Annotated in this window: 53 protein-coding genes, 1 pseudogene and 1 riboswitch (1 of these 55 running past the window's edge); of the genes and pseudogenes, 9 read left to right on the top strand and 45 right to left on the bottom strand. The window is 47.4% G+C overall.

Features of this window, described 5'->3' with window-relative positions; genetic code table 11:
• Positions 1-1,384, top strand: partial view of a phosphatidylglycerol lysyltransferase domain-containing protein gene (locus NtB2_RS06695; protein ID WP_109246178.1) — the 3' portion only. It extends 1,352 nt beyond the left edge of the window; the window shows 1,384 of its 2,736 coding nt (coding positions 1,353-2,736); its start codon lies beyond the left edge, outside the window; its stop codon occupies positions 1,382-1,384.
• A complete protein-coding gene (locus NtB2_RS06690; protein ID WP_165814975.1) occupies positions 1,381-1,962 on the top strand; it encodes a DUF998 domain-containing protein in 582 nt (193 codons plus the stop codon). Before NtB2_RS06695 ends, NtB2_RS06690 begins: the two co-directional genes overlap by 4 nt.
• Here NtB2_RS06690 and NtB2_RS06685 read toward each other — a convergent pair.
• A complete protein-coding gene (locus NtB2_RS06685) occupies positions 1,868-2,665 on the bottom strand; it encodes a rhomboid-like protein (RefSeq protein WP_125194988.1) in 798 nt (265 codons plus the stop codon). The two genes, NtB2_RS06690 and NtB2_RS06685, sit on opposite strands and share 95 nt — an antisense overlap.
• 153 nt (positions 2,666-2,818) lie before the next feature.
• Between NtB2_RS06685 and xerS the strand changes: the two genes are divergently transcribed.
• The gene (xerS, locus tag NtB2_RS06680) at positions 2,819-3,889 is read left to right on the top strand and encodes a tyrosine recombinase XerS (RefSeq protein WP_109246175.1); all 1,071 of its coding nucleotides are present in this window, start codon (positions 2,819-2,821) and stop codon (positions 3,887-3,889) included.
• A gap of 50 nt (positions 3,890-3,939) precedes the next feature.
• On the opposite strand, the gene NtB2_RS06675 is transcribed toward xerS, so the two are convergent.
• The 10 genes from NtB2_RS06675 to budA all read right to left on the bottom strand — a co-directional run bounded on the left by NtB2_RS06675 (position 3,940) and on the right by budA (position 16,469).
• The gene (locus NtB2_RS06675) at positions 3,940-5,715 is read right to left on the bottom strand and encodes a hypothetical protein (RefSeq protein WP_109246174.1); all 1,776 of its coding nucleotides are present in this window, start codon (positions 5,713-5,715) and stop codon (positions 3,940-3,942) included.
• Between the two features lie 9 nt (positions 5,716-5,724).
• A complete protein-coding gene (locus tag NtB2_RS06670; protein ID WP_109246173.1) occupies positions 5,725-6,483 on the bottom strand; it encodes a hypothetical protein in 759 nt (252 codons plus the stop codon).
• 41 nt (positions 6,484-6,524) lie between these two features.
• On the bottom strand, positions 6,525-7,379 hold the full coding sequence (locus NtB2_RS06665) for a M15 family metallopeptidase (protein WP_109246172.1): 855 nt from the start codon (positions 7,377-7,379) through the stop codon (positions 6,525-6,527).
• Positions 7,376-8,002 carry a hypothetical protein gene (locus NtB2_RS06660; RefSeq protein ID WP_109246171.1) on the bottom strand — a complete coding sequence of 209 codons (627 nt, stop codon included), beginning with the start codon at positions 8,000-8,002 and terminating at the stop codon, positions 7,376-7,378. Before NtB2_RS06660 ends, NtB2_RS06665 begins: the two co-directional genes overlap by 4 nt.
• A 28-nt stretch (positions 8,003-8,030) precedes the next feature.
• The gene (locus NtB2_RS06655) at positions 8,031-9,881 is read right to left on the bottom strand and encodes a zinc ribbon domain-containing protein (RefSeq protein ID WP_109246170.1); all 1,851 of its coding nucleotides are present in this window, start codon (positions 9,879-9,881) and stop codon (positions 8,031-8,033) included.
• A 215-nt stretch (positions 9,882-10,096) separates the two neighbouring features.
• The gene (gene trmFO / locus NtB2_RS06650; protein WP_109246169.1) at positions 10,097-11,437 is read right to left on the bottom strand and encodes a methylenetetrahydrofolate--tRNA-(uracil(54)-C(5))-methyltransferase (FADH(2)-oxidizing) TrmFO; all 1,341 of its coding nucleotides are present in this window, start codon (positions 11,435-11,437) and stop codon (positions 10,097-10,099) included.
• 86 nt (positions 11,438-11,523) lie between these two features.
• Positions 11,524-12,012 carry a DM13 domain-containing protein gene (locus NtB2_RS06645; RefSeq protein ID WP_201797351.1) on the bottom strand — a complete coding sequence of 163 codons (489 nt, stop codon included), beginning with the start codon at positions 12,010-12,012 and terminating at the stop codon, positions 11,524-11,526.
• 522 nt (positions 12,013-12,534) lie between these two features.
• The gene (gene topA, locus NtB2_RS06640; RefSeq protein ID WP_109246168.1) at positions 12,535-14,703 is read right to left on the bottom strand and encodes a type I DNA topoisomerase; all 2,169 of its coding nucleotides are present in this window, start codon (positions 14,701-14,703) and stop codon (positions 12,535-12,537) included.
• 145 nt (positions 14,704-14,848) lie between these two features.
• Entirely contained in the window at positions 14,849-15,694 is an 846-nt protein-coding gene (gene dprA / locus NtB2_RS06635; protein WP_109246205.1) for a DNA-processing protein DprA, read from the bottom strand.
• 67 nt (positions 15,695-15,761) lie between these two features.
• On the bottom strand, positions 15,762-16,469 hold the full coding sequence (gene budA / locus NtB2_RS06630) for an acetolactate decarboxylase (protein WP_109246167.1): 708 nt from the start codon (positions 16,467-16,469) through the stop codon (positions 15,762-15,764).
• 241 nt (positions 16,470-16,710) lie between these two features.
• Here budA and NtB2_RS06625 point away from each other — a divergent pair, with 241 nt between their 5' ends.
• Positions 16,711-17,217 carry a tRNA (cytidine(34)-2'-O)-methyltransferase gene (locus tag NtB2_RS06625; protein WP_109246166.1) on the top strand — a complete coding sequence of 169 codons (507 nt, stop codon included), beginning with the start codon at positions 16,711-16,713 and terminating at the stop codon, positions 17,215-17,217.
• Between the two features lie 13 nt (positions 17,218-17,230).
• Here NtB2_RS06625 and NtB2_RS06620 read toward each other — a convergent pair whose 3' ends face one another.
• From NtB2_RS06620 to parE, 30 genes are all read right to left on the bottom strand, one after another.
• Positions 17,231-17,635: a hypothetical protein gene (locus tag NtB2_RS06620; RefSeq protein WP_125194986.1), complete on the bottom strand. Its 405-nt coding sequence runs from the start codon at positions 17,633-17,635 to the stop codon at positions 17,231-17,233.
• A gap of 101 nt (positions 17,636-17,736) precedes the next feature.
• Entirely contained in the window at positions 17,737-18,726 is a 990-nt protein-coding gene (gene guaC, locus NtB2_RS06615; RefSeq protein WP_109246164.1) for a GMP reductase, read from the bottom strand.
• 193 nt (positions 18,727-18,919) lie between these two features.
• Entirely contained in the window at positions 18,920-20,581 is a 1,662-nt protein-coding gene (alsS, locus tag NtB2_RS06610; protein ID WP_109246163.1) for an acetolactate synthase AlsS, read from the bottom strand.
• A gap of 120 nt (positions 20,582-20,701) precedes the next feature.
• A complete protein-coding gene (locus NtB2_RS06605) occupies positions 20,702-21,931 on the bottom strand; it encodes a tetratricopeptide repeat protein (RefSeq protein WP_109246162.1) in 1,230 nt (409 codons plus the stop codon).
• Positions 21,932-23,146: an AI-2E family transporter gene (locus NtB2_RS06600; protein ID WP_109246161.1), complete on the bottom strand. Its 1,215-nt coding sequence runs from the start codon at positions 23,144-23,146 to the stop codon at positions 21,932-21,934. It lies immediately after the preceding gene.
• A 243-nt stretch (positions 23,147-23,389) separates the two neighbouring features.
• Positions 23,390-24,457, bottom strand: coding sequence for an ABC transporter substrate-binding protein (locus tag NtB2_RS06595; RefSeq protein WP_109246160.1), 1,068 nt, complete (start codon positions 24,455-24,457; stop codon positions 23,390-23,392).
• A gap of 12 nt (positions 24,458-24,469) precedes the next feature.
• On the bottom strand, positions 24,470-25,270 hold the full coding sequence (locus NtB2_RS06590) for an ABC transporter permease (protein WP_109246159.1): 801 nt from the start codon (positions 25,268-25,270) through the stop codon (positions 24,470-24,472).
• Positions 25,267-26,073: an ABC transporter permease gene (locus NtB2_RS06585; protein ID WP_109246158.1), complete on the bottom strand. Its 807-nt coding sequence runs from the start codon at positions 26,071-26,073 to the stop codon at positions 25,267-25,269. The genes NtB2_RS06590 and NtB2_RS06585 overlap by 4 nt, the downstream gene beginning before the upstream one ends.
• Positions 26,066-27,217 carry an ABC transporter ATP-binding protein gene (locus NtB2_RS06580; protein WP_109246157.1) on the bottom strand — a complete coding sequence of 384 codons (1,152 nt, stop codon included), beginning with the start codon at positions 27,215-27,217 and terminating at the stop codon, positions 26,066-26,068. The genes NtB2_RS06585 and NtB2_RS06580 overlap by 8 nt, the downstream gene beginning before the upstream one ends.
• Positions 27,218-27,429: 212 nt before the next feature.
• Positions 27,430-28,323, bottom strand: a complete 894-nt coding sequence (gene murB / locus NtB2_RS06575) for a UDP-N-acetylmuramate dehydrogenase (protein ID WP_165814974.1) — start codon at positions 28,321-28,323, stop codon at positions 27,430-27,432.
• A gap of 6 nt (positions 28,324-28,329) precedes the next feature.
• Positions 28,330-29,208, bottom strand: a complete 879-nt coding sequence (rarD, locus tag NtB2_RS06570) for an EamA family transporter RarD (RefSeq protein ID WP_109246156.1) — start codon at positions 29,206-29,208, stop codon at positions 28,330-28,332.
• 77 nt (positions 29,209-29,285) lie between these two features.
• The gene (locus NtB2_RS06565) at positions 29,286-29,858 is read right to left on the bottom strand and encodes an ECF transporter S component (RefSeq protein ID WP_109246155.1); all 573 of its coding nucleotides are present in this window, start codon (positions 29,856-29,858) and stop codon (positions 29,286-29,288) included.
• Positions 29,859-29,964: 106 nt separating this feature from the next.
• A riboswitch (FMN riboswitch) is annotated at positions 29,965-30,079 on the bottom strand.
• 75 nt (positions 30,080-30,154) lie between these two features.
• Positions 30,155-30,874, bottom strand: a complete 720-nt coding sequence (locus tag NtB2_RS06560) for a pseudouridine synthase (protein ID WP_109246154.1) — start codon at positions 30,872-30,874, stop codon at positions 30,155-30,157.
• Positions 30,861-31,439, bottom strand: coding sequence for an SMC-Scp complex subunit ScpB (gene scpB, locus NtB2_RS06555; protein ID WP_109246153.1), 579 nt, complete (start codon positions 31,437-31,439; stop codon positions 30,861-30,863). Before scpB ends, NtB2_RS06560 begins: the two co-directional genes overlap by 14 nt.
• Positions 31,423-32,178, bottom strand: a complete 756-nt coding sequence (locus NtB2_RS06550; protein WP_109246152.1) for a segregation/condensation protein A — start codon at positions 32,176-32,178, stop codon at positions 31,423-31,425. Before NtB2_RS06550 ends, scpB begins: the two co-directional genes overlap by 17 nt.
• Before the next feature lie 37 nt (positions 32,179-32,215).
• Positions 32,216-32,938: a site-specific tyrosine recombinase XerD gene (xerD, locus tag NtB2_RS06545; RefSeq protein ID WP_109246151.1), complete on the bottom strand. Its 723-nt coding sequence runs from the start codon at positions 32,936-32,938 to the stop codon at positions 32,216-32,218.
• Between the two features lie 3 nt (positions 32,939-32,941).
• Positions 32,942-33,454 carry a metallophosphoesterase gene (locus NtB2_RS06540; RefSeq protein WP_109246150.1) on the bottom strand — a complete coding sequence of 171 codons (513 nt, stop codon included), beginning with the start codon at positions 33,452-33,454 and terminating at the stop codon, positions 32,942-32,944.
• A gap of 37 nt (positions 33,455-33,491) precedes the next feature.
• On the bottom strand, positions 33,492-34,907 hold the full coding sequence (gene racE, locus NtB2_RS06535; protein WP_109246149.1) for a glutamate racemase: 1,416 nt from the start codon (positions 34,905-34,907) through the stop codon (positions 33,492-33,494).
• A 70-nt stretch (positions 34,908-34,977) separates the two neighbouring features.
• On the bottom strand, positions 34,978-35,217 hold the full coding sequence (locus NtB2_RS06530) for a YneF family protein (protein WP_109246148.1): 240 nt from the start codon (positions 35,215-35,217) through the stop codon (positions 34,978-34,980).
• A gap of 489 nt (positions 35,218-35,706) precedes the next feature.
• Entirely contained in the window at positions 35,707-36,522 is an 816-nt protein-coding gene (locus tag NtB2_RS06525) for a class A sortase (RefSeq protein WP_109246147.1), read from the bottom strand.
• 86 nt (positions 36,523-36,608) lie between these two features.
• Complete coding sequence (locus tag NtB2_RS06520; protein ID WP_109246146.1) at positions 36,609-37,685, bottom strand: FAD:protein FMN transferase; 1,077 nt, start codon at positions 37,683-37,685, stop codon at positions 36,609-36,611.
• Positions 37,686-37,731: 46 nt separating this feature from the next.
• On the bottom strand, positions 37,732-40,203 hold the full coding sequence (gene gyrA, locus NtB2_RS06515) for a DNA gyrase subunit A (protein ID WP_109246145.1): 2,472 nt from the start codon (positions 40,201-40,203) through the stop codon (positions 37,732-37,734).
• 255 nt (positions 40,204-40,458) lie between these two features.
• On the bottom strand, positions 40,459-41,094 hold the full coding sequence (locus tag NtB2_RS06510) for an SDR family oxidoreductase (RefSeq protein ID WP_109246144.1): 636 nt from the start codon (positions 41,092-41,094) through the stop codon (positions 40,459-40,461).
• 22 nt (positions 41,095-41,116) lie between these two features.
• Complete coding sequence (locus NtB2_RS06505; RefSeq protein WP_109246143.1) at positions 41,117-42,394, bottom strand: glycosyltransferase family 2 protein; 1,278 nt, start codon at positions 42,392-42,394, stop codon at positions 41,117-41,119.
• Positions 42,391-42,912 carry a hypothetical protein gene (locus NtB2_RS06500; RefSeq protein ID WP_109246142.1) on the bottom strand — a complete coding sequence of 174 codons (522 nt, stop codon included), beginning with the start codon at positions 42,910-42,912 and terminating at the stop codon, positions 42,391-42,393. Before NtB2_RS06500 ends, NtB2_RS06505 begins: the two co-directional genes overlap by 4 nt.
• A complete protein-coding gene (locus NtB2_RS06495; RefSeq protein WP_109246141.1) occupies positions 42,913-43,539 on the bottom strand; it encodes a hypothetical protein in 627 nt (208 codons plus the stop codon). It lies immediately after the preceding gene.
• 20 nt (positions 43,540-43,559) lie between these two features.
• A complete protein-coding gene (locus NtB2_RS06490) occupies positions 43,560-45,707 on the bottom strand; it encodes a lectin-like domain-containing protein (protein WP_109246140.1) in 2,148 nt (715 codons plus the stop codon).
• Positions 45,708-45,911: 204 nt separating this feature from the next.
• Positions 45,912-48,410: a DNA topoisomerase IV subunit A gene (parC, locus tag NtB2_RS06485; protein WP_109246139.1), complete on the bottom strand. Its 2,499-nt coding sequence runs from the start codon at positions 48,408-48,410 to the stop codon at positions 45,912-45,914.
• 137 nt (positions 48,411-48,547) lie between these two features.
• Positions 48,548-49,507: a 3'-5' exonuclease gene (locus NtB2_RS06480; protein WP_109246138.1), complete on the bottom strand. Its 960-nt coding sequence runs from the start codon at positions 49,505-49,507 to the stop codon at positions 48,548-48,550.
• Positions 49,507-51,444 (bottom strand): DNA topoisomerase IV subunit B, encoded by a 1,938-nt coding sequence (parE, locus tag NtB2_RS06475; RefSeq protein WP_109246137.1) that lies wholly within the window; start codon positions 51,442-51,444, stop codon positions 49,507-49,509. Before parE ends, NtB2_RS06480 begins: the two co-directional genes overlap by 1 nt.
• A gap of 279 nt (positions 51,445-51,723) precedes the next feature.
• Here parE and plsY point away from each other — a divergent pair, with 279 nt between their 5' ends.
• From plsY to nrdF, 5 genes are all read left to right on the top strand, one after another.
• Positions 51,724-52,365, top strand: coding sequence for a glycerol-3-phosphate 1-O-acyltransferase PlsY (gene plsY, locus NtB2_RS06470; protein ID WP_109246136.1), 642 nt, complete (start codon positions 51,724-51,726; stop codon positions 52,363-52,365).
• A gap of 117 nt (positions 52,366-52,482) precedes the next feature.
• Positions 52,483-52,701 (top strand): glutaredoxin-like protein NrdH, encoded by a 219-nt coding sequence (nrdH, locus tag NtB2_RS06465; protein ID WP_109246135.1) that lies wholly within the window; start codon positions 52,483-52,485, stop codon positions 52,699-52,701.
• Between the two features lie 3 nt (positions 52,702-52,704).
• Positions 52,705-53,130, top strand: a complete 426-nt coding sequence (nrdI, locus tag NtB2_RS06460; RefSeq protein ID WP_109246134.1) for a class Ib ribonucleoside-diphosphate reductase assembly flavoprotein NrdI — start codon at positions 52,705-52,707, stop codon at positions 53,128-53,130.
• A 54-nt stretch (positions 53,131-53,184) separates the two neighbouring features.
• Positions 53,185-55,353, top strand: coding sequence for a class 1b ribonucleoside-diphosphate reductase subunit alpha (nrdE, locus tag NtB2_RS06455; RefSeq protein ID WP_109246133.1), 2,169 nt, complete (start codon positions 53,185-53,187; stop codon positions 55,351-55,353).
• A 137-nt stretch (positions 55,354-55,490) separates the two neighbouring features.
• Positions 55,491-56,513 (top strand): class 1b ribonucleoside-diphosphate reductase subunit beta, encoded by a 1,023-nt coding sequence (gene nrdF, locus NtB2_RS06450; RefSeq protein ID WP_109246132.1) that lies wholly within the window; start codon positions 55,491-55,493, stop codon positions 56,511-56,513.
• 67 nt (positions 56,514-56,580) lie between these two features.
• On the opposite strand, the pseudogene NtB2_RS06445 reads toward nrdF, so the two are convergent.
• The 4 genes and pseudogenes from NtB2_RS06445 to NtB2_RS06435 all read right to left on the bottom strand — a co-directional run.
• Positions 56,581-56,754: pseudogene (locus NtB2_RS06445) on the bottom strand (IS30 family transposase); the annotation flags it as partial.
• Positions 56,715-56,849: a hypothetical protein gene (locus NtB2_RS08795; RefSeq protein ID WP_263970116.1), complete on the bottom strand. Its 135-nt coding sequence runs from the start codon at positions 56,847-56,849 to the stop codon at positions 56,715-56,717. The gene NtB2_RS08795 and the pseudogene NtB2_RS06445, both read right to left, overlap by 40 nt.
• Positions 56,850-56,997: 148 nt before the next feature.
• Positions 56,998-57,360, bottom strand: a complete 363-nt coding sequence (locus NtB2_RS06440; protein WP_109246131.1) for a Fic family protein — start codon at positions 57,358-57,360, stop codon at positions 56,998-57,000.
• Positions 57,353-57,541 (bottom strand): hypothetical protein, encoded by a 189-nt coding sequence (locus NtB2_RS06435; protein ID WP_109246130.1) that lies wholly within the window; start codon positions 57,539-57,541, stop codon positions 57,353-57,355. The genes NtB2_RS06440 and NtB2_RS06435 overlap by 8 nt, the downstream gene beginning before the upstream one ends.
• Positions 57,542-57,671 lie beyond the last annotated feature (130 nt).

Raw genomic sequence — 57,671 nt, 5'->3', positions numbered from 1 at the left:
CGTTGTCGCTTATGATAGCGAAGGCAAAGCCCAGGGGATTCTTTCCTTTGTGCCAGGCGACCGCCTCCTTTCGCTCGATACCATGCGCCGAAACCCTGACTCTGCCAACGGCGTAACGACCTACATGATTGCTGGGCTGATTGAGAAATGTCCTGCTTTAGACGTTGATGAGGTCAGCCTCAACTTTGCTGTCATGCGGCATGTCTTTGAGCGGGGTGAGCAGGTCCAGGCCAACAGCTTTGAACGCCGCGCCAGACGGGTCCTCCTCTTTTTCTCAAGATGGTACCAGCTGGAGAGCCTCTATCGCTCCAATGAAATCTATGCACCAGAATGGCGGACCCGCTACCTGGCCTACGAGCGAGGGGCTTCAGCTACTGAAGTCGGCCTTGCCATGGGTCGGGCTGAAGGCTTTGTGAGCTTTGGTTTCTTTGACAAAATTAAGAAATTCTTTATTCGTCATAAACAAAACAGTCAGCAAAATGACTACTGGGAGTCTGAAAGCTTCATTGCCCAGGTGCAGAAGCAGGAGGCTGACTTTATGGCCAAGCAGGCGAAGAAAGAGTTGGACCCTCATCAGGTGACGGCCCTCGAGAAGCTGGCCCTTGTCAAAGAGGCTGAGATTAACCCTTATCCAACTAACCTCTCAGTGGATACTATCCGCATCCAGACCGCCCGCCAGCTCGCTGAAGAAAGCCCTGCTTCTGTCTACGGTCGGGTCAAGAGCATCCGTGGCCGAGGCAAGCTCTTCTTTGTCGACCTAGAAGATGCGACCGGCAAGGTCCAAGTCATGCTGGGAGCCGACCGGGTCAATGAATATGCAGAAGCAACAGGCCTCAAAGAAGACTTTAACCTCTTCAAGAAGGCTGTCATCGCTGGCGACATGCTCCAGGTCAGCGGGGAAATGACAATGACTAAGACTGGCGAAATCAGCCTCCGTGCGACCAGCTGGAAGCTCTTGTCTAAGAGTCTGACTGAGTTTGAAGACCAGCTCAATGCTGAAGCTCTCGGCATCATCAGTCAACTGCGTGAGGCCTTCAAGGCTAAGGGCTATAGCGAGAGCCTGGCTGGTCTCAGCATCAGCGAGATGCTCTTTGAGACGGGCACAGCAAGCTTTGCTGTGACTGCAGGTCAACTGACCGCTGTCTCCGCCTTTACGAGCCCTGATGCCTTAGCAGAAGAAGCACAGACGATCTTGTCTGGCATCCTCCCTGAGGTTGACCTCTCAAGCCTAATTCAAACGCAAGCAGAAGAGAACAATCCTGAAAACTACCGCAAAGAAGAAGACTTTGACAGCAGGCATCTCAAGCTCCTTGAAAGAGGACTACCTAGCTACAGTAGCTTAACCATCAATCTCGAAAAGCTTTGGGAGCAACTTAAATCGTGAAAAAACACAATCTTATTTTAGGGCTAGTTTCAGCCCTTTTCTATAACGCTTGGTTGCTAGGCTATTGGCTGAATCCAGCCGTCATGAGCAATGCCCTCCTCAGTGCATTGGGGGCCAGCGACCAGCCTTATTTCTATCTCTTTATCCTGACGGACATCCTCTCAGCAGGCTTTTTGCTGGCCCTAGTCCTGGGTTTCCGGAGCCTCTTTGCGAGAAGCCTCATCGTCTTTGCCACGCTCAATATCTTAGCTGGAATCTTCCCCCAAACAAGGGCCCATCCTGACTTTAGCTCAGGTGTGAATATGATTCATGCTGTGTTCAGCAGTTTGGCTATCATTGCCCTGGTCCTTGCTGTCTTACTGGCCATATGGAAAATCAAAAAAGCCCGCTTTACAGGACTTTCATTGATTAATCTAGTTGGGATTGGCCTATCCAGCATCTCAGCAAGCTTTCCCAACCTGCTCGGCCACTGGACCCAGCAGGTCAGTGCGATTCTGATTGGTCTTTGGTTGATTGGCATGGCTGTTTACCTGCCTGAAGTTCCTCAAGTGGCGTCTTCACAGGCCGACCAGGGATAAATTTCAGACTGATAGATGCTGTCGCAAGCCCGAGGAGAAAGGCGTAAAGATGCCCGCCCTCCCAGATGGCTTGCCCAAAAAAGAAGGGACTAATCAGGAGAATGGCCATGCCCAAAAAGGCGATAGGACGGTGCCAGCCCCGCATGATCCAAATCGCCGCCGCAAGACCTGCCGCCATCACATAGGAAACACCGACGTCGGTCGTATGGGCCAAAGTAGACGCTGCAAGGCCTGTCCGAATTGCCCAGAGCTCAATGGCCACAGTGACCAGGCTCCCACCCACATGGCCCATGATCCAGATGACAATGGTCCTCGCCGTCCCGTAAGTCCGCTCAGCCCAGGCAATCAGGCTGATAAAGGCCAGAACATAGATGGTCAGGCCAACCCCACCATCAGCCACCCAGAAGGATGAGGTAATCAGGGCACTTAGAGGACGAATGGTTAATGTCGCAATATTGGTTGAATTGACCCGGGTAATGACATTAATCAAGCGATCAGGCGAGGTTCGTTGGACCAGTGTAAAGGCCACAAAAATCGCCACATAGGTAAAAGTCGCCGGAGCCGACACGACCCAGCGGTGTAAAAATGAAGTATATTTTTCTAAAAAGCTGAGGATCGGCCTCAGTTTTTTAATATGATGAGCAGCAAATCTGAAGAGATACCAGAACAATGCTAAAAATATCAGTATAATAACCAGTGTCATGCTTTTATTATAACGGAAAAAGAAAAAAACGACAATTTTTTATCTTGCCTATGGCAGGCTTTATTATGTAATGCTATAGTGGCCTAGTAACATCTTTCCGAAAAACTATAATTTTCTTGAAAAATGTCTATCCTTCTGCTATACTAAATCTATATGAAACGTGAACAACTCATCATCAACATCGATAAACTCAAGGCGGTCATGCCCGATTATGTCCTCGACTACTACCAATCCAAGCTGGCTGTTCCCTATAGTCTTAACACTCTCTACGAATACCTCAAGGAATACGAACGCTTTTTCAGTTGGTTGATTGATTCAGGCGTAGCTGATTGCGAAAAGATTGCTGACATTCCCCTTGAACTTCTCGAAAAAATGACGAAAAAGGACATGGAATCCTTTATCCTCTTCTTGCGTGAACGGCCTTTACTTAACGGTAATGCGACGGCTCGTGGCGTGAGTCAGACCACCATCAACCGTACCATCTCAGCACTCTCTAGCCTCTACAAATACTTGACTGAGGAAGTCGAGGGCCCTGACGGTGAGCCCTACTTCTACCGTAATGTCATGAAAAAGGTGCAAACTAAAAAGAAGGCTGAAACCCTCTCTTCTCGTGCTGAAAATATCAAAGGAAAGCTTTTCTTAGGTGATGAAAGCCAAGACTTCCTGGACCATATCGATCAGGACTATGAACTGACCCTTTCAAATCGCGCGAAATCAAGCTTTTTGAAGAATAAGGAACGTGATTTAGCGATTATTGCCTTGATTTTAGCCTCAGGAATCCGCCTGTCAGAGGCCGTCGGTATAGATGTCAAAGACCTAAACCTTAAAACTATGGTTGTTGAGGTCACTCGTAAGGGCGGGAAACGTGATGCTGTCAATATTGCAAGATTTGCAGAAGCTTATCTCATTAAGTATTTGGAGATTCGTGAGAAACGCTATAAGCCAGAGAAAGCTGAAAAAGCCCTCTTCTTGACGTCATATCGTGGCATGGCGAGTCGGATTGATGCATCGAGCGTTGAGAAGATGGTGGCCAAGTATTCTCAAGAATTCAAGGTCCGAGTAACTCCACACAAGCTCAGGCACACGCTGGCGACCCGCCTCTACGCCCAGACCAACTCTCAGGTCCTGGTCAGCCATCAGTTGGGGCATGCTTCGACCCAGGTTACTGACCTCTATACGCATATTGTGGATGAGGAGCAAAAGAATGCTTTGGATGAATTGTAAAAAGCCCTGAAATCAGGGCTTTTCTTATTAAGCATAATTAATGGCTAAGTCTAGGATTGCTTCTTTTCAAAAGTAATCGTGCTACTAGTTTGCCATTTAGACCAGGTGTTTTTTTCCTTTTCAAAAGCTTGATGTGCTTGATTAGAATTAAATGTGTTGCTACTATCTCCAGTAATAAGCTGCATAGGATATTTCTGAGTATGCTGTGTCAACTTCATCTCTTGACCATCTTTAGAAAAATCAAAAACGAGTTTCATGTGAGCATTACCTATGATATCACCTATAAAAGACCCACCCACACCAGATACAACCGGTGGATAGAGTATAGCGATATGGCTCTGATAAAATGAATAGGTCAGTGTCACCTGATTTGGTCCTGTTATTGCGTAGCGGATATCACTTGGCGAAGCTCCAGCCGGAGCAAGGTTGGTCAATAATGGCTTGCTCGTATCCCCCTCCATTCCAAAGCCGACAAATGCATTCCCATTCTTATCCCAGGAAAGGCTGACTGATGTATAGTTGCCTATATTTCCTTGATAGCTATTTCCTTTCAGCAAAGAAAGCGCCTTGTCATAAGCTTCTTGTTCTTTCTCTGGATAGAGGACCTGAGAAGAGTAGAATGCTGGTATAAGTGCTGAATCATTCTTAGCGCTACTGTCAAATTGAGGGATTAGAGCGATACCAGGTAAAGCGGAAGATGTCACTAGATTTCCTTTTTGGTCAATGAAATTTGACCACCAGTTTCTCAGTTCGGTCTTTTGAATATTCGGTATATCTCCGGCTTTTCTGCCTGTCAAATAGAGTATAGCTGTTTTAGCAACTTTATGACTCGAATAATCATAGAATCCCGCAGGGTAAGACGTCGTCTTTTTGATACTATAGCCGTTCTCTTCGACATATGTGGTCTTATCTACCGGTGCATAGTCAAGCGAAAGAATATCAAACTGATATGAGGAGTCGTCTAACTGACGGATGTTGCCTAAACGCCCTGTAAAATCAGAGTAAGTCACTTCTTTCCCACCCATATCAGAGTCTGCATATTTACCGCTAAAGGAACCATCTGGCTCGATAGAAATCGAACTTCCCCAGCCACCGGCACCACTCGAGTAAGTTAATTTACCATTGATGGAGCTGAGCAGCTTCTTCATGACGATCTCTTGTGGGTCGGGTGCGACTTCATTAAAAGATTTCGCTTCAGAAGCACTCAGCTGATGATAAGACTTGTTGCTGCTGGCTACTTTATATTCCTTACTGCTGTCTTGGACAAAGTCTTGATTGTTGATCGTGAGTTGTCCGTCCTGCTCTTTGACGGGAATAGATGGCGCCTTAGGCAAGTTTTTAGCATTGTCCTTGTCTGCTTCATATCGACTAAAGTTCAGCTCAGTTGCTGATGAATTCAGCTTGTAATAAGCGGTCTTGCCTCCAGCAAGCTTGGCTTTGACTTCCTGACCAGAAATTGTGAAGACGACTTCTTTCGAGTAAGCCTTCTTCTTCAGGTCAAAGGCATAGTACTTACCGTCAAGCCTGTGGATATGCTGATAAAAGTAATAACCTCCGCCAGCGATTGCCAATAAAAGAACAATAATCAGAGGAATCAGCCATTTCCAGACTGACTTCTTCTTTCTATTATCGCCTGGCATGTCAGCACTCATTGTCGGCTGAACTTCAGAAACTGCTGTAGACTGGCTCGATGGAGTTTTCCCTTCATCCACTGCTTGAGAAAGATCGATATCCCCCTTTCTCACTGCTTCTTCAAAGTCTTGGATAGTCGGCTTTCTACCTTGAAGAGCTTCAAAGTATTCCAGCCATTCTTCTTTTGTTGCCATGTAGCCTCCTTAGGCTTTTCTGAGCAGAGATTGTACGACAGCTAGACCTAAGAGGATCAAGCTAAAGATGAGCATGAAAATTGCGCCTGTGCTAGAAATATGTAAACTTACAAAATCGCCTGAGTTTTTAGCGAGATTTGTCACAAGCCCTCCAAGAGCAACAAAGATAACTGAGACAATCAAGGCGAATGTTGCCGTCATAGACATCATAACTGTTTGAAGCTTATCGAGAATAGAAAGCTTAGCGAACATGTTAATGACAGCAAAGACGAGGACCACCAGAATAAAAATCAAAAGCAAAATACCGATAAGTCTGAAATACCCAAAATACTTTTGAGCTGACTCAGCTTGAAAGGATGGATCATTCGATTTAAAACCGTTAAGAAGTCCAAGACTCAAGCTGTAATTATCTATGCCTGTTCCACCTGATGATGTTCTATATGGAATACCATCCGAAAAGTTTGCTACGAGTTGTGGAATGAAAAGCAGAATCAATAAAACAACTCCAGCCACTGCAATGCTTAGATTCAACCATTGCTCCTTAAACCAGTTAGAGCCACCATTAGTCGCTTGAGCTGTTGCCATCATTGGCACTGGTGCTTGAGCTCCTGCAGCTGCTAGAGGCTGATTGGCTGCCATTTGATTAGTAGCAGCAGCTGGTTCCGGATCAATCTCACCGGCGGCCACAGCTGCTTTAAAGTCCTCCAAGACTGGTGGACGACCGTTAATCATTTCAAAGTAATTTTTCCATTCTTCTTTTGTTGCCATTTTAATTATTCCTTTCGATTATCTGTATTATTTTCTCTTGTTTAAGTTAGTAAGTCTAGGTATTCTTCAAGTGTCATGCCGGGGTGAGCATAAATGTATTTTGCACTTTCTGGTCCGACATAACGCCAGTGCCAATCTTCGTATTCGATCCCCGTTGAGGGATTGATGCTGCCGGGATCATTTGAGCCTGGTGCATAGGGGAAACGAAGAATGAAGCCAAGCGGAGCAGCAATTTTCTGAAGCTCAGCGACTTGGCTAGGATCAGCTTGGCCTAAGCTATTGGCGCTAGACATATCAAAGGCTAAACCAGTCATGTGTTCACTAGATCCAGGCGGTTGGCTATAAGCCATCGCAGCTTTTTCTGCTTCAGCCTGGCTCAGCCCTTTAGCTTTCTCTGTTGAAACCCAGTAGTTAAAGGTCGTAACCTGAGTCGCATAGCTTCGATAGCCAGATACAAAGTGCTCTGCAGGATTGACCTGACGGGCAGCCGCTAAAAATTGCTCTGCAGCTGAAGCAATCCGACTGTCGACCTGCTGGCCATTATCAATAGTCGTCAAACCGTCTGGAAAGCTAAAGTCTGTATTTTGACTATGCTTGAGGTTGATTAAAACCAAGTCCCAATCATCCTTAGAAACATCGCTTGGCAGTGTATCAGAGCTAGTTTCTGCTGTATCCTGACTTGATGATGGACTAGTCACTTCACTTGAAGCATCATCTGAGCTAGATGGAGCAGACTTCAGGACCACCTCTGTCTTTGTATCATTGGCCTTTTTTGCCTGCTTCTGCGGATGAGGCCAGACCAGAAAAGCTATGATAGCAATAGCGACTAAAAATAAAAAAAGTACAAGAAGTAATAATGGTTTCTTCTTTACTTTTTTAGAGTGATGTTTACTCATGCTGCATCACCTTTGACGATGAATGATTTGACAACTGGCAGTGCAATCATCGCAAGCGTAGCAATCAAGAGGAAGATTTTTCCGACGCCGGCATTTGTCAGAGGCATAATGATACCCAAGGCAAAACCTGATGTAAGGAGAGCCAGCATCATTGAAACCTTAGATAAAATTGTGTTTTTAACAAACAAACTAACGATAGAAAGGGCCAAAACAGCAATGATAAGAATCATCGCGAAGATACCACTCCCTGTTGATACCAAACTGACTGTGCTTGCATAACCTGAATAGGCAGGAAGAAAGAGAGCGATAAAGCCAAGAAAGGCTGCGATTGCTGTGAAGAGGTCAGCCCAATTGTCCTTGAACCAGAGGCTTCCTGCTCCCGGAGCCATAGCTTGTTGAGGCTGAGCGTAAAATTGTTGTTGCATTGGTCCAGCTTGAGCTTGGACTTGTGCTTGGGGCTGTACTGGAGCTGCTGCTTGTGCAGCTTGAGGAGCTGCAGGAGCTTCGGGACTTGCAGGGGCATCAAATTCCCCATTTACTAGTGCGGCCTGAAGTTCTTCTGCTGTTGCAGGCCGGTTGTTCATCATTTCAAAAAATTCGGACCATTCTTTTTGTGTTGCCATTATTGATAAAATCTCCTTGAGTATTTAATTAGTTGTCGCTATCGTCATCGTCATAGGATGAGTCATGTTTTGTATCGTCTTTGACAGTCGTCTTAGTAGAATCTCCATCCTGAGCATTGCCAGCATCATTGACAATGACAAAATTCTTGTAGTTGCCACCTGATGTATCGCTACTATCGTTACTACTATTATAGTAGCTGTCACTATCACTATCATTATCGGATTGTGGGACATATTTCACATGGATACTAAAGGTCCGTTTTTGATAGAAGTCCCCGTAGTAAGGGTTTTGTTTTTCACTGTTATAGTAGACATCCAGAACGATTGAGACATTTACAGTATAGTCATTGATGTCGTTTTGTGTAATGCTGTCCACGTTAGAAGACTCAACAGAGATGCTCGAAGCCTGATGGTGAGTAGCATCAGAAGGGCTCTTCATGTGGGTAAAACGCCCAGTCAATGCCTTGTAGAAGCTGTTATCTGACCCGCCTTCAAATACAGATGAAGCACCGTTATCAGAGGAAATATCAGAAAACGCTGAACTAAAAAGCTCCTTGGCTGTATCGTTGCTCAATTCCTGATCCCAGTTCAAATAAACAGAGTCGCCGTCTGTAATGTCAGAAACCCACTTGACTGGGGTCTTTGCAACACCTGACTTAAAGGCCTTCTGAACAGAAATCTGATCATTTGATACGACAGGCAGGTCGACAAACTTATACTGGCCGTTGGTCAGGCTACCAATCTTATCCTTGCCAGAATAGACATCCGCATTTACTAGATTACTATACAAGTTAAAGGTAAGGAAGCTGAGTTGGAAGTTGCCGACCGTATTAGCATGGTCAACGGTCACTGTCTTAGTGAGATTGACAGACTTGTTATTGATTTTACCAACGGCATCAATCTTGTAGTCGCCTGGGAAGAGGCGGGCAACCGTCGTCTTGAAGTTTGCTGATGTCGAGCTGGCAATCTTATTACCATTGACAGAAAGATTAAGACCTTTAGAGTTAGCTTTCAAAGTCAAACTTTCAGGGTCTACGAAGACCTTGTATTTAGGAAAGACTAAGTATTGATAGCCATCCTGCTTGAACTGAGTTCCGGCTAAGAGGTGATCCTTAGAGATCTTATCCGCCATATTAGGACTGTACTTGAGATCCGTCTTTTTAATGGCTTTTTTAGTGTCAGACCAAATATAGGTCTTGCCGTCGATACTCGCAGCTTCTGGGTTCTTATTGTAGGCTGCCACATAGCGGTTGAGCTGTTCAGCCTTGCTAAAGTACCAAAATTCTCCAGTAGCCCAAAGACCCGCAGCAACCACGACGACTGCTGAAGCTGTCAAGATGAGCTTGGTTTTGGTTTTCATCTTTTGGCGGGGAGCTTTTGGCTTCACTTGAGGCTGAGGCTGAGCGTACGCTGCGGCTGCTGGAGCAACTTGTGTCTGGGCATTTGTTGCTTGCGTTGTCTCTTGAGCTTCTACTGGACTAGCTTCGGACGAGAAGCTGTTAGCCTTAGCAGCTAGAAACTCGTTCATAGCAGGCTTACGGCCTTCTCTTGCTTCAAAGTCTTGAATCCACTGCTCTTCCGTTGAGAGGGGAGCTGCTTCAGCTGCTGCTGGAGCTTCGGCCTCGGCTGTTTCGACTTCCTTTGTTTCCTCTGAAGCTTTTGCTTCAGACATTTGAAAGCCATTATTTTTAGCTGCTTCAAATTCAGCTAGGCTAGGGTCACGGCCTTCAGCTTTCTTGAACTCAGCGAGCCACAAGGCTTTTGGGTCAGCCTCTTCGATAGCAAAAGCATTTTTCTGAGCTTCAGAGAACTCCTCAAGACTTGGCTTACGACCATTTTTTGCTTCAAAATCCTGAAGCCAATCTTCTTGTTTTGACATTGACGTCTACCTTTCTAACAAGCTTTTCTCTTGCATAGCAAGAGAAAAAGGTTAACCTTTATTTAAGAATGAAATATAACTTAGATGACTTAATAAAGTCAGAAAAATTATAGATTTCTACAATCTTAATTATAGCATAATTTTTTATTTGATTTAAGTATATACCTGTTTCAAAAATAATTTATTAATATTTCTGTAAAAAAAGAGCATGACCATCATACTCTTTCTTTTATTTCACTGAGAATCTCAAGTGAGCGCTCAGCCACATTTGTATAACGCTCCTTCTTATCGCGAATTCGTTCGCCAGGCAATTCCGCCATAATTCCAAAGGTCACGTTCATCGGCTGGAAGTGCTTACTGTCGGTGTGGGTCACGTAGTATGGCAGGGCACCGATAGCCGTCGTGTTCGGGAAGACGACCTCTTCTTCGTCCTTAAAGAGCTTGGCGGCATTGATGCCGGCAACGAGGCCGGATGCTGCTGACTCGACATAGCCTTCAACGCCAGTCATCTGGCCAGCAAAGAAGAGATTTTCCTGCTGTTTAGAGCGGAAGGTCTGGGTCAGGAGATTTGGTGAGTCCATGTAGGAGTTGCGGTGCATGACACCATAGCGGACAAACTCAGCATTTTCAAGTCCTGGAATCATCTGGAAGACCCGTTTCTGCTCGCCCCATTTGAGATGGGTCTGGAAGCCAACCATATTATAGAGACTGCCAGCTGCATTGTCCTGCCGGAGCTGGACGACAGCATAAGGTGTCTTAAAGTCGCCATCATGTGGGCCTTCAAAGTCTTCAGGGTATTCAAGGCCGACTGGCTTCATTGGGCCAAAGAGCATGGTCTTGTAGCCCCGCTTGGCCATTTCTTCGATAGGCATACAACCTTCAAAGACCTTGAGCTTGTCCTCAAAGTTGTTGAGGGGTGCCTCTTCTGCCGTGATGAGCGCCTCTTGGAATGCCTGAAACTCAGCCTTGGTCATCGGGCAGTTGATATAAGCCGCCTCGCCCTTGTCATAGCGGGATTTCTTGTAGACCTTCGACATATCGACCGTCGAGATGTCAAGAATCGGTGCGGCCGCATCATAAAAGTAAAAGCCGTCGCCTCCATTAAATTCATGGATTTCTTTAGCAAGTGCATCACTTGTCAGAGGACCAGTCGCAATGATAGTAATCTCATCTTTGGGCAGGCTGGTAATTTCCTCCCGGATGACTTCAATCAAGGGATGGTTCATGACCTCATTAGTCACAAAGTCTGAAAAGCCCTCCCGGTCAACAGCCAAGGCACCACCTGCAGGGACTGAAGTCGCTTCTGCCGCCTGGATGATGACAGAATCGAGCTGTCGCATCTCTTCTTTGAGGAGGCCGACAGCATTGGTAATGGCCGCCGCCCGCAGTGAGTTTGAGCAGACCAGCTCAGCAAATTTATCCGTCTTATGTTGTGGGGTTGCCTTGACGCCCCGCATCTCATAGAGCTTGACAGGGATGCCCCGCTTGGCAATCTGATAGGCCGCCTCAGAGCCAGCGAGGCCAGCCCCGATAACATTGATATGTGTTTTTTTCATGCTTTTATTTTACCATATCAAGGGCAAGATTAGAATGTTTTGAAAATGAAAAATCAATCTCATTTAATCTGAGATTGATTGAAAATTTATGCAAGTTTTGCTTCTCCAAAGCCGACGTGGGCCTTGTCGCACCAGATGACGACAGAGTTGTACTGGCTGACATCAACACCTGACGGGACGTCAAAGCTCTGGCTTTCTGCCTTCAGGTCGATTTTTTTGAGGACCTTTCCGCTTTTGACATTGCCATCCTTGGTCAGATAAATCTTGAGGTCGGGCCCCTCATCAGTCTTGAAGTTTGAGAGGCTGACCTTGTTTTTAGAGACCGTCACCGTCCCAGAAACCTTGTTGCTGTTCAGGCCACTGAATGTTCCCTTTTTATCTGTGACAGTGGACGCTTTTGAGGCTGATGAGCCAGAGCTACTACTGCTACTTGAAGTTGATGAGGACGATTGGCTAGTCGACGACGATGATGACTTGCTCGAATCCTTGCTGTCAGCCTTAGAACAGGCCGCAAGGAAGAGGAAACTTGCACAGGCAAGCATGAGCAGGCCAAATAGTTTATGCTTTTTCTTCATAAGAATCCTTTCTATGAGTGTCAAAAACAAGACAAGGCTTCCCGTTTGGAGTCCCGGAAAGCCTTGTCATCCCCTTGAGAAGACGGTCAACAACTCAAGAAGATTCTTCCCTTATAATCTCTCCCTCCTTTTATTTTTTATTTGAGAGTTGGACTCCCAAGGCTAGTATAGCAGTAATAGGAGTGTGGAAACTTACAATTCTGTAAGCTTTGGATGAACTATTAGAAAGCTGAAGCTGGGCTTATAGCAAGGAGGCGTTAGCTTCCAGAAAACAGTTGAAAAAGCTGTGTGGCCAGAAGCGAAGTCTCTGGCATCCATTCCTAAATCCGGAGCCTTGCAGGTCTCCAGAGCTATTGGCACTAATGAAGTGGAAGAAATCCCGAGAAGCGCTGTAAAATAAGACAAAAGGCGAGTCCCTAGGGCTCACCTTTTAGCAATGAAAGCAACGCTTTGCTTTCGACCTCACAGTATTTTTCGGGATTTCTGTAACGAAACGGTGACTAGTAGGACCTAAGAAACAAATTATTTAATCTTCTCTTCCTGATAATCACACTCAGCATCAGAACAGACGACCTGTTTACCACCACCGCGGACCTTCTTCTCAACGAGGAAGTGGCCAGATTTAGGGCAGGTACGGCCGACGGGCTTGTCCCAGCTGGTGAAATCACATTCAGGATAGCGTGAGCAACCGTAGAAGAGCCGGTTCTTCTTGGTCTTGCGTTCTATGATTTGACCTTCGCCACAGGTTGGACAGGTCACGCCGATTTCCTTGACGATGGCCTTGGTGTTGTGGCATTCAGGGAAATTGCTACAAGCATAGAACTTGCCGAAGCGACCGAGCTTGATGACCATAGGGTGGCCACAGACATCACAGTCAAAGCCGGCTGGCTCGTCCTTGATTTGGATTTTTTCAATCTCATCTTCTGCCTTGACGAGTTCCTTTTCAAAAGGTTTGTAGAATTGGTCGACGACCTCTACCCATCGTCGTTTACCATCTTCGACAGCATCCAGGTCTTTCTCCATTTCTGCTGTAAATTCTGTATTGACAATATTAGGGAAGAACTCCACAATAAGTTTATTGACAATTTCACCCAGCTCAGTTGGCTCAAAACGCTTGGCAGCAAGCCTCACATAGTAACGCCGTTGAATGGTCTCAAGTGTCGGAGCATAGGTCGAAGGCCGGCCAACGCCATTTTCTTCCAGCGTCTTAATCAGGGTCGCTTCAGAATAGCGGGCAGGTGGCTGTGTGAAGTGCTGTTCTGGCTTCAGAGCTGCCTTCTTGACGGTATCGCCGACTTCCATGTCTGGTAGCATGGTGTTCTTGTCGGTGTCATTGTAGACGGCCAAGTATCCGTCAAACTTGATTTGCGAGCCGTTGGCCACAAAAATCACGCCGTTTTGTGAGAGGTTGACCTTCATGGTATCAAAGACAGCAGGCGTCATCTGGCTAGCCACAAAGCGATTCCAGATGAGTGTATAGAGCTTGAGCTGGTCCTTGTCCAGGTATTTTGCGATTGACTCAGGCGTGTTAAAGACGTTTGAAGGGCGGATGGCCTCGTGGGCATCCTGGGCGCCGGCGGCATTCTTGACCTTAGAGCCATGCTTGCTATATTTGGCCCCAAATTTTTCAGTGATGAGGCTGGCAGCAGCACCTTGAGCGACCGGCGAGATACGGGTTGAGTCGGTACGCATATAGGTGATTAGCCCTTGGTGGCCTTGCGCACCGAGGGTTAGCCCTTCATAGAGCTGTTGGGCGACCATCATGGTCTTCCGGGTCCGGAAGTTGATTTTATTGGCCGCATCCTGTTGCATGGTTGAGGTCGTGTAAGGCATAGGAGCATTCCTCTTGCGTTCCTTCTTCTCTACCTTGTCAACATTAAATTCGTCAGAACTCAGGCGTTCCATGACAGTAAGGACATCTTCATTGTTAGCCAGAGCCTTTTTCTTGCCATCGACACCCCAGAAATTGGCCTTGAACTTCTTAGTGCCCTTTTTGAAGTCACCGTCAATAGACCAGTATTCTTCAGGCACAAAGGCGTTGATTTCATTTTCACGGTCAATGATGAGCTTGAGAGCAATCGATTGGACACGGCCGGCAGAAAGACCCTTCTTGACCTTCTTCCAGAGGATGGGGCTAATGGAGTAGCCGACCAGACGGTCGAGGACACGGCGGGCCTGCTGGGCATCAACCAAGTCAACATCGATAGAGCGAGGACTCTTAAAGGCGTCTTTGACGGCATCCTTCGTGATTTCGTTGAAGACCACCCGGTTCTTTTCTTTGAGGTCCAAATCAAGAATGTGGGCCAAATGCCATGAGATGGCTTCTCCTTCTCGGTCCGGGTCACTTGCGAGATAGACGGCCTTGGCAGCTTTGGCTTCTTTTTTGAGGTTATTAATCAGTGGAGCCTTCCCACGGATATTGATGTATTGAGGCTCGTAATTGTTTTCAATGTCGACAGACATAGAAGACTTCTTCAGGTCACGGATGTGGCCGACGGAGGCCACGACCTTGTAGTTGCGACCCAGGTACTTCTCGATGGTCTTCGCCTTGGCTGGTGATTCGACGATAACCAGATTCTTGCCCTTGACAATCTTCGTCGCCTTTTTCTTAGTTTTTGTGGCAGTTTTAGATTTTGCCTTTGTTGTCGTTTTAGTCGTTGTTTTTGCTTTAGTTTTAGTAGCTGTTGGCATAGGACGCCTTCCTTTATTTGGATTTGCTTCCTTCATCATAATGCCTTTTGTTTTTAATGTCAAGTGAAATCATTTTTTCTATAGGAAAAGCGAGATGTTTTTGATATAGAAAAGTGACTGTTTATCCTTTTATCACATGGCTTTGTCAGGATTCATATTCTTCGATAATATCTTTTGGTTGATAAACCAATTTTGCCCCTTCTTGAATGAGATGATGGCAACCTTCTGACCTGGCTTCGTTGATGTCGCCAGGCACAGCAAAGACATCCCGACCCTCCTCCATCGCCCGCTCAGCAGTGATCAGGCTACCCGACCGCCTTTTCGCCTCAATCACGACGACAGCTTTTGAGAGGCCGGCAATGATTCGGTTTCGCTCTGGAAAATGATACTTCAAGGCCTTTGAGCCAGCCGGATATTCTGAAAGCAAGAGCTCATGTCTGCTGATATGGTCCTGGAGCTTCCGATTATCCTCAGGATAGTACTGATCGAGGCCTGTACCAATCACGGCAATGGTGCCCGATTTCGACTTGATTGCTGACAAATGGCTAGCTGTATCGATCCCTCTGGCGAGGCCTGACACAATGACAAAACGGCCGTTCAGGCCTGAGATTAAATTTTGAGTCGACTTCATAGCAGAAGAACTCGCTTCCCGACTTCCGACAAATGCTATTTTCTCCTGCTCCAGAAGCTTCAGATTGCCCAGATAAAACAGCAATGTCGGCGGGTCATAAATCTGTCGCAATCTTTCAGGATAGGCCTCATCTAAGATAGAAAATGAGGGGAAGCGAGAAAACTGCTTTCTCAAGTCCTTTACATCCTGGGACTTATAGCCTTCTATAAAATTGACTGTAGACTTAGGCTGACCAATCTCAGCAAGTCGCCTCAAAGGAAGCTTTTGTGGGCTTTCAGCTAAAAAATCTAAAATCCGATTCACAGAACGATTAGAAAGACCGGCCATCTTCCAACGGAAAATATCAAAGTTATTCGTCATGACAGTTATCCGAAAAAGCTTGGCAGATGTCAAAAAAAAGAAGCGGGATTTGCTTCATCTTTTTTCTTTATTCAGCTGTATCGATCGCTGCTTTGAGCTCATTGACATTAAACTTGGCCTTGAGGAAGTTTTCATTATTGACTGGGAAGCCCTGCTGGAGCTCGTCAACCCGTCCAATCTCGACCTCTCCTGACTCAAGTTCAAAATCAAGGACATGACCGCCAAAGACATGGTCGTCTGAGAGGAAATGCAGGTGATAACCGGCCACAGAGACACCATGGAAGAGCTCTGGCGTCCAGACACCAACGATAGTCCCTGTCACATTTTCCTCAATATATTCAGGCTGATTAGAGGCAACTTCAACAAAGGCCACCCCTTCTTCTGCCCTTGGAATCATACGAACATGCATCTTACTAAAAGAGCCTGTGATTTTAATCGACTGAAAAAGGTTCTCACCAAAATGCTCTTCCATCTTGGCCTTTAGGGCATCGGCAGAGAGCTTTTCTGTCTGGTTAAAGCGATGGTCAGCCCGGTGATTTACGACTGCTGCATAAGGGACGGTCACATCGTCTGAAAGCTCAGTAATGGTCTTGTCACCCTTGGCCTGGTAGGCTTTACCGTCGAGGATAATCAATTCTCCATCAATGGAATCAACCGTCCCAATACCCATGTCGCCGTGCTTCAAGAGCTCTCCGATGGTCATTGTCCCCTTGTAGAGGCCAGCCATCAGGGCTCCCAGCGTGTTGTATTGATAAAGTGTCGTCATTTCAGTCATCTTTTTAATCCTTTACATTTTATAATCTTCTCTTATTATATCAAAAATCAGGCTAGTCGCTGAATTTTTCTCACTTTATCCTTTACAAGAAGCTTAAAAAATGATAATATAGCTATAACCTTAATTTATTTCAATCACACCTGTTATGATTAAAGTGAATTAAGCCCGCAACTGAATTTCTTGCTGAGATGACTCCGAGGAATTCAGTTTTTTTTGTACAATTTTAGAAATCAGGCATACTATGACAAATCACATTGCACTTTTTGAACCTCGTATTCACTTTAACACCGGTAATATCGCAAGAACTTGTGCTGCGACAAACACCGTCCTCCACCTGATTGAGCCCTTTGGTTTTGAGATTACGGATAAAAATCTCAAGCGGGCTGGGCTGGATTACTGGGACAAGGTTGACATCGTCTATCATAAAAATTTAGACGATTTTATTTCCTCTGTTGACGGCCAGCTTTTCCTCGTCAGCAAGTTCGCTGAGCAGGTCTATTCTGACATCGACTACAGCCCGCTAGACCAGGACTACTACTTCCTCTTTGGTCGTGAAGATACTGGTTTGCCAGAAGAATTTATGCGTGAAAATGCTGAGAAAGCCATCCGGATTCCTATGAATGATGAACATGTCCGCAGTCTCAACCTCTCAAACACAGCCTGCATGATTGTTTATGAAGCACTCCGCCAGCAAAATTTTGCTGGGCTGGAACTTGTCCATACTTATGAAAAAGATAAATTAAAATAGCCTCATTTACAGGCTATTTTTTATGTCCATCGTGCTGATGAAGTAATTGATTCCAGCGTTTCCCCTTATATTTTCCAAGATAACGTCTGCTGTGATGAATAAAGGCATAGATGGAAATGGCCAGATAAGCTGACAAAAAGAGGCTGGCTACAACTGTGAAGCGATTCCATTCAGACAGGGCATAGAGCCAGCTTCCAATAGTCACAACTAACAGAAGGGTTATAATCAAAATATTTAAGAAACCAGCAAAGCGGATATAGTGTCTGGCTGACCTGTCCCGCCTTTCAATTACGGCCAGGAGCTTATTGCTGATGATCTGTACCATGAGAAACTGGATGATACCAATCAGAAGAGCTGACCCCAGGGGAGTTAAGCGATGGAGCAAGCTCCAAAGGAGGCCCATCAGAATCAAACTCATTATTGGTAGAAAGACAAAAGCCATCCGATTAGAAAAATGGTCGTCAATCCATTTTTCAATATATTGTAAGAAAGTGAGAAGCTTTTTTATCAGCTGCTTCATTAAATTGAATCACCATTCCAAATTGAATTTTTAACGACCACATAGTCGACCTTGCGGAGGGCCTCGAGGTCACGGCCACCTGCATAGCTGATCGAGCTTTGCAGGTCTTCTTGCATCTCTTGCAGTGTGTCCTTGAGCGAGCCCTTGTGAGGCAGGAGGATTTTCTTACCCTCGACGTTTTTGTGCTCACCCTTTTGATACTCAGAGGCTGAGCCAAAGTACTCCTTGTAGAGCTGTCCATCACGTTCGACGGTCTCTCCTGGAGATTCTTCATGGGCAGCAAAGAGGGAGCCGATCATGACCATGCTGGCTCCAAAGCGGACAGACTTGGCAATATCACCATGGGTACGGATCCCCCCGTCTGCGATGATGGGTTTGCTCGCTGCCTTAGCACACCATCGGAGAGCAGCCAGCTGCCAGCCACCGGTCCCAAAGCCAGTCTTAACCTTTGTAATACAAACCTTACCAGGACCGATACCGACCTTGGTCGCATCTGCACCAGCGTTTTCAAGTTCACGGACCGCTTCAGGCGTGCCGACATTTCCAGCGATGACAAAGACTTCTGGCATGACTTCTTTGATGAGCTTGATCATGTCAATCACTGAATTGGCGTGACCGTGCGCAATGTCAATAGTGATAAATTCAGGAATTAATTTTTGATCAGCAAGAGCTTTCACAAAATCCTTTTCTTCAGCCTTAACCCCAACAGAAATTGAGGCAATAAGGCCCTTGCCATGCATCTTCTCAATAAAAGCAGCCCGCTTCTCTTCTTCAAAACGGTGCATGATGTAGAAATAGCCTTCTGAGGCCAGCATTTCTGCGATTGACTCATCAATGATGGTCTGCATGTTGGCAGGGACGACGGGAAGCTTAAAAGTATAGTCTCCTAACTTCACAGTAGTATCTGCCTCAGACCGGCTGTTAATAATACATTTGTTAGGAATCAGTTGGATGTCTTCGTAATCGAAAACAGGAAAATTGTTATTCATGAGTGACCTCTTCTATTAAAAAATGAAAATATCACAGATGACCGACCGAGTGCAAGGCACCTCGCTAGCCTGCCAGAATAAATCCTCTGTGGGGCAGACCTTCCAAAGGATATTCTAACCTAATTCATTTAGAATTTATAAAAAAACTAGCAAAAATGGCTAGTTTTCTTTTTTATTGTTCGGTTTTTACGGATTAATAGAATTCATCTGGCAAAATAGTATCTGCCAACTTGATGTTGTCTGTGTAATCAACCGCAACTTCGATAACGACTGGTCCAGAGCCTTCTGGAATGCTTTCAAGAATAGACTTGAATTCATCTTTTGAAGTGGCACGATAACCTTTAGCCCCCATAGACTCAGCATATTTCACATAATCAACGTAGCCAAAGTGAACACCGGCATTACGGCCATATTTCTTTTCTTCTTGGAACTTAACCATATCATAGTGGCCGTCAGCCCAGATAATCTGAACGATTGGAAGATTCAAGCGGACAGCCACTTCAAGCTCGTTACCTGTAAATAAGAAGCCACCATCACCTGAGTGAGAGTAGACGCGCTTACCAGGACGGAGCAGAGCAGATGTAATGGCCCAAGGAAGTGAAACACCGAGGGTCTGCATGCCGTTTGAGAAGAGCAAATGACGTGGTTCATAGCTCTTGAAGTAACGTGCCATCCAGATATAGAGGGAACCGACGTCAACAGTTACTGTTTCGTCATCTTTAACAATAGATTGGAAGGTTTCAACCAAATCTAATGGGTGGAGACGACCAGCCTCTGCTTTTGAAGTATCAAACTGTGTAGATTCAGTTTTCTTAAGACCTTCGAGGTATTCTTGTGAACCTTCTGGAAGCTTGTATCCGGCAAGGGCTGGCAAAAGGCTGTCAAGGGTTTGGGCGATATCACCAATCAATTCACGTTCTGGTTGGAAGTAAGTGTCCACTTCAGCGATAGCATTGTCAATGACGATTACCCGGCTATCGATTTCTGCATTCCAGTTACGGCCTTCGTATTCGATGGGGTCATAGCCAATCGCGATTACCAGGTCAGCCCGCTTAAGCAGCATATCACCTGGTTGGTTGCGGAAGAGCCCAACACGGCCATAAAAAGTATCTACAAGTTCACGTGAGATCACACCAGCCCCTTGGAAGGTTTCAACGACTGGAATTTTCACTTGAGCCAAGAGGGCACGGAGTGATGCTGAAATCTTGTCTGTCGAACCACCAGCCCCAACGAGAATGACTGGGAGGACTGAATTCTTCACAGCTTGAGCCAGATAATTGATATCATCGATTGAAGCTGAACCAAATTTTGGTTCGCTCATTGGCTTGATTGCTGCGACTTCAACTTCTGCATCGGTCACGTCTTGAGGGATAGAAAGGAAGCTAGCCCCGTGTTTACCTGACTTAGCGATACGCCAAGCATTGGCAAAGCTTTCTGAGAGTGTGTCAGCATCTTCTACTTCTGCAGAGTATTTTGTCACAGGTTCAAGAAGAGCGGCATTATCCATAGATTGGTGAGCCCGCTTCAACTTATCAGCACGCTTAACTTGACCACCGATGGCAAGGACAGCGTCGCCTTCTGCTGTTGCAGTCAAGAGGCCAGTAGCAAGGTTAGAGACACCAGGACCAGAGGTAACAGCAACCACACCGGGTTTCCCAGTGATACGTCCTACGGCTTGGGCCATGAAGGTCGCCCCTTGTTCGTGGCGAGTCACAATCAATTCAGGTCCTTCTTCATTTTCAAGACGGTCAAAAAGACGGTCAATCTTAGCTCCAGGAATCCCGAAAACATATTTGACGTCGTGGTTAATCAAAGAATCTACGAGCAGGTCAGCTCCGTATTTTTTTTCAGTCATTATTTCTCCTTTACTGTCAGCAAATAAATTGCTATACATCAACTTATATTTTATCAGATAAAGCCCTGAATTGCACATATTGCGGCTTCAATTTAAGAAATAAAAAGCCTTAGTCAGGCTTTAATATAAATCACTTGCATCATCTGGCGAAAGTATCGAAAGGCGTTTGACGTATTCTTCTGCAGCTTCTTGCTTACCAGTGCTACGTAGAAAGTCAATATAATCTTTCAAGAAATCAGGATTCTCAGATAAATCTGTCTCCAAAAGTTCCTGATAGATAGCCTCTGCTTCATTGTCCTGCTCAAGTGCTGCATGAGACTGGGCGATGAGCCAGCTGGCGATGAGGTGTTCATCTTCGATGAGATTTTCTAGGTTGATGACGGCTTCAAAGTCTTCTTCGTTGAAGTAGAGATTGGCCAGCAGGAAGACGGTCTCGTCGTGGAGCTCAGGGAAGTCGAGGGCCTGCATGAGGTAGCGTTCAGCCTCTGAGTTTTCCTTTTTCTGGTAATAGGCCCGGGCCAGGAAATGCAAGAGTGGGACGGCGTTCGGATTCTTCGCCAGGCCTTCCTGTGCGACCTCGATGGCCCGCTCGGTCTGGCCGTCTTCATTGAGGATTTCGGCGTAGGCGAGCTCGTAGGGCAGGTAGTCGTTGTCGAAGTCTTCTTCGAGTTGCTTGAAGTAGCTGAGGCTTCGCTCGCTGTTGCCGATTTCAGCTTCAAGGACGGCCAATTCTAAAATGGTCTCGGCTTTTTTATCGACTTCGAGGGACTTGTCCAAAAAACTGACGGCATTTTCAAAGTTGCCTAGTCTAGCATAGGCGTCGCCGATTCTCTGGTAGGTCGAGATTTTTGTATTGTCAAAAATGAATTTGGCAGAAAGCTTAGCATACTCCTGAATGGCCTCCTGGTAGGCTCCCTGGTCAAACTGGGACTCAGCGATGGCAAAGCCGACCAGTGGCGAGTCTGAAAACTGCCTAGCCTCTTCAAGCTTGCTGAGGGCGGTCTCGAAGTCGCCGTCTGCCTGGTAGATGTCTGCAATTTTAATCAGGGCAGACGGATAGTTCTCATCAGTGCTCGGCACCTGATAGAGGTAGCCCAAGGCCTCGTCCAGGTCGCCGTCTGCTTCTGCGATTTCAGCCAGGTTAATCAGGGCTGAGCTGTTGTTTCCCTGGCTGAGGAGCTTGTCGTAGACCTTGTGGCTCTCATCGATAAAGCCCATCATCTGCAGATATTCGGCTAGGTCTTCGAGGAGCTCGGGACTATCGTGCTCGATGGCCTTGGCCAGCATGTTGTTCATGCCAATGAGGTCGCCCTTATGGAGAAAATCTATGGTATCTTCAGAATATGACATCTATGCCTTCTCTTTTCCTTCTTCTAATGATTCTGTTTCTTTCATAACTTCTGGCTCTTGGCCCTGACGCTCATCGTTCCGATAAAGACTGGAAATCTCACGGTACCACTCATAGACGTGGATGATAATAACCTTGGCCGCTGCGTAGAAGGGAATTCCAAGGAGGACGCCCCAGAGGCCAAAGAGTTTTCCTGAGGTCAAGAGGACAAAGAGGACCATGACTGGGTGGATGCTGAGCTGTTTACCGAGGACCAGTGGCGAAATCAAACGACCTTCGATGGTCTGCTCAATGACGAGGACAATCAAGACCTTGACCACCATCCAAGGACCACCAGTCGCAAGACCAACAACCACCATCGGAATCGCCGCCGCAAATGACCCCAAGAAAGGAATCAGATTCAAGAAACCTGCAATAATCGCCAGGCCAATCGCATATTTCAGGCCAATGATTGGCAGGCCAATCGAGAACATGACGGCCACAGACAAGGCCACAATGACCTGTCCCCGGACATAATTTGAAAGTTGACTGTTAATTTCATGCAGAATCTTGCTGGTATCCGCCCGCCAGTCATTGGGCAAAAGACGTGTCACATAGCCATTGAGCTGGTCGCCGTCCTTCAAGAGATAGAAAAGGACAAATGGGAAGATGATGATTGAAATCACAATGCTGGCCGTCTGGCTCAGGATGTCTGAAATCGAGCTGAAGGCGGTCTTTGAGAAGGAACGTGACCAGTCGACCAGGTTGCCGGCAATGTTATCTGTCGCCTTATCAATCTGTGGGCGGAACTGCTCAAAGCGGGGGTTTTTTAAGAGCTGGTTAATCTGCTCTTGTCCTTGATTAACATAATGAGGCACCCGGTTTGAGAAGTTGATGATGCCCTCTGTCATTGACGGAATCGCAACAATGAGGCCCCAGGCAATCAGGCCAGCCAAAATCAGGAAGATGATGATGATAGAGACGAGCCGAGGAACTTTTCGTTTCTGGAAGAAGTCAACGATGGGGTTAAAGAGATAATAAAAGACGGCAGCCAGGACCACTGGCAGTGAAATTGTCGTCAGGAAATCCGCTACTGGCCGGAAGACAAAGCTGATTTTGCTGAGAATAAAAATGTTCAGCAAAAAGAGGAGAATCCCCGCTAGAACCGTCACTCCTCGATTATTGATAAACCATCTATAGAAGGCTGAAGCCTTCAGATTTTTCTTTTCATTTTCCATATTATTTTCCTTTTTTGAGTCGCTAAGTCTTATTATAACATAGAGGAGGGCGAAAAAAAGAGCCTGGCTTTCAGACTTTTTTCTTTTCTCACTCTAGCATTTTTTTAGAAACTTTGCGAAAAACTTCGAAAAAATGTGCATCGTGGAGTGGAAGAAATGCTGTGAAAACACTGTGAAATAAGGCAAAAGGAGAGACCGTTAAGACTCTCCTTTTAGCAATTAAATCGTAGCTTTGCACGGTCTTTATCTATGCATCTTAAACTGCAAATAAAGGTCATTATAGCGCTCAGTCAACTCCTGACTAAGATTGGTGTAGGCTTCATCCCGCTTGATGGTTGCTTCATCTGGATAAAAGGCCTTGTCGTTCTTGACATCGTCGTCGAGCAGGGCTTCTGCCTTCTTGTTTGGGGTAGAATAGCCGACGTAGTCAGCATTTTGAGCCGCGTTCTTGGCCTCCAGCATAAAGTTGATGAAGGCGTAGGCACCGTCGATGTTCTTGGCTGTTTTTGGAATAGCGAGGTTATCATACCAGACGTTGGTGGTCTTTGGGACGACATAATGCAGGTGCTCGTTAGCATCGATCATCTCTGAGGCCTGCCCTGAATAACACACGGCAAGCGGTGTCTCATTGTTGACCATGTAGTTCATGATTTCGTCGCCGAGGATGGCCTTGACGTTGGGCGTGAGCTGGCTGAGCTTGTCGTAGGCCTTGCTGATTTCCTTGGGATTACTACTGTTGACGGAGCTACCAGTCGTCATCAGGCCCATGCCCATGACGTCTCGAGTATCATCGGTCAGGAGAATTGAGTTTTTGTAGTCAGGCTTCCAGAGCTCCTCCCAGCTTGTTGGTGGATTTTTGATGAACTTGTCATTGTAGACAATACCAAGCGTCCCCCAGAAATAAGGAATCGAATAGCGATTGCCCCGGTCAAAAACAGGATTGAGAAGGTTCTTGTCGATATTGTCAAGACCCTTGATTTTACTGTGGTCGAGCTGGTCGAGTAGGCCTTCGTCAGCCATTTTTTGGACCATGTATTCAGACGGCACGACCAAATCATAGGCTGTTCCGCCCTGTTTAACCTTGGCGTACATGGCTTCGTTGCTGTCAAAGGTCACATAGTTGACCTTGTAGCCAGACTTAGCTTCAAACTTGCTAATGAGATCTGGGTCAATGTATTCGCCCCAGTTAAAGATGGTCAGACTCTTCTTATCGCTAGAGCCTCGGGCTTCTGTTGACAGCTTCCAAGAAAGGCCACCGAGGACTAAAATAAGGACCAGGACGGCAGACATAAAGTAGATTAATTTTTTCATAATGCAGACCTCCTAACCAATATTTGGTGCCTTACCGGCGGTGTCAGAATCCCTCATAATCATATAATAACCTATGACCAGCAGGATTGAAAAGAGAAATACAATCGCAGAGAGGGCGTTAATCTCAAGGCTAATGCCTTCACGAGCCCGTGAATAAATCTCGACAGAAAGCGTGGTAAAGCTATTCCCCGTCACAAAGAAGGTCACAGCAAAGTCGTCGAGCGAATAAGTAAAGGCCATGAAGAAGCCAGCGATAATCCCCGGTGTCAAGAAGGGAACGACCACTTCTTTCATGGCCTGGAGTCTGCTGGCTCCCAGGTCATGGGCGGCATTAACCAGGCTCTTGTCCATCTCTTGATATAAGGGGAGGACCATCAAGACCACAATAGGTATACTGAAGGCGATGTGAGCCAAAAGTACAGACACAAAGCCAAGCTGGAGGCCCAGGGCTGAAAAGAGAATCAGAAAGCTCGCCCCAATCACGACGTCTGGCGATACCATCAAGACATTGTTAAGGCCAAGGACCGTGTCCTTTCGCTTTTGTCTAAGACTTGAGATGGCGATGGCTCCAAAGGTCCCGATAATGGTCGCAATCAGCGAGCTCAGGAAGGCCAAAAAGAAGGTCTCAACGACAATCAAAATCAGCCGGCTATCGGCAAACAAGGTCTGGAAATTTTCCCAAGTGAAGCCGGTAAACTTGCTCATGTCGCCTCCAGCATTGAAGGCGTAAAAAATCAGGTAGAAAATCGGCAGATAAAGGAGGACGAGGACAAAGGCGAGGTAGACTTTTCCGGTCTTGTGCTTATGCTTCATTTTTTGTCCCCCCTTTCTCGGGTCAGGTACATGATAAGAACCATGGCCAGGACCAGGATAATGGCAATGGTCGAGCCCATTCCCCAGTTTTGTGTGGTCAAGAAATGCTCTTCGACCGCTGTCCCCAGTGTGATGACCTTGTTACCACCAATCAGGCGGGTCAGCATAAATAGGGATAGAGAAGGAATGAAGACAGCCTGGACACCCGAGCGGACGCCGTTGAGCGACAGTGGCCAGACAACCCTGATGAAGGTCTGAAAGCCATTGGCTCCAAGGTCTCTTGCAGCATCAACCAGATTATCGTCCATTTCTTCTAAAGCATTAAAAATTGGCAAAATCATAAATGGAATCGAGATATAACTGGCCACAATGATAAAGCTAGCATCTGTAAAGAGAATCTGATGACGGCCAAGGCCGACGAAAGTCAGGAAGTTATTGACAGAGCCATATTGGCCAAAAATCCCGATGAAGGCGTAGGTCTTGAGCAAGAGGTTAATCCAGGTCGGCAGGATAATCAGCATCAGCCAGAGTTGCTTGTACTTGAGCCGGGTCAGGATATAGGCGACCGGATAGCTGATGACCAGGGTCAGGACCGTCACAATCAGGGCGTAGACGACCGAGTTCCAGGTCATCAAGAGATAGGTCGGCGTGCTGAAATAAGCAATGTAATTGTCAAAACTGACCGTGTCAGAACCCGTCGTCGAAAAGCTCTGCCAGAGGAGCATGACCAGCGGGATAATCACAAAGAGACCCAGCCAGAGATAGTAGGGAATGGCATATAACTTTTTATAAAGGCTAGTCATTTTCTGCTTCTTCCTCCTCGATGGCAGCGACCAGACCTACGGTCGCCTCTTCTTCTTCGACATATTCTTCGATACGGGCATCAAAGTCTTCTTCGGTCTCATGGAGTCGCATGACGTGGATGGCTTCAGGCTCAAAGTCGAGGCCTACCCGCTCGCCCTCGATGGCCTTGTGGGTTGAGTGGATCAGCCATTCATTGCCAAAATCATCATAGGCGACAATCTCATAGTGGACCCCCCGGAAGAGCTGGGTGTCGACCTTGACGTTGAACTTACCTTCGTCAGGCAGGGTAAAACTGAGGTCTTCTGGCCGGATGACAATTTCGACGGGCTCGTTGTTTCGCATCCCGCCATCGACGGCTTCAAATTCCTGGTTGTTGAACTTGACCAGATAGTCTCGAATCATTGTCCCTTTGATGATGTTGGATTCGCCAATAAAGTCGGCAACAAAATGGTTGATTGGCTCGTCGTAGATGTCGATGGGCGTACCGGATTGGACGATTTCGCCGTCGTTCATGACAAAAATCCAGTCGCTCATAGCCAGAGCCTCTTCCTGGTCGTGGGTGACAAAGACAAAGGTGATGCCAAGCCGTTGTTGGAGCTCACGGAGCTCGTACTGCATTTCTTTTCTGAGCTTGTGGTCGAGGGCTGAGAGCGACTCGTCGAGCAGGACGACCTTGGGCTGGTCGATGATGGCCCGGGCGATGGCGACACGTTGACGTTGCCCGCCTGAGAGCTTCTTGATGCCCCGCTTTTCAAAGCCTGTGAGCTGGACCTGCTTGAGGGCGGCACTGACTCGTTCTGCGATTTCAGCTTTTGGCCGGCCCTTGATTTTCAGAGCAAAGGCAACATTGTCAAAGACGTTCATGTTGGGGAAGAGGGCGTAGCTCTGGAAGATGGTGTGGACGTCCCGCTTGTTGGCCGGAATGTCGTTGATCCGCTTGCCATCGAGAAAGACGTCGCCACTGGTCGCATCCAGAAAGCCCGCAATGATGTTCAAAATTGTAGATTTACCGGAGCCCGAAGCCCCGAGGAGCGTATAAAACTTGCCCTCTTCGATTTCCAGGTTAATGTCTTTTAAGACTACCTGGCCGTTGTCGTCATAGACCTTGCGGATGTTTTTGAATTCGATAATATTTTTAGCCATCTGTATTTCTCCAATAAAAAATGCCCGGATTTACCGGGCTTCTAGCACTCAATCTCTTGCAGAATCCTACTGAATTGATTGTACACAAGCACGGTTGTGAGTTTCAAGTGGGCTGCCCCACTCAATCTTGAGGATGACTCCTCATTCGGCAGCGAGCTTTCGCCCGTTCTTCTGCTTAATTTTCTTTATTATAATCTATTTTTTTTCAAAAATCAATCGCCGATGATCCGGACTTCAGGCTCTAAGGTCACACCAGACTTGGCTTTGACCTGCTCAATGACCCAGTCAATCAGGGCAATATAATCAGAGGCTGTGCCCTGGTCAACATTGACCATGAAGCCAGCATGCTTGGTCGAAACCTCAACACCACCAATCCGGTGGCCCTGGCAGCCCGCTTCTTGAATCAGCTGGCCAGCAAAATAGCCGGCCGGCCGCTTGAAGACCGAGCCGCAGCTTGGGTATTCCAGCGGTTGCTTGGACTCACGGAGCTCGGTAAACTTGTCCATGTCAGCCTTGATCAGGCTCGGGTCGCCGGCCTTCAGGTCAAACTTGGCTGATAAGACAATCAGCTTTTCATTTTGAACAGCCGACTGGCGGTAGCCAAAGCGCATGTCTTCCTTGCTCAAGACCTTGATATTGCCCTCCATGTCGATGACCTTGCATGAAGCTAGAACATGCGAAATTTCGCCATCGTAGGCACCGGCATTCATGTAGACCGCGCCACCGATAGAACCAGGAATCCCGCAGGCAAACTCAAGCCCAGAGAGGCTATGCTCGAGGGCAATGCGGGAGACATCGATAAGTTTGGCTCCAGCCTGAGCTTCAAGACTGTAGCCGGCATAGTTGACCTTGTCGAGCTTTTCAAGCAGGATGACCATGCCACGAATCCCGCTGTCTTTGACAATCAGGTTGGAGGCGTTGCCAAGGACAGTCAACGGGGTTTCACTCTTATTGGCCAACTTGATTAGCTGGGCGACCTCATCGACTGTCTTTGGAAAGGCTAAAATATCAGCCTGACCACCCACCTTGGTAAAGGTGTAATCTGACAAGGGAGCATCAAACTTGACCTCAAAGTTTTTTAATTCTTCTGGAATAATCATAGTCATATTTTATCATTTTCTTCTTAAGCTGACAATCTGGCCTATGATAAAAATAAGAATAGACAGCAAAATCAGGGCGAGACTCTGAAAACTGCTGGCCGTCAAGCTTTCTTTGAAGACAAAGAGGGCAACGAGGAGCTGCAGGCTTGGATTGATATATTGCAGGAAACCAACCGTGTTAAGGTCTGCATTTTTCAGACTCTCAGCAAAAAGCAAGAGGGGAATCGCTGTCACAATCCCTGACAAGAGCAGGAAAACCATCTCTGGCACTGAGTATGAAAGGAAACTGTGTTGTGCAAAGAAAATCAGAAAAATGAGGACAAAAGGGGCAATCACGATAGCTTCAAAGGTGATTGAAACGTCACTCGACATCTTGATGTTTTTCTTAAAAAGACCATACAAACCAAAGGTAATCGCTAAAACCAGCGTGATCACGGGTAGTTTGCCATTTTCTAAAGTCATCAGCAGGACACCGATAAAGGCAACAATCACAGCAATCACTGTATATCGCTCGATTTTTTCTTTGAGGAAAATGACTGCAAGCAAGACCGAAATCAAGGGCGTGATGTAGTAACCCAGACTTGCACTTGTCGCTTGGCCGTTGGCAATTGCAATGATATAGACCAGCCAATTTGTCCCAACCAAGAAGGCAGCAATCACACCTGAAGCGAGTGCTTTTTTAGACTTTCTAACTTCTTTCAATTCATTTTTGAGCTTTGAAAATCGGCCTGTGAAAAGGAAATATAAGAGCATCGTGAGCACCGTCGCTAAAATACGATAAGAAAAGACCTCGTAGGAATTGACACCAGACAAAAGATTCCAAAAGAGACCGAGCGAACCCCAGAGGACGTAGCAGGCGATGGCGAGGATGATACCTAATTTTTTATTCATTTTAAGAGTATAGCATATTGGGGTTATAAAATGCTATTGTTTTTAACTAAAAAAGAACGGCTCCCCGTTCTTCATTATTAAGCATTCACAAATTTAACAGCCTTTGCCCCACGAAGTGCCCAGTAGACAGCTCCAAAGGCCAATGTAAAGATGACACCCTCAATCAGGTTGAAAGGCAGAATCGCTGCGAGCAGGTAATTGCCCAAGCCCAGCATCTCAGCAGGATAATGGGCAAAGGCCACATAGGCTGGGATGGCGTAGACGGCATTCAACAAAAACATCACAGCAGTCAAGGCAATGGTCGCCAAGAGGCCAGACAGGATGTACTTCTTCATACTGAAGTCCTTCTTCAAGAAGAACCAGATAATGACCATGAAGACAGTGACAGCGATGAAATTCATCGGCAGGCCAATGATGGTCGTCACGCCTTGGTTAAAGAAGAATAACCAGGCCAGGGTCCGGACAATCAGGATCCAAAAGCCATCTCTCAGTCGGCCCAGAATAAAGAGGCCGATGAGAATTGGAATGAGTGAAAAATCAATTTTCAAGAAATCGACGCCTGGAAGCAAGGGAAACTGCGGAAACTGTGACAAAATCACAGAAACAGCACTCAGCACTGCAATCAGCGTCATGCGACGTGTTTTAGACATAAAAAATCCTCCAAAGATGAAAAAGTAGTTCTTCAAAATTCAGAGGAGTAGATAGCAGATTATTAAGTTGGAGCTTTCTGGTAGCACAAAAAGCCCGACAAAAAACTGTCATCTTCTCCCATCCTGACTGTACAGTCGGTTGTGGAATTACACCACATCAGGCTTTCGCCTCGCGGACTTTAACCGCCGGTCCCGAATTTCACGGTGCCCTGAAGATAAATTCATTATAACAAAAAGCCATTGCCTAGGCAAATGACTTGTTTTTAATTTTTTAGACCCTTTTATAAGTCTTGATTTTACTTGTTCTGAGCCGCATTGACCAGCTGGGAAACTTCCTTCTTGGTCATCCGCCGATACTGGCCGACCTGGAGGCCGTCAAGGGTCAGTGTGCCGTACTGGCTCCGGCTGAGCTTTTGGACAGGCAGGCCAACGGCCTTGAACATGTTCTTGACCTGATGGTTTTGTCCTTCATGGATGGTCAGGCTGACAACAGAGCTGTTCTTAGCCTTGTCCTGCTTCAAAATCTCATAGCGGGCAGGGCTGATTTTCTTGCCTTCGATGGTCATACCCAGGGTCAGTGGTCGGAGATTTTCCTTGTTGGCCTGGCCTTCGACCTTGGCGATATAGACCTTATCAATCTCGTGTCTTGGGTGGGTCATCAGGTTGGTAAACTCGCCGTCATTGGTCAAAATCAAGAGACCACTGGTATCCCAGTCAAGCCGGCCGACCGGGTAAATCCGTTCTTTGACCGCTCCAAGCAAATCAAGCACGGTCTTACGTCCCTTGTCATCTGACACGGCAGAAATCACGCCACGGGGCTTGTTGAGCAGGTAATAAACCGGTTCTTCATTGTAGACAGCCACGCCATCGACTTCGACACGGTCACCGGCCTGAACCTGGTAGGCCAGATTGTCCATGACCGCATTGTTGACCGTGACTTTGCCGGCTAAAATCAGCTCTTCAGCCTTACGACGGCTTGCGACACCCGCATGGGCGAGGTATTTATTGATTCTCATCAGTCTTTGTTTCCTCAAATAAAATGGCTTGCTCGGCCTCGAATTGGCTCTCATCAACTTCTGGCAAGTCAGAAAGCTGATTGATCCCGATATAGTCCAGGAAAAATTCTGTCGTACTGTAAAGGCCTGGGCGCCCTGGCACCTCAAGGGTCCCCGACTTTTCAATCAGGTCAAAAGCCCGCAAGGTCGAAATGACACCAGACGAGTTGACCCCTCGAATCTGGTCAATCCCAGCCCTGGTAATCGGCTGTTTGTAGGCAATGATGGTCAGGACCTCGAGGGCCGACTTCGACAGGGATTGATTAAGCGGTGTCTTGGCATAGGCCTTGAGCAAGTCTGCAAAATCAGGCTTGGTCGCCATCCGATACTTGTCTGCCGTCTCAATAATGGTCAGGGCAGAGTCGCTATCAGCCTCATACTTCTCCTTGAGCTTGTCCAGCTGTTGGAGGCAGGCCTGCTTTTTTAGTCCTGACAGGTCGGCCAGCTCGTCCAGCCGGATACCCTCTTCGCCAGCAACAAAAAGCAGGAGCTCAAAGCTAGCTAGGGGATTATGCTCTTTGGCCATCGTCTGCCTCCTCTTCTTGTAGTTGTTCGTTTCTTCTAAAGCTAATCTCAGCAAAGGTATCTTCTTGCTCAAAACTGAGGACTTGGTTTTTGATTAATTCCAGCAGGGCCAGGAAGGTCGTCAACATCTCCTCGCGACTGGTATCTTCAGCAAAAAGCTGACTAAAAGTCCTCGTCTCGTAATGCTTAAAGTCTTCAATCAGGAGGACAATTTTATCTGCAATCGAGTACTTCTCCGCCTCAATCGTCGTATTATTGGCCGTATCCATCTGTTGCTTGATTTCAAGCAGGCGGTTAAAGGCCAGGTAAAGGTCGATCGTCGACTTGTCTTTTAATAGAACAACATCGTCAGAGATGACCTCAGTCTTAGCCTTAGAATAAAATTGACTGCGATTTTCATGAAGACCGGCCAGCTCTTGGGATAAGGCCTTGAACTTCCGGTATTCATCAATCTGGCTCAGGATATCCTGCTCCAACTGCTCCGTGTCCTCTTGAAATTCATCAGCGACTGTCGGCAAAAGTCGTCTGGACTTGATCAGCATGAGCTGGCTGGCCATGACCATATAGTCGCCCGCAATCTCAAGCTCTAGATTTTTCATGGTGTTGACATAGGTCAGGTATTGCTCGATAACCGGGACAAGCGGGACCTGAAAGACATCCATCTTGTATTGGCTGACCAAATGAAGGAGGAGGTCGAGAGGCCCCTCAAAGTCATTGATCTTGATTTTGATTTCTTCCATCTGGTGAGTTTACATAATAAATATAATGTAAAATTCCTTATCTGTAATATTTCTCAAGCGTGTAAATTGTGAGCAGACCCAGGTTTTGGGCAAGTTCGTAGATGGTCTTTCCTTCAGCGACCTGCCTCAAGATATATTGCTCACGCAGGGCCTTGGCTGTGATTGGCGTGTACTTCTTCAGCTCCAGATATAAGAACTGTCTGGACTTGGTAAAGAGCTCGTCTGCATTGTTGATCTGCTTGACCATGAGGGCAAAGCGGTCGTCGATGGGGAGGACACGCTTGATGCCAGACTTTTCGATGGTCAAGACTTTGAAGTTCCAGTTGAAGTCCTCCCAGCGGAGCTGTTGGATTTCTGAAAAATTCAGACCAAATTCTAGGATGACCAGGGCCAGGAAATGGCCTGGCGAGGTCACAGTCAGTGGCTTATAGAAGGAACTAAAGTCCTGTATTTCTGCCACTGTCCTAGGATTGCTAGCAGAAGGGGCCGCTGCGACTTGAGTCATCTTGAAAAAGCTATCAATTTTTTTCTGTTGATAGAGATAAGAAAGGTATTGATTGGTCGATGAAATCTTACGTCGTTGGGCTGTTGCCGAAAGCTCTCCCAGACTCTTTTTATAGAGCTTGAGGCTTTCATCAGAAAGCTCCTGGTCCTCAAAAAAGGCCATCAGATGACGGAGATCATAGAGGTAGTTTGCCTTTGTATTCTTTGAGAATTGTTTGCTTTCCAGAAAAGCCTGGACCTCATTGGGTAGTTTCATAAATTATCCGATAGTAAATTCAAATGCTAAGCCGTCAATCGGCTCATGCTCTAGTGTATAATATGTGACCTTGTAGTAGTTATCCTCTACTTCTACAGTCGCATACATCTTTATATTGTACTGCCCCCTAGGCTGTGAAACAGAACCCGGGTTGATAAAAAGGGTCTTGCCGATGACTTGGGCAACCGGCTGGTGGATATGGCCAAACAAGGCAATATCAGCCTTCTGCTCTTCAGCAAAATAGCTGTAGCGGTCTAGGCCAAAGCCGACATTGTAAAGGTGGCCATGACTAATGAGGACACGCTTGCCCTCGACTTCAACCAGCTTGCTTTCCTTATAGCCAGGGTCATAGTCACAGTTGCCTGCGACAACATGAACGCCTGACCAGACAGAGTCAGATGACTCCAGCTCAGAATCTCCGCAGTGAAAAATCGCTGAGACCTGGCCTTGGTATTTTGCCTTAATTTGCTCGACGACCTTGCGGTCATAGTGAGAATCACTCATTACAAGAAACATATTTTTATCCTCTTTACATAATATACACTATGTAAATTTATTTGTCAAGCCAGGATGGCAACTCGACCATCAATTTGCGCAAGGCCTGGCCCCGGTGGGATTGCTCGTTCTTTTCTTCAAAGGGGAGCTCGGCTGCAGTCAGGTCGCCATTGCCGACCAAGAAAATCGGGTCGTAGCCAAAGCCATCTTCCCCTTTAGGTGCTGTGGCGATTCTACCAGGCCAGTCGGCATCAATGACCAGACTTTCCTTTCCAGGCATGGATGCGACGAGTGTCGTATGGAAATGGGCGGTTCGACGTTCTGGTATTAGGGCTGTTGAAGCCAGCTCATGAAGGAGCTTGGACATGTTTTGCTCGTCTGTTGGGTCTGGACCGGCAAAGCGGTGGCTCCAGACACCAGGCAGGCCACCGAGGACATCGACACAGAGGCCTGAGTCGTCGCCCACGACCAGCTCACCTGTGATTTCAGCGATGGTCTCCGCCTTGAGGCGGGCATTGCCTTCAAAGCTGTCGGCCGTCTCTTCGATTTCAGGGAGCTCAGGATAGTCGTTAAGGGTCTTGATGCTGTAGCCCCGGTCTGAGAATAGGGCTTCAAATTCTCTGGCCTTGCCCTGGTTTCGAGTAGCGACGATAAGAGTTTTTGTCTTGGGCTGACTTTGGCTGAGGTCAACTTCTTCTACTTTAATATCATCAATATTGAGCCATTGGCCTGCAATCGCCTTAAAGGTAGCCGGGTCACCCGTTGTATAAAAACGGTGCTGGATAGCTTCTCGCTCGCTGCCTGAAATCAGGAAGTAATTGGACAGGACAGAAATATCCCGGACCGTCTCAGCCCCTGAGTCGATGAGCTGGACCTCTGGGCCCATCTCCTCCTGGATCAGAGGCTTGAGCAGGGGATAGTGGGTACAGCCTAAAATCAGGCTGTCGACCTTGCCTTTTAATGGAGCAAGGCTTTCTTTGACGACGGCCTTAGCCTCTGGCATTGCCATCATATTAGCTTCGACCAGGGGGACAAATTTAGGGCAGGCCAGGCTCGTCAGCTCAACACTCGGTGACTTGCGGTGAATGATGTCCTTATAGGCTGAGGATTTGACAGTAGCTTCGGTCGCAATGACGGCGACCTGCTTGCTGCGGGTCTTTTGGACCACTGCTGAGGCACCGGCTTGAATCACACCCAGGACAGGGATGTCGAGTTTTTCTTTGACGTCCTCCAGGGCGACAGCGGTTGCTGTATTGCAGGCCATGACAATCATTTTTACATTTTTAGAAAGGAGAAAATTAACCATCTCCCAAGTGAAGGCCAAAATTTCATCTTTATTTCTTGAGCCGTAGGGGGCCCGCTTTGAGTCACCGATGTAGATGACTTCTTCGTTAGGCAGTTGCCGTAAAAGCTCTTTGACGACCGTGAGGCCACCAACACCTGAGTCTAAAAATCCAATAGGTCTATTGTCCATCTTTGCTCCTTTTCATAACTAATATTATGTAAAATATCCTGTAAATAGAAAACAGATTGCTCTGTTTTTCTTACTTCTTCTTTTTTTCTGCCTGTTTCGCTGATTGACGAATCTGACGGAGGACTTGTTGTACCTGAGTCTCAGAAGGCTTACGGCCCATAGAGCTCATCATCATGCGAACCGCATCTTCATTGAGGGGCGGGTTTTCCATGAGGATTTTCTTGGTCTGGCGTTGGCTAATCCAAACCCCAAGAGCCGTCCCAGCCAGGAGGGCAACAATAGCAATAATAACTACGATAACGATATTCATCAGATCACCTTTCAAGTTTTTGAATGATACTTAATTATATCAAAAAAACTGAGGGTTGTCAGTTTTTTCTGCTGTCAATACAGGTTGTTAAGGTTTATAAGCTCTTTGCTGAGAAATGAGGTAAGTTGTGCTTAAGTCGTTCCAGAGCAGAGTGGCCAGGATTTGGCCCTGGGCCGGCAGCGAAGCTTCCAGCTTCCATGCCTAATTTGTGAGGCCTAACGGTCTCCCAAATTGCCTTTCACTGGGCGAAATCCCAGCCACTCTGCTCCTTCACTGTGTATAGTCTCCCCACTCATGTTTTTTTGGGAACGAATGATCTGCTATTGAGCTCAGCAGCAGTTAAGAAAAAGCCCATTGAATAGTGAACAAGGCACACGAGAAACCAAAGAGATCGACCTTTAGCAATGAAAGCGAAGCTTTCCTTACCCCCATGCGACTGACTGGCTAGCAAAATAAAAACAGCCCTGCTTCAGGCAAGGCGTATCTCCATCACATCTTATAAACTGGCAAATACTTATTAGCATAATTCAAAAGCTCAACAATCGTCTTGAGGGGCTGTGCATTCAGATTCAGCTCCTTGTGCTGTTCGCTGAAGACCTTCTTGGTCTCCGCTTGGGCCTGGCTACCATCATAAGGTCCCTTGCCTACGAAGTCGCCCTTGACGATAATACGTTGTCTGGCTTCTGGGTCGGCACAGGTGACCAGCGTGATTTCGCTCTTGCCAGGCTTGTCGTCGATGACGGAGACGGCATCAGGATTGACTACGGTCACGCTTGAGACCTGGTACTCGTAGATATTTTCCTTATCTGTGGTATAGATTTTCATGCCGGTCTTGGCATGCTCGAGTGGTGTAAAGAGGAGGCTCAGGTCGCTGTCATAGCCGGTGACGTTATGGCTGGCCAGGGCATAGTTGCCTTGGCCCATGACCTGGTTGGCCTTCATGGTGCCGGCCCCGTACATGAGCGCGTCACTATCGACCCCCTTGAAAATCGGAAGGCTCAGGCCCACATCGGGCATGACAATCTGGCCAATCACAGGGAGTGGCGGTGTGCCAAACTGGTAGTTGACCACGTCGTTAAAGCTGACCGCCTTGACGCTGGCAAAGTCGAAGTTGCCCTGCTTTTCCTGATTTTTAACAATCTCTGTCCGGCTGACATTGTGAATCTGGTAGAGGCCACTGTTCAGGCCAATGAAAAAATTACGGACAGGCTCGTTAAAGACGAGGACGAGTCCGACCAATAAAAGGAGGACAATCAGCGTGTTGACCAGGCCATTACTGCTTTTTTTCTTCTTCTTTGCTTCCATTCATTCCTCTTAAATGTTCATTTTTCTTAATACTAAGTCTAACATAAAAAGGGCATTAAGACTAGCCCTTTGCCTGTCTGAAATCATCAGTCAGAGGCCTCTGAAATATCAGCAATCTTAAATTGACTGTCTTTTGAAAGCGTGAATTTATCCTTCATGCCAGGCGTCAAAAAAATCCGATTTTTCTTGTCGATGAAGATGGCCTGGACCTTCTCATGATGGAGGATATAATCATAGCCCTTCTTGGTGCCCATGGCGTAGACCATCATAGAAAGGCCGTCGCCATTGGTCGGATCATCGCCAGAAATCAAGAGGGTGACGCTAGCCAGGTCATTGTCAAAAGGATAGCCAGTCTTAGGGTCCAGAATATGCGAATAACGCTTGCCATCTGCCAGGAGATAGCGTTCGTAGATGCCTGAGCTGTTGATGTGCTGGTTGCTGGCTGTGATCACACCGAGCTGGTCGCCGTTTGGCTGGTTGGGGTCTTTAATGCCGATTTTCCAGGGCTGACCAGCACCACGGGCAGAATCGCCGATGACATAAATCGAGCTGGAACCCAGGTCCACAATTCCAGAGGTCACCCCCTTGCTCTTGAGATAGTCAACCATCTTCATGGCCACATAGCCCTTTGTAATCGAGCCTAAATCCAGCGACATGCCAGCTTTCTCAAGCTCGATACTCTTTTGCTCGTCATTAAAATGAATGTCTTTGTAATCTATCAGATGGACTGCCTGGTCAATCTCAGCCTGACTCGGCTTTTTGGCATCTGGGAAGCCAATGTGCCAGAGGCCACTCAACGGGCCGACTGTAATGTCGTAGCCTTCATGCTTGGCAGAATACTGGTAGCCGAGCTTGACGAGCTGGTAGACGTCGTCAGTGACTCGGACGGCTGACTCGCCAGCAGAATCATTGATCTTCTTGATTTCAGAGTTCTTGGCCTTCATGCTGATGAGGTCGCTGTAAGACTCGGCGATCCGCAGGGCCTCTTGGGCAGCTGGCCGTTTGCCTGGATTGTAGACGCTGACCTGGACATAGGTCCCCATGGTTGTGGTCGATTCCTTGATGGGATTGGTCAGGAGCTCACTGCTTTCTTTTTGGGAGCTGCAGGCTGTGAGGAGCAGGAGGCTGACAGCTGTGAGTGCGATAGCTAAAGTTTTTTTCATTGGCTTTACCTAGGAAAAAGACAACGTGAAAACGTTGCCTCCCTTTTTATTCTTCTGTTGTGGTCTCAGTGGCTTTTTCGTCTTCGTTTTCAGCTTCTGCTTCAGCTTCAACCAGGGCAAAGGTTACAATCTGAGCCTTGTCGTCCAGTCTCATGACCTTGACACCTTGAGTGGCACGGCCAGTTTGAGAGACGTTTTGGACATTGGTCCGGATAATGACACCTGTGTCTGTGATGACCATGATGTCTTCATCGCCTGAGATGGCGGTCAGTCCAGCAAGTTTACCGGTCCGCTCGGTCACGTTCATGACCTTGATTCCTTTACCGCCACGGCCCTTGGTCGGATACTCTTCAGCAGCTGTCCGTTTTCCAAGACCGTTCTCTGAAATGACGAGGACTTCTTGGTCATTGTTGACGGTTGAGGTGCCAACGACGTAGTCGCCTTCACGGAGGTTCACCCCCTTGACCCCAGTGGCTCCGCGGCCCATATCACGGACGAGGCCTTCTTCAAAGCGGACAGAGTAGCCGTTGTGGGTCCCGATGATGATTTCTTGTGAGCCGTCGGTCAGAAGGACATTGATCAATTCGTCGCCTTCACGGAGGTTGAGGGCTTTCAGGCCGTTGGTCCGGATGTTGGAGAATTGGCCAATATTTGTCCGCTTGACGATCCCGTTTCTTGTGGTAAAGAAGAGATAGCGTTCGGCTTCTGACTTATCGACGTTAATCACGGTCTGGATCTTCTCGCCATCGTCGAGCTTGAGCAGGTTGACGATAGGGAGACCCTTAGCGGTCCGTCCGTATTCAGGGATTTCATAGCCCTTCATCCGGTAGACCCGGCCTTGATTGGTAAAGAAGAGGAGATGGTCATGGGTCGAACTTGAGACCAGGTGTTGCACAAAGTCATCATCGGTCATACCCATGCCTTGCACGCCACGGCCACCACGTTTTTGAGCACGGAACTCATCGTTTGGCAGGCGTTTGATATAACCCTTGTTTGAGAGGGTAATCAAGACGTCTTCTTCTTCAATCAGGTCTTCGTCTTCGAGGTTGAGGACCTCGCCGACCAGGAGCTCTGTTCGGCGTTTATCAGCAAACTTCCGTTTGACTTCTTCCAGCTCTTCACGGATGATAGCCTTGACGCGTTCTGGCTTGGCGAGAATATCAGCCAGGTCAGCAATCAGTGCAACCAGTTCATTGTATTCATTTTCAATCTTGTCACGTTCCAAGCCGGTCAGACGACGGAGACGCATGTCGAGAATCGCTTGAGATTGCTTCTCAGAGAGGCTGAACTCGCTCATCATGGTCTGCTGGGCAATGGCATCGGTCTGGCTCTCACGGATAATGCTAATCATCCGGTCGATGTTGTCCAGTGCGATCCGCAGGCCTTCCAAGATATGGGCCCGGGCTTCTGCACGGGCCTTGTCAAAGGCGGTCCGGCGTTCGACGACTTCAATCTGGTGCTCGATATAGTCGGTCAGGATTTGACGGAGCGAGAGGATTTTAGGAATGCCCTTTTCGATAGCCAGCATATTGAAACCAAAGGAAGTTTGGAGGCTGGTCAGTTTGAAGAGGTTGTTGAGGATGACGTGGGCTGACATGTCACGGCGGACCTCGATGACCACACGGATTCCTTCACGGTTGGACTCATCACGGACGGCGGTCAGGCCTTCGACCCGTTTTTCGTGGTTGAGACGGACGATGTGCTCGACCAGCTTGGCCTTGTTGACCATATAAGGTAGCTCAGTGACAATGATGCGTTCCTTGCCACCGTTAAGCTCTTCGATTTCGGTCTTGGCACGAAGTGTAATCGAGCCTTTCCCGGTCTCATAGGCCCGACGGATGCCGGATTTACCCATGACCAAAGCTCCTGTAGGGAAATCAGGGCCAGGCAGGACGCTCATGAGCTCTTGCGTGGTCGCTTCTGGATTTTCCATGAGCATGTCGACAGCATCGATGGTTTCGCCCAGGTTATGAGGCGGGATGTTGGTTGCCATCCCGACGGCAATCCCTGTCGTCCCGTTGACGAGGAGATTTGGGAATCGGGCTGGCAGGACTTCTGGTTCACGCTCGGTCCCATCGTAGTTGTCGATGAAGTCAACCGTGTTCTTGTTGATGTCCTTGAGCATTTCCAACGTAATCTTGTCCATGCGGGCTTCGGTATAACGCTGGGCCGCTGCCCCGTCGCCGTCCATAGAACCAAAGTTCCCGTGACCGTCGACAAGCATATGCCGGTAGCTCCACCATTGGGCCATGCGGACCATGGCTTCATAGATTGAGCTGTCGCCGTGGGGGTGGTATTTACCCATGACGTCACCGGTGATACGGGCAGATTTCTTGTGGGGTTTATCGGGCGTTGTGCCCAGCTCATTCATCCCGTAAAGAATCCGGCGATGGACGGGCTTGAGACCATCCCGTACGTCAGGCAGGGCACGGGCCACAATGACTGACATGGCATAGTCTCGGAAACTTGTTTTCATTTCTTCGGCTAGATTGACGTTGACAATATTTTTATCTTCCATCTTGCTCTCTTTCAAGGTTAACTTACCTATAATTATAACAAAAAAACTAGCTTATTGCTAGCTTTATCGGGATTTAGGAGGCTTTTGGAAGTGCCTGAATGTATGGGTCCGTTTCGTTCCGGAAAACAGGGCGGATGGAGTGGGGGGGCCGGGAGCGAAGCCTTTGGCTTCCATCCCTAATTTTTGAGCCTAGGTCTCAAAAATTGCCTTATTCCACTGCATCCGCCCTGTTTTCCTGCACTCCACTTGTGCCTTTTATTGGGCTTTTAGGGCCTCGCTAATTGCTTCTCCGCCTGTATGCATACCAAGCACTTTTCCAATAGTATTCGGATGGTTGAGAATCGCCGTAAGTGTTTCTGCTACGTCTTCGATATGGGCTGGAGCAGACTGGCTGTCATTTAGGCTGATTTGGCCTGTGCCTGCTTCTTCTTTGAGGCTTCCTGGCTGGAGGATTGTATAGTCGAGGCTGGTCTGCTCGGTCAAATACAGGTCGGCAAAGTACTTGGCGATATAGTAGTCCTTCAACTGCTCAAAGCCTGGGCCGACCCAGCGTTCTGGTTCGAGGGCGAAGATGCTACTGAGGAGGACGAAGCGTTTGACGCCGGCCTTCTCACTCGCCTGCATGAGCTGGGTCATACCAAAAAGGTCGATTTGTAGGAGGCTCTTGCCGGCTGATCCTGCGGTCACGATGATGGCGGCATGGCCTTTGACGGCTCTGGCCATTTCATCGACTGACAGGGTCAGGTCAAAGTCCACCGGAGTCATCCCGTCCATAACTGGCAGACGCTCAGGCTTGCGAGCCCCAGCTGTGACCGTATGTCCTGCTTCAACTAATTTTTCTAAAGTTTTAAGGCCAACCCGGCCGCTAGATCCTGCGACAAATACTTTCATAATTTCTCTTTTCTATTTTGACTTAACGACGCATCTTGGTCCGCTCTGGGCTGACCCAGGTGCCTTCACCTTCCATGCCCATGACAGCCTTGATGGCTGGGATAAAGGTAGTAATGATGGAGACAATATTAATCTGCCAATACATGGCCATATACAAGGGAGCAAAGAAGATATACTTGAGCTTGGCCCTGTGATTGTCTAAAAGCAGGCTGACAAGGAGCTGACAGAAGCCGATGAAAATCATGAAACTAAAGAAGATAAAGACCACGTCGGTCGACTTGTTAATCTCATGAAAATCGCCGACCAGGATAAAGTAGACGAACTGGGCTAGCGTGATCAAGGTCCCAATCACATAAAAGAAGGCCCAGGCGATAGAGCCCGTCTGATCGAGCAGCATGATGGTCTTAGGTAGGTTCTTGAGAGGGTGTCTCAAAATCCGCTTGAAATTGGTAATCCAGGCCTCTGTCCCACCCTTGGCCCAACGTTTTCTTTGCTTGTAGAGCATGTCGATGGTATTGGGCACATTCATGTAAAACATGATGTTGGGAGCAAAGACAGCATGCCAGCCGTTAAACTGCTGGTCCCAGGCAATGGAAATATCCTCGGTCGCCCGGTCTTGTCGCCAGAGGCCGACATCGTAGACGGCTGATTTACGGTACATGGTATTGGCACCAGAATAGGCATACATAGAGCCCAAGACACCCATCTGCGCCCGCTTGATAATGCCAACAATCGAAGAAAATTCGACGGTCTGAGACTTTTCGACCAGCAGACTCCGGTTTTGCACGTCCATATTGGCGGTGACAGCACCGGTATTCTGGTATTTCTTACCCAGGAAATGTTGCATGTACTTCCAGAGGGCGTCTTTTTCAGGGACGGTGTCGGCGTCATTTGAGAGGATAAACTCTCCTTTGGCAAACCCCAGGGCGACGTTGAAGGCATGGGCTTTGCCCTTATTGGCTTCAATGCGGAGGACCCTCAGTTTATCGTATTTTGCCATCAAACGCTGGAGAATATAGGGAGTGGTATCGGTTGAGCCGTCATCACAGACCAGGATTTCGTAGTTGCTGTAGTTGATTTCATTGGCCAGATAGTCAATCGTGTCCTCAATCATCAGCTCTTCATTGTGGGCTGGGACGAGAATCGTAATCATCGGCTCATCTTCAGGAGCGATTCTCGTATAGTGCTTGATCCGGCCATTATAAAAGAAACGGTAGAAAATACCACCGATAATCCAGGCCATGGCCCCAATCAGCGGATAAAAAAAGAGGAGGTCGGCCGTATAATTTATCAGACTCATTTGATTTCCAATCCTTTTTCCTTAAATAGTCCCTCTACTTCACCGTTTTGGAAGTTTTGTTCTGCCTTGACACTGTAGAAACGGATGCTCTCACGGCTTTCTCGGTCGCCGAAGCGGGCTTCATAAAAGCTGTCGAGCGCTTCTTCTCTCTGCTTGACCTTGGCTTCATCGTAGAGCTTGTGTCGCTCAAAATAGACTTTTTCATTATGATTATTTCTGAGCAAAAGAAAGATAGAAAATGCCATGACCACTGCAAAACCAACTGTCAAAGCCAATGAGACATAGTTGGTAAAGTCGTGGCCTTCTTCATTGCTCCAGTGGTACATGAAGGGGATGAAGGCCTTTGGGCTGTAGGAATTGATGATCGAGAGCTGTGAATAAAAGAAACCGCCCCAGAGAATGACTGGTACTGCAATTTCACGGACTTTTAACATCCAATTTGATTTTGCAAAAAATAAATCTTCGACAAAGCCCCCTTCTAGGACATTGTCAAATTTCTTTTTCTTGACTGCTAACAATTAAATTTCCTCGTTTTTTAATTCTTGGTATTGATGGACCAACTTCTCTTTCTGTGCTTGGGTCAGCAAGGGATTCTCCTCTTCTTTGAGGAGGCGGACCGCTTCTTCAAAACAATCAGCCTGGCCGTTGGCTTCATATTGGGCAATCCGGTCTAGGGCGTTGAAGTTGATAAATTCTTCTGGGAGTTTGGGATGGCTGACGGCCTCATCATTGAGAACCGCTTCAACCTCTTGGATTTTTGGTCGGACTTCCTTGGCAAATTCAGGCATGAGTTTTTGTTGTTTGGCTGTCTTGCCGGCTGGGAGATAGTCCTGATACCAAAGAAACTTAAAGCCGACATTGAGCACGATGCCTAGTGTCACTGTGACAAAGCTAGCAACGAACATCCGCAGGAAGCTTTCTGTCGGGCTAGTCTCAGCGATTGATTTTCCGACCAGGCCTGAGCCGTTGATGGTGTAGATCGTAATCAAAATCAAGGGCAGAATCAGGCAGGCAATCAGGGCCTGCTGGTTGACCAGCTTGTTCGCCCGGTATTCAAATTCCCGTTTGAGGTCGTTAATTCCAAAAATCCCTCTTTCAAGGACTTCCAGTGCATCCATCAGGCGTGAGCTATATTCTTTGAGCATGATTGATTTCCTTTCTGTCCTTATTTGCTGTTAGATGGCGTTTCTTCTTCGTCATCTTTTTTACGGCGTTTCCAGCCAAAGAGGAGGGCAAGTAAGCCTCCAGGAATCAGGCGTTCAACAAGGAGCCAGAGGCCGGCAGAAAGGCCAATACCGACAACGGCACCGCCACCACCAGCTGATTCAACAGCGATTGCATGTAACAAAGCTTTACGTTCCTTTTCTTTTTTTTCAGCAGCCAAGCTGGCCTGGTCGACTTTGTGACTCGTTGTCTTTTGGGCTGTGCTGGTCTGCTTGCTAGACTTGTTTTTCTTATTGTTTTGGGGAGTTGGGCTTGGTTGGCTTGGCTCTGGTTTGCTAGTGCTAGGTGTTTCTGCTTCAGTGGGCGCCGTTGTTTCTGGGGTTAGATCGTCGTCTGAGCGGTCTGGGAGAATGACCGGCTGGGATTGGCGGACCTTATTTGGAGTGTTTGGTGTGTTTGGTGCCTGTGGGCTAGTCGCCTGGGTCGGTGTCGTTGGAGTCACGGCTATAGTTGGTTGAGTCGGACTTGTTGGAGTTGTTGGACTTGTTGGAAGCGTTGGAACTGTAGGTTGACTAGGTGCTGTCGGACTCGTTGGCCGGCTCGGTGTTGTAGGTTGACTAGGTACTGTAGGCTGACTTGGGATAGTCGGCAAAGTTGGAGCCGGTCCCTTAACATAGATAGTGAAGTCATTTGAAGTCGCACTATAAGTCGTATGGGCCGCCAGGGCCTCAGTCAGACTGCTGTAGCTCTTGCCATCTGGCCCAATGACTGAAGTCAGCGTCTGGTCACTCGCCAGGTTCAAGTCAGGCTCAGCGATCGTCCTATCGGTCAGGCCCTGCTCTGTGATATCCGCAGGCAGCTTTCCGCTGGAAGGCGTCGCCCATTTGAAATTAAACTGCGCCGTCTGCTCATCAGCCTGATAATAAACCTTTATCGGTCCGCTCTGGCTGTTGTTTTCAAGGGTCAGGGCTGGATCAGACTTGACATAGCTGTAACCTGGGACACTCACGGCCGGAAAGCTATAGCTCGTCGGCCTGCTTTCAAAGCCTGCATCAGGAGCGATGACAGAAAGGCTGTCCCCGACATTTCCGATGATTTGTGAGGCTGAAGTCCCTGGAATAGCCTGCTGGGTCGCATCGTCCAAATAATCGACCTCTACTTGACCTGTTCCTTTGCCAGCAATCAAGGCCGAGCCGTCATTGGCATAGGTCATGCTACTGTAATTACCACCGGTCGCCCCGACAACGCCGAGTGACAATGATTTGCTGACCGTCAGTTGTTGGGCTTCAATCTGGTATCTCTTGCCGGCATCACTACCAGTCAAAGCCGTGAGCTCATAGCTCAGGCTTCCCGTCACAGTCCCGTCAGGATTCACCGTCTCCGGAGTCCAGCTCAGGCTCATTTTTTCAGTAATCTTGTTTGTGCTGTAAAGGCCAGATTTTTCGCCTGCATCTGGAGCACCGACTGCTGGATAACTCGACGTCAAGAGCTTGCCCGTAGCATCCGTCTGGCGAATGGCAATCCCGTCCGCCCCTTTACGGTTGCTATTGATGGTCTGCCCTGGAATCTCCTCATCGACATCAGAGTTACTATATAAGTCTCGGCCTGCAAAAATAGAGTTACTCAGTCCGCCTATCCCGAGGTTTTCTCCAACAGAATGCGACAGGTTCGCCTCAATCTGACTGGCATTGGCAGGGGTCATGATAAATCCAAGCGAATCCCCACCGTCCATGGCATTGGCGTCATAGACTAGTAATGAGCTCTCAACCGAAACTGAGAACTGGCCAGAAAAGGCCACCTTCTGCGTCATGTCCAAGGCCCCATTAAAGAGGGCGAGGCCAGCCTGCGACTTATCATTGACGAGCTGGCTTGTAAAAGGACTATCCAAGGTCTTGCTTGCAGAACCTGAAAGACTCCAGTTACTCGACTCCTGGACATCGCCGGCAGTATAATTATGGTTCCCTGTATCCGTCGTCAGCCCAGGCATCAGCGACTGACTCAAGCTCGACGCATAGGCACTTTGCCCAAGGCTGACCGGACTCTGCCCCTGGCTCATCTGATAAGCCTCCAAAACAGCCGTGCTCAAAAGCAAGCCAGTGATGATAATGGCAGATTTTTTCCCTGTGGTCTTCAAATTAAAAGCGAGCATGACGATTTTGATTCCTTATAAGAATTATAGATTATATTATTTTATAACTTTAGACTTGATACCACAAGTAATTTGTCTCGCAAATTTCATATTTATTTCTTTTGGTACTTTTGATGCGAAAGCGAAATAATTATAAAGGGCTTTCATGATTTTCAGGCATCAAAAAAATGGAAAACCGCAGTTCCCCATTCATTTATCAGCTCCTTATTTCAATTTTACAGAAACAAGTCTGATATTTTCATCTGTAATCGGATGGCCGTTTGAAGTCCGCTCAGAAAGTCTGAGGTCATCCAAAATCACGTCAAAGACCTTGGCCTGGTCCGTCGTGATTTCCAGTGTTTCAACCGAAGGAAGGCTGCTTTCAGCCTCCGTCACAACGTTTGCTTCCTGGCTAAACAAGTCCAGCTCATCGCTCATGACCTCAGCCACATCTTTAAGTTTCGCCGTCACAAGGCCAGCCGCAAAGACTGTATGCGGAGCTGTCTTGAGGGGACGCAGGACCTGAAGTCCCCGGTTTGCCCTTGATGTCGCAGGAATCTCGTCCGCCTTGACCCGCTTGATAAAGCCACGCTGGGTCAGGAGATACCAGCTGTCAGCCGTCACAAAGAAGGCTGAAGCAATCTGGTCGTCGCCCTTGAGGTTCATGGCCTTGACGCCAGCGGCCTTGGCCCCGATGACAGGGACATCGTCCAGATTAAATCGGAGAGCGTAGCCTGTCTCAGAGACCAGCATGATGTCACTCGTCTTGCTCTCGCTGACCAGGACGACCTTATCTGACTCAGACTTGAGCTTGGCATAGACGGTCGACTTGCTCTTATAGGTCCGCCAAGGCTTAAAGGCAGAGCGTTCCACCTGCTTGATTTGACCGTTTTTGGTGACAATCGTGTAGACGCCCTCATCAAAGTTGCCGACAATCTCAACATGGATAATCTTTTCAGCAGAGTCAAAATTGCTCAATGTCTGAGAAAGATGCTCGCCGATGTCCTTCCAACGCAGGTCAGAAAGCTCGTGAATCGGCCGGTAGATAAGATTTCCCCGGTCTGTAAAAATCAAGAGTTGCTGGGTCGTCTTGGCATTCTGCCAGAAAACAAGCTCATCGTCGTCACGCTTCCCGATTTCTTCAATCTTAGATGAAGCAAAGCTACGAGGCGAGGTCCGCTTGATATAGCCAGAGCGGGTCACAGAGACCACCGTATCCTCTTCGACAATCAGGTCGCTGACCTCGATTTCGATGCTTTCGACCGCATCTTGAAGCTCACTGCGACGTGGCTTACCGAATTTCTTCTTGACCTCACGGAGTTCCCGCTTCATCAGATTAAAGAGTGTGCCTTCATCATTGATGACAGCCTTGAGCTCTAAAATCTTCTGCTGGAGCTCTTTTTGCTCTTCTTGCAGGGTCACGATGTCGGTATTGGTCAGGCGATAAAGTTGCAGGGTCACGATGGCCTCCGCCTGCTCTTCGGTAAAGCCAAAGCTGATCTTGATGTTTTCCTTGGCATCCGACTTGTTCTCGCTGGCCCGGATGGTAGCGACGACCTCATCGAGGATGCTGACCATCTTGATCAGCCCATCGACTATATGGAGGCGTTTTTCAGCCCGACGGAGGTCGTACTGACTCCGCTTGACGATGACTTCCTGCCTGTGGGCCACATAAGCCTTGAGTATCTGGATGACACCGGTCTGGACAGGGGTCATCTTGTCGATCGCGACCATGTTGAAGTTATAGTTGATCTGCAGGTCGGTATTCTTCAGCAGATAGTTCAGCACCAGCTGACTGTCAGCCTCTTTTTTGAGGTCAATGGCAATCCGCAGGCCTTCACGGTCTGATTCGTCACGGACTTCAGCGATGCCAGGCACCTTGGCGTTGACACGGACCTCATCGATTCGCTTGACCAGGTTGGCCTTGTTGAGCTCATAAGGAATCTCAGTGATGACGATCTGCTCACGACCACCCTTCATGCTCTCGATAGAGGTCCGAGCCCGGAGGACGATTCGGCCCTTTCCGGTCTCGTAAGCCTTTTTGATTTCATCGCGCCCTTGGATAATCGCAGCGGTCGGGAAATCAGGCCCAGGCATAAGCGTCATGATTTTTTCGACGTCAGCATTGGGATGGTCAATCATATAGACCGTTGCATCAATGACCTCGCTCAGATTATGGGGCGGAATGTCCGTCGCATAACCAGCAGAAATACCTGTTGAACCATTGACCAAGAGATTGGGGAAACTGGCTGGCAGGACGGTTGGTTCTTTTTCCGTGTCGTCAAAGTTCCAGGCCGTGCTGACCGTCTCTTTTTCAATGTCCTGCAAAAGATAGCCAGAAATCTCAGAAAGCCGGGCTTCTGTATAACGCATGGCAGCTGGTGGATCACCGTCCATTGAACCGTTATTCCCGTGCATTTCGATTAAGGGCTCGCCCATTTTCCAGTCCTGTGAAAGCCGGATCATGGCGTCATAAATCGAGCTATCGCCGTGGGGGTGGAAGTTACCCATGATGTTCCCTACAGACTTGGCCGACTTACGGTAGGCCTTGTCAAAGGTATTGCCATCCTTGTTCATGCTATAGAGAATACGGCGTTGAACAGGCTTCAGGCCATCACGAATATCGGGCAGGGCCCGCTCTTGGATGATGTATTTAGAATAGCGACCAAATCGGTCGCCCATAATCTCTTCTAAGGGAAGAGACTGTATTCTATCATTTGCCATTTTGTTTCCTTAATAATTAATTGAGTTCGATGAGCCAGAAAGTTGGGAAATTAGATAAATCCCACAACCTGCCTTTGGCAGAACCTGAAATTTCCTAAAGACCAACTTTCTGAACGGGCTCATCTCACATCTTGTTTTTATTTTTTATAATCTGCAATAAAATTCGCTTTTTGCATTTCCTTGAGGAAGTCGGAGTGGATGCAGACTTCTTCGTTATTTTCCAGGGCAATCAGGAGGCTGGCCCCGCTTGAGTATTCCTGGAGGATGCCCATGCCCTTGACATTCAGCATGGCCCAAGACTTGTGCTCAACCTCACGATAGTAGACCAGGCCACGAGTAATCGGCAGCCCCAGCTCACGCCGGAGTTCTTCAGAAATGCTGTCAGGAGAACCTTTCTGGACCTGGACGAAACCAGAAGCCGTGTAGATGAGCTTCTTAGCAGTCGCTTCCTCAGGCTGATCTACGGAAAAGTCGGAGAAGAGGTCGAGTTGTTCGTCTTCAGGAGTCGCAGTGGCCTTAGGAGCTTTAGCGACAGTTTTCATCATCTTCTTCGCAACAGGCACAGATACCGGCCGTTCAGTCTCGTCTACTAATCCCAGCAAATGCTGATAAAGCTTCGCCGTGATCAGGCAGTCGTTCAAAGCATCATGGCTCCGGACATCAGACATCCCCAGCTGTTTTTTAAGATTTTCCAACTTATAAGACTTGGCTGAAATCAAGCGCTTGGCCTCGACCATCGTGTCATAGACTTCAAAGCTCTCAGTCAGCTCTAGGCCAGTATCTTCCACTTCCTGTAGGAGAAAGCTCATATCAAAATTCGCATTATGGGCAATCAAGAGACTGCCTGAAATAAAGCTCAGAAAATCCGGCAGGACCTCAGCAATGACCGGCTTATCCAGCAAGTCCTTGCCATGAATCCCCGTCAGATTAGCGATATGCGTCGACACATAAGACCGCTCAGGCTTAATCAGCTGATTAAACCTGGCGACTTCTTCATGCGTCTCGGCATCAAACTTGACCGCACCAATCTGGATGATTTCATTTTTGACCGGCGAGAAACCCGTCGTTTCAAAGTCAAAGACAACATAGCTTTTCATTAAAATACAGTCTCTTCTTCTAAAGTAAACTTGACGTTATTTTCAATCCACTTCCGACGAGGTTCGACCTTGTCGCCCATGAGGACAGAGACCCGCTTTTCAGCCTGGGCTGCGTCGTCAATGGTCACCTGAATCAGTGTCCGCGTTTCAGGGTTCATGGTCGTCTCCCAGAGCTGGTCAGCGTTCATTTCACCGAGTCCCTTATAACGTTGGAGATTGGCGTTTTTACCAAAGTCCTTGCGGAGGTCGTCGAGCTCAGCGTTGGTCCAGGCATACTCGACCTTTTCCTTCTTGCCTTTACCCTCACTTAGCTTATAAAGCGGCGGCAGGGCAATATAGACATTGCCGGCTTCAACGAGAGGTTTCATATATCTATAGAAGAAAGTCAGCAAGAGGACCTGGATGTGAGAGCCGTCATCGTCGGCATCGGTCATGATGATGATCTTGTCGTAGTTCTTGTCTTCTAGGCTAAAATCAGCACCGACACCTGCACCAATCGTGTAAATCATGGTGTTGATTTCTTCATTTTTTAAGATGTCTTGCATCTTCGCTTTTTCAGTGTTGATGACCTTACCACGCAGGGGCAAAATCGCCTGGAACTTCCGGTCACGGCCCTGTTTAGCAGAACCACCGGCCGAGTCCCCTTCGACCAGATAGAGCTCGTTCTTGCTTGGATTCTTGGTCTGGGCAGGCGTCAGTTTGCCAGAAAGCAGGCCCTTGTCCTTCTTCTTCTTGCCATTGCGGGAGTCTTCCCGGGCCTTGCGGGCCGCTTCGCGGGCTTCCCTCGCCTTGATGGCCTTACGAATCAGGTTTTGAGCTAAGTCCCCATTTTCAAGCAGGTAAAAGCTTAATTTTTCAGAAATCAGATTATCAACAATCGGACGGGCCAGAGGGGAGCCGAGCTTGTCCTTGGTCTGACCTTCAAACTGGAGATGTTCTTCTGGGACCAGGATAGAAAGGACGGCCGTCAAGCCTTCCCGGTAGTCCGAGCCTTCCAGGTTCTTGTCTTTTTCCTTTAAGAGGTTAGTCTTTCGGGCGTAGTCATTCATCGCCTTGGTCAGTGCTGCCTTGAGACCGGCTTCGTGAGTCCCGCCATCTTTGGTCCGCACGTTGTTGACAAAGGAGAGGATGTTTTCAGAGTAGCCGTCATTGTATTGGAGGGCCACTTCGACGTGAAATTCATCTTGGTCGCCTTCAAAATCAAGGACGGGTGTGAGTGTGTCCTTGTCTTCATTCAGGTATTTAACAAAGTCTTGGACGCCGTTTTCATAGTGAAACTCGGCCTTCTCAGGCTCTTCTTGACGGAGGTCAGTCAGGGAGAGGGTCACGTCTTTCAGCAGAAAGGCAGATTCATTAAGGCGTTCAAAGATGGTCTGATACTTAAAGTCGGTGGTTGAGAAGATCGTTGCATCCGGCATGAAGGTAACCTTGGTACCCGTCTTAGACTTGGGCGCCGTGCCGATTTTGGTAAATTTATCAGTCGGGTGTCCGCCGTTTTCAAAGCGGGCCCGGTAAACATTGCCGTCTCTGGTCACTTCTACTTCTAGCCAAGTCGACAGGGCATTGACGACTGAAGAGCCGACACCGTGGAGACCACCAGAGGTCTTGTAGCCCCCCTGGCCAAATTTACCACCAGCGTGGAGGACGGTGAAGATGACCTCGACCGTAGGAATCCCGCTGGCATGCATGCCGACCGGCATCCCACGACCTTCGTCGCTGACTGAGAGCGAACCATCTGCATTGATGGTCACGTCGATTTTAGTCCCGAAGCCTGAGAGGGCTTCATCAACCGCATTGTCGACGATTTCCCAGACCAAGTGATGGAGGCCAGTCGCGTCTGTCGAGCCAATGTACATCCCAGGACGCTTGCGAACAGCGTCCAGCCCTTCCAGGACCTGGATTGCACTATCATCATAATTATTTACATTTATTGCCAATTTCTTCTCCTATTCAATGCTAGAACAGGCCTAGCATACAAATATTCATCTTAGCTATTGTATATTTTTGGATGACGTTTGTCAAAAATCCGTCGTTGGCTTTCTTTTGGTAAATTCTTGAGGAGTCGCTAGCTTTCAGGCATTTTGGAAAGGGCATAGAGAGGTCGGAAGCAGACAGCTTCGCTAGTCAATCAAAAGCCGGCAGCAAAACCGCAACAATCCCATTAACAAGAATATGTTATAATAGTAAGAAATATTTTTTATCAATGAAAGTAAAACATGCTCTTAACAATTCTTCTACTTATTATAAGCTACCTTTTAGGTGCTGTCCCTGCTGGTCTTTGGGTGGGGAAGATTTTCTTTAACAAGAACCTTCATGACTTTGGTTCTGGCAATACCGGGACGACCAATACCTTTCGGATTCTTGGCCGGACAGCTGGGATTGGGGTCTTTGCCTTTGACCTGCTCAAAGGCACGCTGGCTGTCCTCCTGCCGACTTTCTTTCATCTTCACGGCCTCTCGCCCTTGATTTTTGGCCTCTTTGCTGTGATTGGCCATACCTTTTCTGTCTTTGACGGCTTCAAGGGGGGCAAGGCGGTGGCGACTTCTGGTGGCGTGGTCCTGGGCTTTTCTCCCCTCTTTCTCGTCTATATTTTGGTCGTCTTTGGCATCGTCCTCTTCCTATTTAGTATGATTTCTCTCTCGAGTATTGCGGCGGCGGTCTCGGCCTTGATTGGGATTGCGATTTTCCCTGCCTTTCATTTTATCCTTCAAGACTATGATTTATTATTCAGCCTGATAATTTTAGTGCTTGCCCTCATCATTATTTTGAGACACCGGGCCAACATTTCTCGGATAAAATCCAAGACTGAATCGCTTATTCCTTGGGGTTTAAACCTTTCAGGCCAACACAAGATATAGTGTTTGATAAAAGTTTAATTATGTAAAAGCACAATATATAGTCCCAAAGACTTGACTAAGTCTTTTTTTTATACTAGAATTGGAACATATCAATTTTAGAAATTTTGGAGTATCAAGATGGTTACAGTCTATTCAAAAAACAACTGCATGCAATGTAAAATGGTAAAGAAATGGCTCAATGAGCACAATGTTGCCTTTTCTGAAATTAACATTGACGAACAACCAGAATACGTCGCTACTGTCAAAGACATGGGCTTCCTGGCTGCTCCAGTCATCACAAAAGATGACTTTGCCTTCTCAGGCTTCAACCCTTCTGCCCTGGCAAAATTGGCTTAAATCATGAAACTTGTCTTTTTTTCTGTCACTGGTCAAACCCGTCGCTTTGCTGAAAAGACCAAGCTTAGCCAACAGGAAATCCTTGCTGACGACCCAGAAATGGAAATGAGCGAGGACTTCTTGCTGGTCGTGCCCAGCTATGCTGAAGAAAGCCCGACCGTCTCAAAATCTATCGAAATCATGGACCCTGTCTTTGAATTCATGGCTTATAAAGACAATGTCAAGCACTGCAGAGGCATTATCGGCACAGGTAACCGCAACTTTGCTGGCATCTATATCTTCACAGCCAAGGAGCTCTCAGCAAAGCATCAAATCCCCATCCTCTACGACTTTGAATTCTCAGGCACGCCTGATGATGTCGCCAAGGTCGAAGAGATTGCCGACCAGCTTGATGCCGGACACAGCATCCACAGCCATCACAATCACTGATATAAGCCCTAGTGCCTTCCGCTAGGCTTATTCTTATCACGATAAGGAAAAACTATGTCTCTTAAAACACTCGAAGATGTGAGCTATTTCAAGCTCAACAACGAAATCAACATCCCGGTCAACAACTCAATTCCACTGGGCAAAGACAAGGAAGCAATCGTAGCTTTTTTCAAGGAAAACGTTGCCCCTAACCGCTTTACAGCAGCAAGCTACATGGAAAAGCTGGAAGCCCTGATTTCTGAAGACTACCTCGAAGAAGCCTTCATCCGCAATTACAGCCCTGAATTTATCGAGGGTCTCCATCAAAAGCTGGTTGACTTTGGCTTCCACTTTGATTCATTTATGGCGGCTTACAAGTTCTACAATCAATACGCCATGAAGAACAACGACGGCAGCCTCTACCTCGAAGACTTCGAGGACCGGGTCCTGATGAATGCCCTCTACCAGGCAGACGGTGACGAAAAACTCGCCACGGCCCTTGCCTTTGCCATGATCAACCGCCGTTATCAACCTGCGACGCCAACCTTCCTCAATGCAGGACGTAAACGTCGTGGCGAGTTCGTCAGCTGTTTCTTGCTCCAACTCACAGATGACATGAACTCGATCGGTCGGACCATCAACTCTGCCCTCCAGCTCTCTAAAAACGGTGGTGGGGTCGGTCTCAACCTCTCCAACCTCCGTGCAGCTGGTGCCCCTATCAAGGGCTACGATGGGGTTGCAGCCGGTGTCGTCCCTGTCATGAAGCTCTTTGAAGATAGCTTCTCTTATGCTAACCAACTTGGCCAACGCCAAGGGGCTGGTGTGGTCTATCTCTCTATCTTCCATCCCGACGTCATGCAATTCCTCTCGACTAAAAAGGAAAACGCCGACGAAAAGATCCGTGTGAAGACCCTCTCTCTCGGCCTCAACGTTCCTGACAAGTTCTACGAACTCGTTGCAAAGGGCGAAGACATGTACCTCTTTGAGCCATATTTTGTCGAAAAGAAATACGGGATTCCATTTGCAGAAGTCGATATCACTGCTGAATATGACAATCTCCTGGCTGACGATGAAATCCGCAAGACCAAGATTTCAGCCCGTGAACTCGAACAAGAAATCTCAAAACTCCAGCAGGAATCAGGCTATCCCTACATCATTAACACAGACATCGCCAACCGGGCCAATCCAGTGGCCGGCCGGATTTCTATGTCAAATCTCTGTACAGAAATCCTGCAAGTCCAGACCCCCTCAGTATTGAACGACGACCAGACCTACGCACAAGTCGGGACTGACGTCGCATGTAACCTGGGCTCTACAAACATCATCAACATGATGACTGCTGGTAGCGAGTTCGGCCCTTCTATCGAGGCCATGGTCCGTGCACTGACTTACATCTCACTGACTTCAAACCTTGATACAGTGCCAACTGTCCGCAAAGGAAACAGTGAAATGCGTGCGATTGGTCTTGGGGCCATGGGCCTTCACTCATACCTCGCAATGAACCACATTCACTACGATAGCAAGGAAGCCGTAGAGTTCACGAGCGTTTACTTCATGCTCCTCAACTACTATACGCTGAAAGCTTCTAACAAGCTCGCTGTTGAACGTGGCGAAAGCTTCAAAGGCTTTGAGGACTCTGAGTACGCGTCTGGTGTCTACTTTGATAAATACCTCAAGCATGACTTTTTCGCTGCTGTGTCTGATAAAATCAAGGGACTTTTCGATGGCATCGAAGTGCCAAGTCTTGAAGATTGGGCACAACTTAAGAGCGAAGTACAAACTGGTGGACTCTATAACTCTTACCGCTTAGCAGTGGCTCCTAACGGCTCTATCAGCTATATCAACGACTGTTCTTCTTCTATCCACCCTATTGTTAATCGTATCGAAGAACGCCAGGAAAAGAAGGTCGGCAAGATCTACTACCCAGCTGCTGGACTTTCTACAGATACCATTCCTTACTACAAGTCAGCCTACGATACAGACATGCGTAAGGTCATCGACGTCTATGCTGCCGCTACAGAGCACGTTGACCAAGGCCTTTCTATGACCCTCTTCATGCGCTCTACTATGCCTGATGACCTCTATGAATGGAAATTGACCACCAATAAGATGACCACGCGTGACCTCTCCATCTTGCGTAACTATGCCTTTAACAAGGGCATCAAGTCTATCTACTATGTCCGTACATTTACTGATGATGCCGCTGAAGTTGGGGCGAATCAATGTGAATCTTGTGTCATTTAATGTGACAATGCTTGTAACTCGCTTTCGCTCGAACAAGCAAACGCCAGCTCTTATATGAGCTGGCTAGTCACCTTATTAGGAAAAAGATAAAAAATGATCGTTTTTATCTTTTTCCGTCATAATAAAAGGAAAAAACCATGTCTGAACAAAACCAAAAAGTCTCTACCTACTACTCAGCCATCAACTGGAATGCCATCGAAGACGCGCTTGATAAGCACACCTGGGAAAAGCTGACCAGCCAATTCTGGCTGGATACCCGTATCCCAGTCTCTAACGACCTGGACGACTGGCGGAAACTCCCTAAGGTTGAGCAGGACACCTTTGCCAAAGCCTTTGCCGGTCTGACATTGCTCGATACCCTCCAATCTGTCGACGGTGCTGAAGTCCTCAAGGCTGATGCCCGGACCCCTCAGGAAATCGCCTGCTTCAATAACATCCAGTTTATGGAGTCCGTCCACGCCAAGTCTTACTCAACCATCTTTTCAACCTTGAACACCAAGGCTGAGATTGAAGAACTCTTCGACTGGGTCGACACCAACAGCTTCATGCAAAAGAAGGCTGAAATCATCAACTCTTACTATGAGGCTGAAGCGCCTGCTGATGCAAGCGAGCACGAAAAGCTTATCGTTGGCCTCAAGAAAAAGGTTGCCTCAGTCTTCCTTGAAACCTGCCTCTTCTACTCTGGTTTCTATACGCCTCTCTGGTATCTTGGTAACAACAAGATGACCAACTCAGCTGAAATCATCAAACTTATCATCCGTGATGAATCTGTCCACGGAACCTACATTGGCTACAAGTTCCAACTCGGTTTCAACGAACTCACAGATGAAGAGCAGTCTGAATTCAAAGACTGGATGTATGACCTCCTCTATACGCTTTATGAGAATGAAGAAGCCTACTCACACCTGCTTTACGATGAAATCGGCTGGACTGATGAAGTCTTGAAATTCGTCCGCTACAACGCCAATAAAGCCCTCATGAACCTCGGCCAAGATCCCCTCTTCCCAGACACTGCTGCAGACGTTAACTCTGTCGTGATGAACGGTATTTCTACCTCTTCAAGCAACCATGACTTCTTCTCACAAGTTGGTAATTCTTACCTGCTTGGTGAAGTGGAAGCCATGTCTGATGAAGATTATATGATTGGGTTGAAGAAATAAGGATATGAAAAAAGACTGGCAACAGTCTTTTTGATTTAACATTTTTTTGGCAGATTGCAAGTCCAAGTTAGCCGGTCAAACTCATCTCAAATGAACTCTTATAATTAAACATTTTCCTTGGATAAGTATTTATCCAATACTCAATAACGGCGACTTCTTCCGGAGTCGTCTTTGTTGTGCCTTTTGGCAGGTGTCTGAGAATCATGCGATTATGATTTTCATTGGTCCCACGTTCTGAGCTTCGTGGCTTGTATAAGCAATTCCTCCGCCAACGGCGAGGACAATTACGGCTACAGAGGTCAAGAAGATACGGTTTTTCTTGTTGAGTTTAGTCATGATGTTTTTTCCTTTTTGTTACATTTTAAGCTATAAATATTATAGCATCTTTTATGAGTTTGTAAAGTCGATTTTATTGATACAAACCTTTCAATAAAAAAGAACCCCACCGCTTGCGGTGGGGTGGGGTTCTAGAGGAGTGGTATAATTAGGTTTCGTGCTGAGTATAATGGAAGAGAGAATTGAGGTATTGACTAGCTGTAGAAAAGGATTGTAGTGAAATGAATGGATCGCCTTGTTTAGATATGTTAACTTTTCTAAAGCTTCCTGCCCATTTATAAACATCTTGAAAAAGATAGCGGTGTATATCTTTTATATCATCGATAGTTTTTACAAAAATAGGCTTGAAAATTAATTCAAGACCTCTTTGCGTGACATAGATGTTTTCATTTTTAATTGCTTCTTGAGGGCTAGTGTAACCTTGAATATTGATTAAAACTGTAGAATTAGGATAGGTGTAGATTTGTTCAGGGTCAACATATTCATAAGAATCGTATTGTTTTTTAGGCATTGGCTAGTTCTAACCTTTTTTCTTGACTATGCTTTTTGAGAGTTTCAATAAATTTTTTATCAGGCTCAAAAGATTCAAATTTTGCTGAACCAGCTACATACCAAACGGCTTTAAAGTCTTCATAATTATCAAACTTTACGCCTAGTATAGTCATATCTTTTTCACTAACATCAAAATTCAAATGGTGACATTAAGTCAAGAAACTGGACACCAAAATGGGTAAATTACCTTTCTGCCTATGCGGCTAATTTTTGTTGTTTATGTTCAAATTCATTGGGCGTTAAATAATTGAGCCCTTGATGAATCCGATT

This window comes from Lactococcus termiticola (assembly GCF_003116835.1).
Classification (GTDB): domain Bacteria; phylum Bacillota; class Bacilli; order Lactobacillales; family Streptococcaceae; genus Lactococcus; species Lactococcus termiticola.
Note: the sequence above shows the minus strand (reverse complement) of the source record. Positions and strands in the feature narration are given on the sequence as shown.

Bases quoted from the DNA above. Each gene is read 5' to 3' on its own strand.
- NtB2_RS06685 (WP_125194988.1), bottom strand. From the start codon at position 2,665: ATGACACTGGTTATTATACTGATATTTTTAGCATTGTTCTGGTATCTC.
- xerS (WP_109246175.1), top strand. From the start codon at position 2,819: ATGAAACGTGAACAACTCATCATCAACATCGATAAACTCAAGGCGGTC.
- NtB2_RS06675 (WP_109246174.1), bottom strand. From the start codon at position 5,715: ATGGCAACAAAAGAAGAATGGCTGGAATACTTTGAAGCTCTTCAAGGT.
- NtB2_RS06670 (WP_109246173.1), bottom strand. From the start codon at position 6,483: ATGGCAACAAAAGAAGAATGGAAAAATTACTTTGAAATGATTAACGGT.
- NtB2_RS06665 (WP_109246172.1), bottom strand. From the start codon at position 7,379: ATGAGTAAACATCACTCTAAAAAAGTAAAGAAGAAACCATTATTACTT.
- NtB2_RS06660 (WP_109246171.1), bottom strand. From the start codon at position 8,002: ATGGCAACACAAAAAGAATGGTCCGAATTTTTTGAAATGATGAACAAC.
- NtB2_RS06655 (WP_109246170.1), bottom strand. From the start codon at position 9,881: ATGTCAAAACAAGAAGATTGGCTTCAGGATTTTGAAGCAAAAAATGGT.
- trmFO (WP_109246169.1), bottom strand. From the start codon at position 11,437: ATGAAAAAAACACATATCAATGTTATCGGGGCTGGCCTCGCTGGCTCT.
- NtB2_RS06645 (WP_201797351.1), bottom strand. From the start codon at position 12,012: ATGAAGAAAAAGCATAAACTATTTGGCCTGCTCATGCTTGCCTGTGCA.
- topA (WP_109246168.1), bottom strand. From the start codon at position 14,703: ATGCCAACAGCTACTAAAACTAAAGCAAAAACAACGACTAAAACGACA.
- dprA (WP_109246205.1), bottom strand. From the start codon at position 15,694: ATGACGAATAACTTTGATATTTTCCGTTGGAAGATGGCCGGTCTTTCT.
- budA (WP_109246167.1), bottom strand. From the start codon at position 16,469: ATGACTGAAATGACGACACTTTATCAATACAACACGCTGGGAGCCCTG.
- NtB2_RS06625 (WP_109246166.1), top strand. From the start codon at position 16,711: ATGACAAATCACATTGCACTTTTTGAACCTCGTATTCACTTTAACACC.
- NtB2_RS06620 (WP_125194986.1), bottom strand. From the start codon at position 17,635: ATGAGTTTGATTCTGATGGGCCTCCTTTGGAGCTTGCTCCATCGCTTA.
- guaC (WP_109246164.1), bottom strand. From the start codon at position 18,726: ATGAATAACAATTTTCCTGTTTTCGATTACGAAGACATCCAACTGATT.
- alsS (WP_109246163.1), bottom strand. From the start codon at position 20,581: ATGACTGAAAAAAAATACGGAGCTGACCTGCTCGTAGATTCTTTGATT.
- NtB2_RS06605 (WP_109246162.1), bottom strand. From the start codon at position 21,931: ATGTCATATTCTGAAGATACCATAGATTTTCTCCATAAGGGCGACCTC.
- NtB2_RS06600 (WP_109246161.1), bottom strand. From the start codon at position 23,146: ATGGAAAATGAAAAGAAAAATCTGAAGGCTTCAGCCTTCTATAGATGG.
- NtB2_RS06595 (WP_109246160.1), bottom strand. From the start codon at position 24,457: ATGAAAAAATTAATCTACTTTATGTCTGCCGTCCTGGTCCTTATTTTA.
- NtB2_RS06590 (WP_109246159.1), bottom strand. From the start codon at position 25,270: ATGAAGCATAAGCACAAGACCGGAAAAGTCTACCTCGCCTTTGTCCTC.
- NtB2_RS06585 (WP_109246158.1), bottom strand. From the start codon at position 26,073: ATGACTAGCCTTTATAAAAAGTTATATGCCATTCCCTACTATCTCTGG.
- NtB2_RS06580 (WP_109246157.1), bottom strand. From the start codon at position 27,217: ATGGCTAAAAATATTATCGAATTCAAAAACATCCGCAAGGTCTATGAC.
- murB (WP_165814974.1), bottom strand. From the start codon at position 28,323: ATGACTATGATTATTCCAGAAGAATTAAAAAACTTTGAGGTCAAGTTT.
- rarD (WP_109246156.1), bottom strand. From the start codon at position 29,208: ATGAATAAAAAATTAGGTATCATCCTCGCCATCGCCTGCTACGTCCTC.
- NtB2_RS06565 (WP_109246155.1), bottom strand. From the start codon at position 29,858: ATGTCTAAAACACGTCGCATGACGCTGATTGCAGTGCTGAGTGCTGTT.
- NtB2_RS06560 (WP_109246154.1), bottom strand. From the start codon at position 30,874: ATGAGAATCAATAAATACCTCGCCCATGCGGGTGTCGCAAGCCGTCGT.
- scpB (WP_109246153.1), bottom strand. From the start codon at position 31,439: ATGGCCAAAGAGCATAATCCCCTAGCTAGCTTTGAGCTCCTGCTTTTT.
- NtB2_RS06550 (WP_109246152.1), bottom strand. From the start codon at position 32,178: ATGGAAGAAATCAAAATCAAGATCAATGACTTTGAGGGGCCTCTCGAC.
- xerD (WP_109246151.1), bottom strand. From the start codon at position 32,938: ATGAAACTACCCAATGAGGTCCAGGCTTTTCTGGAAAGCAAACAATTC.
- NtB2_RS06540 (WP_109246150.1), bottom strand. From the start codon at position 33,454: ATGTTTCTTGTAATGAGTGATTCTCACTATGACCGCAAGGTCGTCGAG.
- racE (WP_109246149.1), bottom strand. From the start codon at position 34,907: ATGGACAATAGACCTATTGGATTTTTAGACTCAGGTGTTGGTGGCCTC.
- NtB2_RS06530 (WP_109246148.1), bottom strand. From the start codon at position 35,217: ATGAATATCGTTATCGTAGTTATTATTGCTATTGTTGCCCTCCTGGCT.
- NtB2_RS06525 (WP_109246147.1), bottom strand. From the start codon at position 36,522: ATGGAAGCAAAGAAGAAGAAAAAAAGCAGTAATGGCCTGGTCAACACG.
- NtB2_RS06520 (WP_109246146.1), bottom strand. From the start codon at position 37,685: ATGAAAAAAACTTTAGCTATCGCACTCACAGCTGTCAGCCTCCTGCTC.
- gyrA (WP_109246145.1), bottom strand. From the start codon at position 40,203: ATGGAAGATAAAAATATTGTCAACGTCAATCTAGCCGAAGAAATGAAA.
- NtB2_RS06510 (WP_109246144.1), bottom strand. From the start codon at position 41,094: ATGAAAGTATTTGTCGCAGGATCTAGCGGCCGGGTTGGCCTTAAAACT.
- NtB2_RS06505 (WP_109246143.1), bottom strand. From the start codon at position 42,394: ATGAGTCTGATAAATTATACGGCCGACCTCCTCTTTTTTTATCCGCTG.
- NtB2_RS06495 (WP_109246141.1), bottom strand. From the start codon at position 43,539: ATGCTCAAAGAATATAGCTCACGCCTGATGGATGCACTGGAAGTCCTT.
- NtB2_RS06490 (WP_109246140.1), bottom strand. From the start codon at position 45,707: ATGCTCGCTTTTAATTTGAAGACCACAGGGAAAAAATCTGCCATTATC.
- parC (WP_109246139.1), bottom strand. From the start codon at position 48,410: ATGGCAAATGATAGAATACAGTCTCTTCCCTTAGAAGAGATTATGGGC.
- NtB2_RS06480 (WP_109246138.1), bottom strand. From the start codon at position 49,507: ATGAAAAGCTATGTTGTCTTTGACTTTGAAACGACGGGTTTCTCGCCG.
- plsY (WP_109246136.1), top strand. From the start codon at position 51,724: ATGCTCTTAACAATTCTTCTACTTATTATAAGCTACCTTTTAGGTGCT.
- nrdH (WP_109246135.1), top strand. From the start codon at position 52,483: ATGGTTACAGTCTATTCAAAAAACAACTGCATGCAATGTAAAATGGTA.
- nrdI (WP_109246134.1), top strand. From the start codon at position 52,705: ATGAAACTTGTCTTTTTTTCTGTCACTGGTCAAACCCGTCGCTTTGCT.
- nrdE (WP_109246133.1), top strand. From the start codon at position 53,185: ATGTCTCTTAAAACACTCGAAGATGTGAGCTATTTCAAGCTCAACAAC.
- nrdF (WP_109246132.1), top strand. From the start codon at position 55,491: ATGTCTGAACAAAACCAAAAAGTCTCTACCTACTACTCAGCCATCAAC.
- NtB2_RS08795 (WP_263970116.1), bottom strand. From the start codon at position 56,849: ATGACTAAACTCAACAAGAAAAACCGTATCTTCTTGACCTCTGTAGCC.
- NtB2_RS06440 (WP_109246131.1), bottom strand. From the start codon at position 57,360: ATGCCTAAAAAACAATACGATTCTTATGAATATGTTGACCCTGAACAA.